This window comes from Streptomyces sp. NPDC050564, assembly GCF_044457265.1.
In the GTDB taxonomy this organism is placed as follows: Bacteria; Actinomycetota; Actinomycetes; order Streptomycetales; family Streptomycetaceae; genus Streptomyces.
In genome coordinates, this window is record NZ_JBITGS010000001.1 from 1 (window position 1) to 57,671 (window position 57,671).

At 68.2% G+C, this 57,671-nt stretch carries 44 protein-coding genes, 1 other RNA gene and 3 pseudogenes (1 of these 48 running past the window's edge); 23 read left to right on the plus strand and 25 right to left on the minus strand.

Features of this window, described 5'->3' with window-relative positions; genetic code table 11:
• The coding region (locus tag ACIBK0_RS00005; RefSeq protein WP_399073874.1) for a helix-turn-helix domain-containing protein at positions 1 to 601 on the minus strand (601 nt) is incomplete at its 3' end.
• An 880-nt stretch (positions 602 to 1,481) separates the two neighbouring features.
• Between ACIBK0_RS00005 and ACIBK0_RS00010 the strand changes: the two genes are divergently transcribed.
• Positions 1,482 to 5,282, plus strand: a complete 3,801-nt coding sequence (locus ACIBK0_RS00010; RefSeq protein WP_399073876.1) for an AAA family ATPase — start codon at positions 1,482 to 1,484, stop codon at positions 5,280 to 5,282.
• A gap of 229 nt (positions 5,283 to 5,511) precedes the next feature.
• Here ACIBK0_RS00010 and ACIBK0_RS00015 read toward each other — a convergent pair whose 3' ends face one another.
• On the minus strand, positions 5,512 to 5,979 hold the full coding sequence (locus tag ACIBK0_RS00015; RefSeq protein WP_399073878.1) for a VOC family protein: 468 nt from the start codon (positions 5,977 to 5,979) through the stop codon (positions 5,512 to 5,514).
• A gap of 227 nt (positions 5,980 to 6,206) precedes the next feature.
• On the opposite strand from ACIBK0_RS00015, the gene ACIBK0_RS00020 reads away from it, so the two are divergent.
• The 4 genes from ACIBK0_RS00020 to ACIBK0_RS00035 all read left to right on the plus strand — a co-directional run bounded on the left by ACIBK0_RS00020 (position 6,207) and on the right by ACIBK0_RS00035 (position 12,397).
• Positions 6,207 to 6,416 (plus strand): hypothetical protein, encoded by a 210-nt coding sequence (locus tag ACIBK0_RS00020; protein WP_399073880.1) that lies wholly within the window; start codon positions 6,207 to 6,209, stop codon positions 6,414 to 6,416.
• Positions 6,417 to 7,234: 818 nt separating this feature from the next.
• On the plus strand, positions 7,235 to 8,575 hold the full coding sequence (lat, locus tag ACIBK0_RS00025) for an L-lysine 6-transaminase (RefSeq protein ID WP_399073882.1): 1,341 nt from the start codon (positions 7,235 to 7,237) through the stop codon (positions 8,573 to 8,575).
• A gap of 79 nt (positions 8,576 to 8,654) precedes the next feature.
• Positions 8,655 to 10,208 (plus strand): aldehyde dehydrogenase family protein, encoded by a 1,554-nt coding sequence (locus tag ACIBK0_RS00030; protein ID WP_399073884.1) that lies wholly within the window; start codon positions 8,655 to 8,657, stop codon positions 10,206 to 10,208.
• The gene (locus ACIBK0_RS00035; protein WP_399073886.1) at positions 10,205 to 12,397 is read left to right on the plus strand and encodes a thiamine pyrophosphate-dependent enzyme; all 2,193 of its coding nucleotides are present in this window, start codon (positions 10,205 to 10,207) and stop codon (positions 12,395 to 12,397) included. Before ACIBK0_RS00030 ends, ACIBK0_RS00035 begins: the two co-directional genes overlap by 4 nt.
• A 370-nt stretch (positions 12,398 to 12,767) precedes the next feature.
• Here ACIBK0_RS00035 and ACIBK0_RS00040 read toward each other — a convergent pair whose 3' ends face one another.
• Positions 12,768 to 13,025: a hypothetical protein gene (locus ACIBK0_RS00040; protein WP_399073888.1), complete on the minus strand. Its 258-nt coding sequence runs from the start codon at positions 13,023 to 13,025 to the stop codon at positions 12,768 to 12,770.
• 379 nt (positions 13,026 to 13,404) lie between these two features.
• Between ACIBK0_RS00040 and ACIBK0_RS00045 the strand changes: the two genes are divergently transcribed.
• The 4 genes and pseudogenes from ACIBK0_RS00045 to ACIBK0_RS00060 all read left to right on the plus strand — a co-directional run bounded on the left by ACIBK0_RS00045 (position 13,405) and on the right by ACIBK0_RS00060 (position 16,515).
• Positions 13,405 to 13,656, plus strand: coding sequence for a GntR family transcriptional regulator (locus tag ACIBK0_RS00045; RefSeq protein ID WP_399073890.1), 252 nt, complete (start codon positions 13,405 to 13,407; stop codon positions 13,654 to 13,656).
• A gap of 305 nt (positions 13,657 to 13,961) precedes the next feature.
• Positions 13,962 to 14,426: pseudogene (locus tag ACIBK0_RS00050) on the plus strand (hypothetical protein); the annotation flags it as partial.
• A gap of 350 nt (positions 14,427 to 14,776) precedes the next feature.
• Positions 14,777 to 14,902, plus strand: coding sequence for a hypothetical protein (locus ACIBK0_RS00055; RefSeq protein WP_399073892.1), 126 nt, complete (start codon positions 14,777 to 14,779; stop codon positions 14,900 to 14,902).
• 308 nt (positions 14,903 to 15,210) lie between these two features.
• Positions 15,211 to 16,515, plus strand: coding sequence for a NucA/NucB deoxyribonuclease domain-containing protein (locus tag ACIBK0_RS00060; RefSeq protein WP_399073894.1), 1,305 nt, complete (start codon positions 15,211 to 15,213; stop codon positions 16,513 to 16,515).
• A gap of 51 nt (positions 16,516 to 16,566) precedes the next feature.
• Here the strand turns inward: ACIBK0_RS00060 and ACIBK0_RS00065 are convergent, their stop codons facing one another.
• Positions 16,567 to 17,190 (minus strand): SMI1/KNR4 family protein, encoded by a 624-nt coding sequence (locus ACIBK0_RS00065; protein ID WP_399073896.1) that lies wholly within the window; start codon positions 17,188 to 17,190, stop codon positions 16,567 to 16,569.
• A gap of 584 nt (positions 17,191 to 17,774) precedes the next feature.
• On the opposite strand from ACIBK0_RS00065, the gene ACIBK0_RS00070 reads away from it, so the two are divergent.
• Positions 17,775 to 19,964, plus strand: coding sequence for a hypothetical protein (locus ACIBK0_RS00070; protein WP_399073898.1), 2,190 nt, complete (start codon positions 17,775 to 17,777; stop codon positions 19,962 to 19,964).
• Positions 19,965 to 20,336: 372 nt separating this feature from the next.
• Here ACIBK0_RS00070 and ACIBK0_RS00075 read toward each other — a convergent pair whose 3' ends face one another.
• Positions 20,337 to 20,804 (minus strand): transposase, encoded by a 468-nt coding sequence (locus tag ACIBK0_RS00075; RefSeq protein WP_399073900.1) that lies wholly within the window; start codon positions 20,802 to 20,804, stop codon positions 20,337 to 20,339.
• Between the two features lie 1,895 nt (positions 20,805 to 22,699).
• Between ACIBK0_RS00075 and ACIBK0_RS00080 the strand changes: the two genes are divergently transcribed.
• Together ACIBK0_RS00080 and ACIBK0_RS00085 are read left to right on the plus strand one after the other, a co-directional pair.
• On the plus strand, positions 22,700 to 23,884 hold the full coding sequence (locus ACIBK0_RS00080) for a GTPase family protein (protein WP_399073902.1): 1,185 nt from the start codon (positions 22,700 to 22,702) through the stop codon (positions 23,882 to 23,884).
• A 394-nt stretch (positions 23,885 to 24,278) separates the two neighbouring features.
• Positions 24,279 to 24,959, plus strand: a complete 681-nt coding sequence (locus ACIBK0_RS00085) for a hypothetical protein (RefSeq protein ID WP_399073904.1) — start codon at positions 24,279 to 24,281, stop codon at positions 24,957 to 24,959.
• Between the two features lie 29 nt (positions 24,960 to 24,988).
• On the opposite strand, the pseudogene ACIBK0_RS00090 reads toward ACIBK0_RS00085, so the two are convergent.
• A pseudogene (locus tag ACIBK0_RS00090) lies at positions 24,989 to 25,135 on the minus strand (GNAT family N-acetyltransferase); the annotation flags it as partial.
• Between the two features lie 434 nt (positions 25,136 to 25,569).
• Positions 25,570 to 25,902 carry a hypothetical protein gene (locus ACIBK0_RS00095; protein WP_399073906.1) on the minus strand — a complete coding sequence of 111 codons (333 nt, stop codon included), beginning with the start codon at positions 25,900 to 25,902 and terminating at the stop codon, positions 25,570 to 25,572.
• Positions 25,903 to 26,419: 517 nt separating this feature from the next.
• Between ACIBK0_RS00095 and ACIBK0_RS00100 the strand changes: the two genes are divergently transcribed.
• Both ACIBK0_RS00100 and ACIBK0_RS00105 read left to right on the plus strand, forming a co-directional pair.
• Positions 26,420 to 26,644, plus strand: coding sequence for a hypothetical protein (locus ACIBK0_RS00100; protein WP_399073908.1), 225 nt, complete (start codon positions 26,420 to 26,422; stop codon positions 26,642 to 26,644).
• 1,823 nt (positions 26,645 to 28,467) lie between these two features.
• Positions 28,468 to 28,977: a hypothetical protein gene (locus ACIBK0_RS00105; protein WP_399073910.1), complete on the plus strand. Its 510-nt coding sequence runs from the start codon at positions 28,468 to 28,470 to the stop codon at positions 28,975 to 28,977.
• Positions 28,978 to 29,468: 491 nt separating this feature from the next.
• Here ACIBK0_RS00105 and ACIBK0_RS00110 read toward each other — a convergent pair whose 3' ends face one another.
• Complete coding sequence (locus tag ACIBK0_RS00110; RefSeq protein WP_399073912.1) at positions 29,469 to 29,789, minus strand: hypothetical protein; 321 nt, start codon at positions 29,787 to 29,789, stop codon at positions 29,469 to 29,471.
• Between the two features lie 452 nt (positions 29,790 to 30,241).
• On the opposite strand from ACIBK0_RS00110, the gene ACIBK0_RS00115 reads away from it, so the two are divergent.
• Both ACIBK0_RS00115 and ACIBK0_RS00120 read left to right on the plus strand, forming a co-directional pair.
• The gene (locus tag ACIBK0_RS00115; protein WP_399073914.1) at positions 30,242 to 30,649 is read left to right on the plus strand and encodes a hypothetical protein; all 408 of its coding nucleotides are present in this window, start codon (positions 30,242 to 30,244) and stop codon (positions 30,647 to 30,649) included.
• Positions 30,646 to 31,530 (plus strand): hypothetical protein, encoded by an 885-nt coding sequence (locus tag ACIBK0_RS00120; RefSeq protein WP_399073916.1) that lies wholly within the window; start codon positions 30,646 to 30,648, stop codon positions 31,528 to 31,530. Before ACIBK0_RS00115 ends, ACIBK0_RS00120 begins: the two co-directional genes overlap by 4 nt.
• Positions 31,531 to 31,869: 339 nt before the next feature.
• Here the strand turns inward: ACIBK0_RS00120 and ACIBK0_RS00125 are convergent, their stop codons facing one another.
• From ACIBK0_RS00125 to ACIBK0_RS00160, 8 genes and pseudogenes are all read right to left on the minus strand, one after another.
• Entirely contained in the window at positions 31,870 to 35,937 is a 4,068-nt protein-coding gene (locus ACIBK0_RS00125) for a trypsin-like peptidase domain-containing protein (protein ID WP_399073918.1), read from the minus strand.
• Between the two features lie 111 nt (positions 35,938 to 36,048).
• A complete protein-coding gene (locus ACIBK0_RS00130) occupies positions 36,049 to 36,378 on the minus strand; it encodes a CU044_2847 family protein (RefSeq protein ID WP_399073920.1) in 330 nt (109 codons plus the stop codon).
• Between the two features lie 561 nt (positions 36,379 to 36,939).
• Positions 36,940 to 37,345, minus strand: an RNA gene (gene rnpB / locus ACIBK0_RS00135) — RNase P RNA component class A.
• A 64-nt stretch (positions 37,346 to 37,409) separates the two neighbouring features.
• Positions 37,410 to 38,237, minus strand: a pseudogene (locus ACIBK0_RS00140) (DMT family transporter); the annotation flags it as partial.
• A gap of 49 nt (positions 38,238 to 38,286) precedes the next feature.
• A complete protein-coding gene (locus ACIBK0_RS00145) occupies positions 38,287 to 39,117 on the minus strand; it encodes an AraC family ligand binding domain-containing protein (protein ID WP_399073922.1) in 831 nt (276 codons plus the stop codon).
• Between the two features lie 75 nt (positions 39,118 to 39,192).
• Positions 39,193 to 39,732, minus strand: a complete 540-nt coding sequence (locus ACIBK0_RS00150) for a TetR/AcrR family transcriptional regulator (RefSeq protein ID WP_399073924.1) — start codon at positions 39,730 to 39,732, stop codon at positions 39,193 to 39,195.
• On the minus strand, positions 39,725 to 40,141 hold the full coding sequence (locus tag ACIBK0_RS00155) for a DUF4260 family protein (protein ID WP_399073926.1): 417 nt from the start codon (positions 40,139 to 40,141) through the stop codon (positions 39,725 to 39,727). The genes ACIBK0_RS00150 and ACIBK0_RS00155 overlap by 8 nt, the downstream gene beginning before the upstream one ends.
• A 184-nt stretch (positions 40,142 to 40,325) precedes the next feature.
• Entirely contained in the window at positions 40,326 to 40,973 is a 648-nt protein-coding gene (locus tag ACIBK0_RS00160) for a TetR/AcrR family transcriptional regulator (protein WP_399075067.1), read from the minus strand.
• Between the two features lie 85 nt (positions 40,974 to 41,058).
• Between ACIBK0_RS00160 and ACIBK0_RS00165 the strand changes: the two genes are divergently transcribed.
• On the plus strand, positions 41,059 to 42,648 hold the full coding sequence (locus ACIBK0_RS00165) for an FAD-dependent monooxygenase (protein ID WP_399075069.1): 1,590 nt from the start codon (positions 41,059 to 41,061) through the stop codon (positions 42,646 to 42,648).
• Between the two features lie 220 nt (positions 42,649 to 42,868).
• On the opposite strand, the gene ACIBK0_RS00170 is transcribed toward ACIBK0_RS00165, so the two are convergent.
• Complete coding sequence (locus tag ACIBK0_RS00170) at positions 42,869 to 44,302, minus strand: RNB domain-containing ribonuclease (RefSeq protein ID WP_399073928.1); 1,434 nt, start codon at positions 44,300 to 44,302, stop codon at positions 42,869 to 42,871.
• A 213-nt stretch (positions 44,303 to 44,515) separates the two neighbouring features.
• Here ACIBK0_RS00170 and yaaA point away from each other — a divergent pair, with 213 nt between their 5' ends.
• Both yaaA and eda read left to right on the plus strand, forming a co-directional pair.
• Positions 44,516 to 45,316 carry a peroxide stress protein YaaA gene (gene yaaA, locus ACIBK0_RS00175; protein ID WP_399073930.1) on the plus strand — a complete coding sequence of 267 codons (801 nt, stop codon included), beginning with the start codon at positions 44,516 to 44,518 and terminating at the stop codon, positions 45,314 to 45,316.
• A gap of 271 nt (positions 45,317 to 45,587) precedes the next feature.
• Positions 45,588 to 46,241: a bifunctional 4-hydroxy-2-oxoglutarate aldolase/2-dehydro-3-deoxy-phosphogluconate aldolase gene (gene eda / locus ACIBK0_RS00180; RefSeq protein ID WP_399073932.1), complete on the plus strand. Its 654-nt coding sequence runs from the start codon at positions 45,588 to 45,590 to the stop codon at positions 46,239 to 46,241.
• A gap of 114 nt (positions 46,242 to 46,355) precedes the next feature.
• Here eda and ACIBK0_RS00185 read toward each other — a convergent pair whose 3' ends face one another.
• Positions 46,356 to 47,375 (minus strand): NAD(P)-dependent alcohol dehydrogenase, encoded by a 1,020-nt coding sequence (locus tag ACIBK0_RS00185; RefSeq protein WP_399073934.1) that lies wholly within the window; start codon positions 47,373 to 47,375, stop codon positions 46,356 to 46,358.
• 250 nt (positions 47,376 to 47,625) lie between these two features.
• Between ACIBK0_RS00185 and ACIBK0_RS00190 the strand changes: the two genes are divergently transcribed.
• Complete coding sequence (locus ACIBK0_RS00190; RefSeq protein ID WP_399073936.1) at positions 47,626 to 48,465, plus strand: helix-turn-helix domain-containing protein; 840 nt, start codon at positions 47,626 to 47,628, stop codon at positions 48,463 to 48,465.
• On the opposite strand, the gene ACIBK0_RS00195 is transcribed toward ACIBK0_RS00190, so the two are convergent.
• Genes ACIBK0_RS00195 through ACIBK0_RS00205 form a run of 3 tightly spaced genes read right to left on the minus strand, consistent with a single transcriptional unit; the run spans position 48,466 to position 51,529 of the window.
• Positions 48,466 to 49,890 carry a bifunctional RNase H/acid phosphatase gene (locus ACIBK0_RS00195; RefSeq protein WP_399073938.1) on the minus strand — a complete coding sequence of 475 codons (1,425 nt, stop codon included), beginning with the start codon at positions 49,888 to 49,890 and terminating at the stop codon, positions 48,466 to 48,468.
• A 47-nt stretch (positions 49,891 to 49,937) separates the two neighbouring features.
• Positions 49,938 to 50,681 (minus strand): zinc ribbon domain-containing protein, encoded by a 744-nt coding sequence (locus ACIBK0_RS00200; protein ID WP_399075071.1) that lies wholly within the window; start codon positions 50,679 to 50,681, stop codon positions 49,938 to 49,940.
• The gene (locus ACIBK0_RS00205; RefSeq protein ID WP_399073940.1) at positions 50,678 to 51,529 is read right to left on the minus strand and encodes a Nif3-like dinuclear metal center hexameric protein; all 852 of its coding nucleotides are present in this window, start codon (positions 51,527 to 51,529) and stop codon (positions 50,678 to 50,680) included. The genes ACIBK0_RS00200 and ACIBK0_RS00205 overlap by 4 nt, the downstream gene beginning before the upstream one ends.
• 244 nt (positions 51,530 to 51,773) lie before the next feature.
• Between ACIBK0_RS00205 and ACIBK0_RS00210 the strand changes: the two genes are divergently transcribed.
• Together ACIBK0_RS00210 and ACIBK0_RS00215 are read left to right on the plus strand one after the other, a co-directional pair.
• Positions 51,774 to 53,216 carry a hypothetical protein gene (locus ACIBK0_RS00210; protein WP_399073942.1) on the plus strand — a complete coding sequence of 481 codons (1,443 nt, stop codon included), beginning with the start codon at positions 51,774 to 51,776 and terminating at the stop codon, positions 53,214 to 53,216.
• 60 nt (positions 53,217 to 53,276) lie between these two features.
• Positions 53,277 to 53,441 (plus strand): hypothetical protein, encoded by a 165-nt coding sequence (locus ACIBK0_RS00215; protein ID WP_399073944.1) that lies wholly within the window; start codon positions 53,277 to 53,279, stop codon positions 53,439 to 53,441.
• Positions 53,442 to 53,512: 71 nt separating this feature from the next.
• On the opposite strand, the gene ACIBK0_RS00220 is transcribed toward ACIBK0_RS00215, so the two are convergent.
• The 4 genes from ACIBK0_RS00220 to ACIBK0_RS00235 form a co-directional block, all read right to left on the minus strand.
• Positions 53,513 to 53,932, minus strand: coding sequence for a transposase (locus tag ACIBK0_RS00220; RefSeq protein ID WP_399073946.1), 420 nt, complete (start codon positions 53,930 to 53,932; stop codon positions 53,513 to 53,515).
• Positions 53,933 to 54,381: 449 nt separating this feature from the next.
• Positions 54,382 to 55,320, minus strand: a complete 939-nt coding sequence (locus ACIBK0_RS00225; RefSeq protein ID WP_399073948.1) for a 3-oxoacyl-ACP reductase — start codon at positions 55,318 to 55,320, stop codon at positions 54,382 to 54,384.
• A 23-nt stretch (positions 55,321 to 55,343) separates the two neighbouring features.
• Positions 55,344 to 56,420, minus strand: a complete 1,077-nt coding sequence (locus ACIBK0_RS00230; RefSeq protein WP_399073950.1) for a Zn-dependent alcohol dehydrogenase — start codon at positions 56,418 to 56,420, stop codon at positions 55,344 to 55,346.
• Between the two features lie 30 nt (positions 56,421 to 56,450).
• Positions 56,451 to 57,308: a MaoC/PaaZ C-terminal domain-containing protein gene (locus tag ACIBK0_RS00235; protein WP_399073952.1), complete on the minus strand. Its 858-nt coding sequence runs from the start codon at positions 57,306 to 57,308 to the stop codon at positions 56,451 to 56,453.
• A 256-nt stretch (positions 57,309 to 57,564) separates the two neighbouring features.
• Between ACIBK0_RS00235 and ACIBK0_RS00240 the strand changes: the two genes are divergently transcribed.
• A protein-coding gene (locus ACIBK0_RS00240) for an ATP-binding cassette domain-containing protein (RefSeq protein ID WP_399073954.1) crosses the window boundary here: on the plus strand, positions 57,565 to 57,671 show its start. The gene runs 817 nt beyond the window's last position; only the first 107 of its 924 coding nucleotides appear in the window; its start codon is at positions 57,565 to 57,567; the stop codon falls past the right edge of the window.

Below are 57,671 nucleotides of genomic sequence, written 5' to 3' on the forward strand. Positions count from 1 at the left end.
ACGCGGTGGCGGTCTCCTTGCGCTCGTCGGTGAGGATCTCGCTGTAGGCGAGGCGGGAGTGGTCGTCGACGGCGGTGTGGATGTAGCTGTAGCCGACGCCGGAGCGGGTCTTGCGGCCTGCTTGGCGGCCGAGGGTCTTGTGGCCGCCGCCGTTGGGGATGTTGCCGAGTTTCTTGATGTCCACGTGGACCAGTTCGCCTGGCCGGTCGCGTTCGTAGCGCCGTATGACACGGCCGGTTGCCCGGTCGAGGTGGGTGAGGCGGGCCAGACGGAAGCGGGTCAGCACACGGTGCACGGTTGAGGGCACCAGGCCCAGCAGGTGTGCGATGCGGGCGGGGCCCCACCGGCGCAGGAGGCGGACCTTGATGATCCGCCGTTCGGTGCGGGTCGGGGTGCGGCGCGGGCTCGTGTGCGGACGGCTTGAGCGGTCGGCCATGCCCGCCTCGCCGAACAGCCGGTAGCGCTCGGCCCACCGCTGGGCCGTCGTCGGTGAGACCTGGAAACGCTCGGCCGCCCGACGCAGCGGCCAGCCGTCCTTGACCACGCAGCGGGCCAGCCGCAGCCGACCAGTCTCCGTCAGGGGTGCATTACGGTGTGGCACGAGGGCCTTTCTGGTCGCCGGTGCAGATGTCGCAATCCACACCAGGCCAGAAGGCCCTCACCCATTTCAAGATCCCTCAGCCGAGACCTGCGTCACCAACCTCCATGGACAGAACATCTAGCGGTCCCGAGAGCAGCGCACAACGCGGCGGGGGGCACCGCCCTGCTTTCCACCGTGGTGCTGCCCTCGTCCGCGACGCGTCACTGTATGGCGTCGAGGGTCACCCACAACCCGACCCTGTCGGCGCCTCGCCATGCGCACCGGCGCCGGTCGAGGATCATGCGTGACGAGCAAACGCGTCGTCGCCGTCGGCGCAAGCGAGGCCGGAATCAACGCCGTGCTTCATGCCCGGGAGCCGGCACCCGAGGCGTGAACAACGCCGGCCCGCGCGGAGGCCCGCCGACGCGCAACCACCCGCCAGGCCGCCCCGATCCCCCGAAGCAGCACGTCCTGTCCCCACCCCTTCTCCTTTCCTTCCTTCCTGTTCTGGGAGGGGTCAGGGGGCTGCTGAGGGGGATGTCAGCTCCCCGGCCACGCCAGATCCGCGTGGTGACCAGCGGTGAAGCACACGGCGAATTTAGGTAAGGGCAAGCGAAGTTGAGAGAGATGAGACAAGAGATGGCGCAACCCTTGTTGCAACAGACGTGCAACGGCGGCGCGTTTCGCAGGGCGAGGCCCACGCGTCGGACACATGGGAGGACATCACCTGGGGATCGTGACTGACGCCTTGCCCTACCGATCCGGAGCACGTGCCCCCAGCACCGCATCCGGCGTAAAGGCCCGTCTTCGCATGGGGTTCGACCAAACACTCGGAGCAGATGCCACGTTCGGACAGATTTTCGCTATAGCGCTGGGCGGCATCAGGTGATACGCCAGCGAGATGAGCGGCGTACAGCACCTGTCGATGAGAATCCCGTGGCGGGACCGACCGTGGGACCAGTTCATATGCGATGACCCGCTGGGCAACTCGTCCTGCACCCTGCTCGCGGCGATCGGTAAGGGGCGCCAGGACGCCTTGGAAGTCAGCAACGCCGGTGCCGCCATCGAGACCCTCGACCACGACCGGCTGCCGTGCCTGAGCGAGCGGGCCACGTTCATGTCGCCGCTCGGGTACACCGTCACCAAGCAGCATCCGTATCGGCACAGCCCCGCGCTCCGCGGCTGCCTGCTCGACACCGCCGTCATCGTGCCCGGGTATGCGTTCGAGGCCATCCCCTTCCGCTGGATGAACCGCGATTCCCTGGCCCACGAGATCGGTCACGGCCGAGTCGGCGCGTTCAACCAGCACTCCGAGGACCACGTCGACAACGTTTTGAATTCCGAGCCACCATGGGTGATGGACGGCGACAACCAGCAGGCCATCATCGAGGCGTTCTTCGATCCGGTTGTGCCGCGCGATTCTCTGGTCTTCGTCTATCTCAAGCACTCCCCGCTGCAGGAACAGCGCACCGACCGCCTCCTTGCCGGCGCCGCCCGTATCACGCGGGTGACGCCGCCACCCATGTGGAACCAGAACGGGAACCCGCCGTTCAACTCCTCCATGTGGGAGACCATCGTCGAACACTCCTTGCGCCCTCAGATGCGCGACGGGATCCTGCTGCCGTACCAGCAGCTCGTATCGCTGATGGACGAAGGCACCGACATCGACAGGGCTCTGGCGTGGGCGCCGGAGGGCCGCGAGGTCGAGTTCTCCTATGTCACCGAGCACCTCTCCGACGACGCTGCCATCGAAGCCCTCGCGTCCCTGCAGTCGGCAGCCGAAGGTATGCGCGAGCTCGGTCTCGACATCCCCGAGTCCGCGATGGAGTGGCTGACCGACCAGACCGAGCGCCTCTGGCAGCTCCGCGGCCCTGTCCCCGGCCTGCCCGGTGTGCTCGCCCACATAGGGGTGCAACAGCCCTACGTCGCCGCGCGAACGGTACTCATGGAGGCGGGTGAGGACACTGACCCTTGGGAGCTGCTCGACACGGTCTTCGCCAACCCGGCAAACACCCCCGTCTCGCTGAAGCCGCATCTCGCCGCGCCCCAGGCACGGATCTGGAACAAGATCCCGGCCGCCAGCCAAGCGGTCCTGAGACTCCTGTCCGGATTCGACATCAGCCCGGACCAGGTACGGATGCTGCTCGAGGGTGAAACCGAGGTCGAGATGTCCGCCGAGGATCTCCTCGACAACCCGTACTTCGCGGCCACTTGCACCTACGGCTCACCCCTCCATGTCCCTTTCACGACTGTCGACCGTGCGCTGTTCCCGCCGACGCACGTCACCTGGAAACCGCCCGTCCCGGACGAGGTGAGCCTCGAAGGCCACCTGGACCGTCGGCGGATCGAGGCCCTCCTGACGGACGTGATGGAGCGTCAGGGCTTTGAGGGCGACACCGTTGTGCCGTTCGACGAGGCCGTCGAGCTGGCCAACCACATGCCGCTCACACAGCCACCGGAGTTGACGGGCACCATCCTCACCGGCATCGACCTGGACCACGACTCGGTCCTCGACTGGCCCGACTGGTCACCGCTGACCGGCGTCCTGCTCGCCGACGGCACCCCCGCCTACAAGCTCAACCGGTTCGAGGACACCGCGAACGTCATCCGCGACTGGGTCAGCGCACAAGAGGCCCTTCCCAGGCTCGGCGGGATCACCGACGCCCGCCAGGTCCTCGACGCCGCGCTCGACCGGAACCAGAGTGTCACCATGGGCAGCAAGGGGCGCGACGAGCTCGAAGAACGGGCACGTACGGAGAAGGCCGCCGGGCTCTCCACCCTGCACGACGCGCACATTTCAGTGCTCATCGGTCCAGCCGGGACCGGCAAGACAACTCTTCTGCGTGCCCTCGTCGAGTACCCCGGCGTAGCTGCCGGGGACGTCCTTCTCCTTGCCCCCACGGGCAAGGCCAAGGTGCAGCTCGAGACGAAGGTCAAGCAGCCCGCGAAGACCCTCGCGTCCTACCTGAGCACCACGAATCGCTACGACGGCGAAACAGGCCGCTACCTGGTCTGGGGTGACCAGCAGCCTCGGCGCAGCTACGGACTTGTCGTGATCGATGAGGCTTCCATGCTGACCGAGGAGATGCTCGCCGCGACGCTCGACTCGTTCACCGGTGTCAAACGGCTGATCCTGGTCGGGGACCCCCGTCAGCTACCGCCGATCGGGCCCGGACGGCCGTTCGTTGATCTGGTGAACAGGTTGCGCCCTGACAGCTCCCCGGACCGGGTGCGGGTCGCACCCGGATACGTTGAGCTGCAGGTACCCAGGCGCCAGTTGCCGGACGGCAGCCACGGGACCAGGCACGACCTCGAGCTCGCAGCCTGGTTCGGCGACAACACCCGTGGTGCCGGCGACGAGGCGATCTGGACCGAACTCGCTACGAATCCGAACCTGCCCACAGTGCAGTACGTCTCCTGGAGCGACCGCACCCCTGTGGAAGCCCTCACGGATTCTCTTGACCACGAGCTCGGCCTCGGCTCGGCCACTGATCCAGTACGGGCGTTCGCTCTCACCTACGGCGGTAGCGTCAACGGCCCGTACCTCAACTGGCAGCGAGGTGCGGGCATCCACGCCGAGGACTGGCAGATCCTCTCACCAACCCGGTCCCGCGCATTCGGCACCGTCGAGCTGAACCGGCACATCAAGCGCGAGTACCGGGCTCAAGACACCCGCTGGGCCCAACGGAACACCCCGAGAGGGAACATCCCCTCACCGATCGGTCCGGAGCAGATCGTGCGCGGCGACAAGGTCATGCAGACGATCAACAAGCGCATGTCCGCGTGGCCGAAGGACGACGCGATGAACTACGTCGCCAACGGCGAGATCGGCGTCGCCATCGGGTGGGTCACGCCCGCCTCCAAGCGGCCGAAACGCTCACTGAAACTCAGCGTGGAATTCTCCTCACAGCCTGGCTACGAGTACGGCTACTGGCCTTCGGACTCGGACGACGCCCTGCTCGAACTGGCGTGGGCCGTCACGGTGCACAAGTCTCAGGGCTCGGAGTTCGGCACGACCTTCCTGGTTCTTCCCGCCCGGGCCAACGTGTCGCGGGAACTCATGTACACGGCGTTGACCCGGCAGAAGGACAAGGTCGTCATCCTCCACGAGGGCACGCTGACGGACCTGCGCGGTCTGGCTCAACCAGGGAATTCGGAAACCGCTCGCCGGCTCACCGATCTCTTCGAGGCCCCGCACCCGGTCGCGCTGAAGGTGCGCGGTGAGGCTCGGCGGTTCGACCGGAAGCTGATGCACGTGTCCGCCAACGGCACCCCGATGGCGTCGAAGAACGAGGTCATCATCGCCAGCCTCCTCGACCAATTGGCGCGGGGGCACTGGCAGTACGAGGAGCCGCTCACCGGATCGGACGGGCGAGTGGTACTGCCTGACTTCACCATCGCCACCACAGATGGTCGCACCGTCTTCTGGGAGCACGCCGGCATGCTCGACCTCCCCGACTATGCCCGGAAGTGGGAGCTCAAGAAGGAGTGGTACGCGGAGAACGGAATCGTGGCCTGGGACAAAGGCGGCGGTCCGAACGGCACCCTGATGTGGACCGACGATCTCAACGGCGCCGACGCACAGGCCTGGCTCACCCTTGCCTCCCAGGTCCTGGGGGCCGAGCCGTCGACGCCTCCCACCACGTCTGCACCGGTGCGACGGGTGGCAAAGAAGACCGCGGCTCGACGGCCCAAGGCATGAGCGCCAACTTCGTATAGGCGCCGCATCCCCCCTCCGCTCGTCAGGTGCGCGGGCGGGCGCGGTGTCCAGGAGCGCCTGGGTGTCGGCAGGTCCACAGACTGCCCGACGCGCCGGAAGCTTACGGGGCCATGATCACTCGCCGCATGGCAGCTCCAGCCCAAAGCCGCTACACCGACTGAGATCGCAGGCACGGCATGCATGATGGCGCACGTGCGGAACGCCTGGTGGGTCAGGCCGGGCCGTCGGCGTCCTGCACGGAGGCCGCGAACGCCTCGGGGCCCTGCTCCGCCGCCGGGTCCATCCACATGACCTGCCAGCCGTGGCCGTCGAGATCGAAGAAGCTGCGTGAGTATATGAAGCCGTAGTCCTCGGCGCCGTCCGCCTCGGAGCCACCCGCCGCGAGCGCAGCGGCGCTGACCGTATCGACCTCATCGCGGGATGACACGCTGAAGCAGTACAGCGCCAGCGTGTGCGTGGTGGGATCGGCCATCGGCAGTTTCGCGAACTCCGCGAACTTCTCACGGCTGAGCAGCATGACGAAGGCGTGCTCGCCGACCAGCATGCAGGCGGCGGTCTCGTCGGTGAGCATCGGGTTGAAGCTGAACCCGAGCTCAGCGAAGAACGCCTTGCTGCGCTCGAGGTCGGCTACGGGGATGTTCACGAACAGCATGCGGCCGGGGTGTGCGGGATTGGTCATGGTGGGTCTCCAGTCGGTGGCTCGATGGCGTACGTCCTGGTAGACCGGCCCAGCCGGCGGAACTCATCGGTGGATCTCGGCCAAGTCGCAGTCGCAGCGTTGATCGATGTCACGGCCGCAGCTCAGAGACCCCGCCCTTCACTTCTTCGGCTACTGGTGGAGGTGGCCCGCCCGTCGACACGCGTGCCGTGCCTGTGCGTGCTCCTGCCCGGCCGGGACTGTGCCCGTTGCGTGCCCGTTCCGGCGGGACGCAGCGACTCACGGGGAACAGCGGCGCCGATCACGCTCCGGTCCAGGTGACCGGCTTCCTGCGCGACGTCCCCGTCGTGGCCGCACCGCCGGCCGATCCGCGCGCCAACGGCCCCTCCGCGCCCGTGTGGCGTGCCATTCGGGACCCCGACAGCCGAGTCTCCTGGAACCAGTTCCCGGACGCGTAGACAGCCCGCGCGGCCGCTGCGCACCGCCCATCGCCTCCGTGCGGCGGATGCGCAGTGTCCGACCACAGGCCCCAACCCCGACCATGGACCCGACCACAGCCCCGACCACAGCGTTGCGCAACGACCTGCACCTCGATCGCCCAGCGGATGCGCAATACGGGTGTGCGGTTGCGCAGTCCCTCTACGCGGCCGGTGCGAGAGCATGCGCAACCGCCCCCTACCTGCCGTGGTCCGTCCCATGGTCGGACCTTCTAAGGGGCCCACCACGGATGTGCACACCCGGCGTGCCACCAAGTACATGGTCAGTGCGCATCCTTGGGAGGGCGTTACGCGCCCGGATACGCCATCGGGCAGGGCATTGAGCTGCCGGAGCTACTGACGGTGTCTGCCGTCCCACCGCGGGCTTGCGCATGGCTTACGCAGGCCCGCCCGCCGCACTGCGCACGCTGCCCATGTCCGATGCGCGCCGGTCAAGCCTCCCGGCGAACGGGTGTCAGCAAATCCGGTCCCGCAGCTCCTGCCATCGCCCCCCTCAATATCTCCGCCCTCCGCCACAACCAGGCCGCCGATGTGCCCCTGCCGGGGGCCGCGCCTTCACCGACCGAGCAGAAGCAGAGGCGCCGACGACGACCTTGCTCGCCCGCGGCGTCGCCGTTGACGCCGTCGCGGCGGCCGGATCAGCCCACCGTTCGACGCATCCGCATCTACCGCTGCACGAAACCTTGCGGCCTCTCCCGCCTCATATCTAGAATATTTTCGCTGATTCTCGCGTTCAACGAAGTTTCTTCGGTAGACGGCTATCGAGAGTAGGTGCCTCCATGACGGTTGCCGCGGTGTCGACAGTCCACCCCGACGAGGTGCACGAAAGACTCGGCCGGCATGTGCTGACCGACGGTTTCAAGCTTGTGCTCGACCCGCTCGCCAGCCAGGGCTCGTGGATCGTCGACGCGCGCACCGGTGGGAAGTTCCTCGACCTCTACTCGTTCTTCGCGTCCGCCCCGCTGGGGCTCAACGCGCCGGGCATCGTGGACGACCCGGAGTTCATGACCCTCCTCGCGCAGGTGGCGGCGAACAAGCCCGCCAACCCCGACGTCTACACCACGCACTACGCCGAGTTCGTCGAGACGTTCGCCCGGGTGCTGGGCGATCCGGACCTGCCGAGACTGTTCTTCGTCGAGGGCGGGGCGCTCGCCGTCGAGAACGCGCTCAAGACGGCGTTCGACTGGAAGAGCCGCCGCAACGAGGCCGCAGGCCGCTCCCCCGAGCTCGGCACCAAGGTGCTCCACCTTCGGCAGGCGTTCCACGGCCGCAGCGGGTACACCCTCTCGCTGACCAACACCGAGCCCAACAAGACGGCCCGCTTCCCTAAGTTCGACTGGCCGCGCATCGACGTACCCGCGGTGCGCTTCCCCCTCGAGCGCCACCTCGCCGAGGTCGAGGAGGCCGAGCGAGAGGCCCTCGCGCAGGCGCGGCGAGCGTTCGAGGACAACCCGCACGACATCGCCTGCTTCATCGCCGAGCCGATCCAGGGCGAGGGCGGCGACAACCACATGCGCCCGGAGTTCCTGCAGGCGATGCAGGCGCTCTGCCACGAGTACGACGCGCTGTTCGTGCTCGACGAGGTGCAGACCGGGGTGGGGATCACCGGCACCACCTGGGCCTACCAGCAACTCGGTCTCGAGCCGGATATCGTCGCCTTTGCCAAGAAGGTCCAGCTCGGCGGCATCATGGCGGGCCGCCGGGTCGACCAGGTACCCGACAGCGTCCTCCGGGTCTCCGGGCGGATCAACTCCACCTGGGGCGGCGGACTCGTCGACATGGTCCGGGCCCGCCGCATCCTGGAGATCATCGAAAGGGACGACCTGGTGGCCAATGCCGCTGCCGTGGGAGCGTGGTTCCTGACCGAACTGCGTGATCTCGAAGTCCGGCACACACCGCTGGCGGCCAACGCGCGAGGCCGCGGACTGATGTGCGCCATCGATCTGTCTGACGGCGCCGTGCGCGACGACGTGGTGCGCAGGCTGCGAACCGAGGAGCAGGTGATCGCATTGCCGTGCGGTGAGCGTACGGTGCGCTTCCGCCCTGCCCTGTCCATCACCCGGGACGAGCTCGGGTTCGCCCTGCGGGCCCTCGACCGGATCCTCGCCGGTCTCCACTGACCCGTACCGGACGATCCCGTACGAGCCGACCCCGTACCAGCCACCCCAGCCCAACCCACTCGAAAGGCAGGGCAAAGACATGGCCCGTTCCGTCGCCTCGATCGTTGCCGGCCATCCGGTCGCCGGCGCTCCCGGCGGGACTCTTCGGCGCCCCAATCCCGGTCGTACCGCCGAAGTGGTCACCGAGGTCTCGCTCGGGGACGCCTCGACCTTCGTCGAGGCCGCCAGGGCCGCGAAGGCGGCTCAGCGGTCCTGGGCGGACGTCCCGGCGCCGGTGCGCGGGTCCGCGATCGGAAAGATCGGCCGGCTCGTCGAGGCGAACAAGGACCAACTCGCCCGCATCGTGACCGAGGAGATCGGCAAGCCGCTGGCCGAGGCGCTCGGCGAAGTCCAGGAGATCATCGACACCTGCGACTTCTTCCTGGGCGAGGGGCGCCGCCTGTACGGGCAGACGGTGCCCTCGGAGATGCCGGACAAGCAGCTGTTCACCTTCCGCAACCCCGTGGGCGCGGTCGCGGTGATCACCGCCGGGAACTTCCCGGTGGCCGTGCCGTCCTGGTATCTCGTACCGGCGCTTGTGACCGGCAACACCGTGGTGTGGAAGCCCGCCGAGTACGCCGCCGCGAGCGCCAAGGCCCTCTTCGAGCTGTTCGTGCACGGGGGCGGCCTGCCCGAGGGCGTACTCAACCTCGTCCTCGCCGACGGGGAGCAGACGTACGCGGGTCTGGAGGCCTCCCTCGACGCCGGCCTGGTCGACAAGGTCGGCTTCACGGGCTCCACGCTCGTCGGCCAGAAGATCGGCGCCCTGTGCGGGAGCCACCTGCAGACCCCGTGCCTGGAGCTGGGCGGCAAGAACCCGCAGGTGGTCACCCCGAGCGCCAATCTCGACCTGGCGGTCGAGGGGGCGTTGTTCTCCGGGTTCGGCACCGCGGGGCAGCGCTGCACCTCCCTCGGGACGCTCATCGTGCACGAGTCGGTGCACGAGGACTTCCTCACCCGCTTCGACGCCGCGAGCCGCGCGGCCCGGATCGGCGACGCGTTCGAGGACGTCCTCTACGGCCCGATGCTCGACGAGCGCTTCGCGCAGCGCTACGAGACCTTCCTCGGCTGGATCAAGGACCACCACCGCACCTACGGCTCCGACGGCATCGGGCGGATCACGGCCGACAACCCGCGCAAGGGCTTCGTCGGGGACCCTGAGGCGGGCATGTTCTACCACCCGGTGATCGTCGACGGAGTGCGCCGCGACGACGACCTGTTCCTCAACGAGACCTTCGGCCCCATCGTCGGCGTGACGACCTACCGGGACCTCGACGAGGCCGTGGAACTGGCCAACGCCCCCGGCTACGGACTGTCCGCCGCGATCTACACCAACGATCCGCACGAGGTATGGACGTACCGGCGCGGCATCTCCGCAGGCATGGTCAGCGTCAACAACACCACCTCCGGAGCCGAGGCCCACCTTCCCTTCGGCGGCAACGGCAAGTCGGGCGACGGCAGTCGACAGTCGGGGCAGTGGGTGCTCGACCAGTTCACCCGCTGGCAGTCCATGAACTGGGACCACTCCGGCCGTCTGCAAAAAGCACAGATGGACGTGGCCGCGCTCGAGCCCGACCTGTCCTTCCGCCTGTGAGCGCTGTCGAGGACCTGGACCGGCACTTCCGCGAGGCGGTAGCCGGTCCACGGTCCGCGGACGCGGCGATCCCGCTGCGCGACTCCGGCGGACTGGACACCGATACCGCACTGGACCTGTTCGACGCACAGTTGGAGAGCCGGCACACCGACGCCGCCGCACGCTGGATGCAACAACAGGGCCGCGGCTACTACACCATCGGATCGAGCGGGCACGAGGGCAACGCCGCCCTCGCCCTCGCCCTGCGCCCCACCGACCCGGCGCTACTGCACTACCGATCCGGCGCCTTCTACTGCGCCCGCGCCCGGCAGGCCGGCGGCGTCGACGCGGTCAGGGACATGCTGCTGGGGGTGGCCGCCGGGGCCGAGGAGCCGATCGCCGGTGGACGGCACAAGGTATACGGGCGCCACGAACTGGCCGTCATCCCGCAGACGTCGACCATCGCCTCCCACCTGCCCCGAGCGGTCGGTGTGGCATGGAGCATCGCCCGCGCCAGGCGGCTCGGAACCGAGTGCGCCTGGCCCGCCGACGCCGTCGTCTGCTGCTCCTTCGGCGACGCGTCGGTCAACCACTCCACGGCGGCAGGCGCCATCAACAGCGCCTGCCACGCGGCCTACCAGGGCCTCCCGATGCCGATCCTGTTCGTCTGCGAGGACAACGGCCTGGGCATCAGCGTTCCGACACCGCACGACTGGGTGCGGCAGGCCTACGGCAGCCGGCCTTCTCTCACCTACTTCGCCGCGGACGGCTGCGATCCGCAGGCCGCCCTCGACACCGCGCGCGAGGCGGTGACACACGTACGCAAGAACCGGCAACCCGCCTTCCTGCATCTGTCGATGGTGCGGTTCCTCGGCCACGCGGGCTCGGACGCCGAAGCCGCCTACCGCACGCCGTCCGAAGTCGCCGCGGACCTGGAACGCGACCCACTGCTGGCCACGGCCCGGCTGCTCACAGCGGCCGGCATCCTGTCGCCGCAACAGGTTCTCGACCGGTACGACGAGGTGAGCGGACGGGTGTTCGCCGTAGCCAAGGAGGCCCTGGAGAGCGAGCCCCTGACCACCGCCGCGCAGATCGCAGCCCCCATCGCACCCCGCCGCCCCGACCTCGTGGCGGCTACGGCACGCCGTACGACCGAACCACCCACAGCCCCCGTGGGCGAGCCCGTCACATTCGCTCAGGCCATCACCCACACACTCGCCGACCTGCTCGGCAGCCACCCGGAGATGGTCGTCTTCGGCGAGGACGTCGGCCGCAAGGGTGGGGTCTACGGTCTGACCCGGGGCTTGCAACGGCGTTTCGGTACCGCGCGGGTCTTCGACACCCTGCTCGACGAGCAGTCCATCCTCGGCCTCGCGCTGGGGGCGGGCCTGTCCGGACTACTACCGGTTCCCGAAATCCAATACCTCGCCTACCTGCACAACGCCGCAGACCAACTGCGCGGCGAGGCCGCCACGCTCCAGTTCTTCTCCCAGGGCCAGTACCGCAACCCCCTCGTGGTCCGCATCGCCGGCTACGGCTACCAGCGCGGCTTCGGCGGCCACTTCCACAACGACAACGCGCTCGGCGCCCTGCGCGACATCCCCGGCCTGGTCATCGCCTCCCCCTCCCGCCCCGACGACGCGGCGGCGATGCTCCGCACGTGCGTGGCGGCCGCGAAGGTGGACGGCACGGTCAGCGCCTTCCTGGAGCCGATCGCGCTCTACCACACGCGAGACCTCCACGAGGAGGGCGACAACGCCTGGCTGGCGGCATACCCGCCCCCCGCAGACCACGTACCGATCGGCCGAGCCCGCACCTACGGCACAGGCACAGACCTCACCCTCGTAACCTTCGGCAACGGCCTCCCCATCTCCCTCCGAGCCGCACGCCGACTGGATCAACAGGGCATCGCCGGCCGGGTCGTCGACCTGCGCTGGCTGGCCCCCCTGCCGGTGGAGGATCTGCTTCGAGAAGCGCGCTCGACGGGGCGCGTCCTTGTGGTCGACGAGACCCGGCGTACGGGGGGCGTGTCAGAGGGGGTCGTCACCGCGCTGGTCGATGCCGGATTCACGGGCGCGGTCGGACGGGTCGCGAGCGTGGACAGCTTCGTCCCGCTGGGGAAAGCGGCTCAGTTGGTACTCGTGTCGGAGGCGGACGTCGAGCGCGCGGCGACCGAGATGCTCTCTGCAGGCCCAAATACTCAGAGGTGATGGCTGGTCAGCGACCCAGGGCGGCTTCGCCGCCCGCCGTGGGACGGGTAAATGGCACACCGAACACCCCGTAGCCCTTGATCAACACCGTGGTGCGGGGTGGCACCTCAGGAGGCGAGGTCAGCTACCTGCGGTTTTGCCCACCCGCGTCAGTATTTACGCGTCAGGCGGCAGTCGACACCGGTGACTTCGAGGCGCCCGCGGATGCTGCGCTAGCGCCTTCGATCGAGCCGGCCGTGATCGACCGACCGCGGGCAGAAGCGGTGCCATCGGGGAGCTGGTCGCGGTGGCCGGCGGGCGTGCTGACCGACCCAATTCCCATGAACCCGCTGGCAGCGCCGCCTGAGCAGCGGATTGCCCTCTTACGCAATCACTCCCTGTCCGCCGCCATGATGCCAATGCATTCCTCTAGCGCGGCGTGCAACGTCGGTACGAGTGCGGCGAGTTCGGAGTCCGACGACTTGCCGCCCTCCAACACGGCACCGACGACAGTCACCAGGACGGCGGCGGCCTCGAGGGCGTGTGCGTCAGCCAGTTCCTCGAGGAAGCCCCCGGGTTGCGCGACCACGAACGCCTCCTTGCCGGTGAGGGGATCGATGCCAACGCTGCGGAGACGACTCGCGGTCATGCGACGCCCCCCGACGGACACACGGCGAGGCATGTCCGAACCGGTGGCAGACCGTCGCCGACGATGACGTCCGCCGAAGACGGCCCCGACCGACGCGCCGGGGTGGCCCTGCGAGCGGAGGTGGGTGGTGTGGCAGTGAGGAACAGTGGCGTTGCGGTGACGCGGCGTATTCCGCAGGGAAGCGGGAAGAGGCTCAGGATCGCGGTCAGTAGGCTGTGCATATGTCGACTCCTACTCAGTCGGCTCAGGCCCCGGTGAGGAAGTAGCCGCTTCCCGTCGGGGCCGTTCCGTGTCCGGAACCCAACATACCGTGGATAACCGCAGATAACCGCAGATAACCACGGATGCACAGAATGCCATGGTCACCCACGCTGAAACCATGGAGCTTGATCGCACGCGCCCGCTATGGCGGCAGATCGCGACGGAGATCATCCGGCGCATCAAGGACGGCACCTATCCGCCGGGCAGCCGCGTGCCCTCCACCCTGGAAATCGCCCAGGAATTCGGCGTAGTGAACGCGACAGCGGCGAAGGCCATGCGGCATGTGCGCGAAGAGGGCTGGACGCGGGGCGAAGTCGGACTGGGAACCTTCGTAGCCGACACCCTGCCGCCCGCCCCTGAAACCGCCTAGCCTCCCGCCCAGCCGAAGCCGCCCCGCACCCCGGTCATCGACGCAGGCCTGGATATAGGGGCAGTCGGTCGCCCAGTGGCGCGCAGGAGGTAACGGACACCGCTGTGAGTGTCGGTGGCCTCAAAGCAGCCCGCAGGTCTGAGTCTGCCGGTGTGCTGCCCCCGCAGCGGTCGGGTGGCATGAGGACGTTCAGCGTAGACACTGCGTCGGCGTGGTCGGGCCTGTCGGGCCCGACCATAGGCCCGACCATGGTCTTTGTGTCTGCTTTGTGATCCTGGTCGAGGCCCTGTGGTCGTGAGAAGGCCCAGGTCAGCGTCGCCGCCATCGCCCGCCGGGCGGAGGTCTCCCGCACCTTTCTCTACGACAACCCGGAGGCCAGAGCGGCGGTCGCCGCCGCCATGACCGAAGCTGGCGAACGCCGGTCCCGGATGCTCGCCGACCGGGACGACCATCGCGAGGCAACCTGGCGCGAACGCGCACTGAACGCCGAGGAGGCCCTCAAGGCCACCCACACCGAGATCCTCGCCCAACGTACCCGTATTGGCGAACTCATTGGCCAGATCAGTGACTTGCAGGTCGAGTGGACCGAGGAGGTCATCCAGCGGATCACCACCGAGAACACGACGCTCAAGCGGCGTATCCGCCAGCTCACCACCGAGAACCGCACCCTCGACGAGCAGCTGAAGGCCGCCCGCTCCAACCTCCGATTCCAAGACCGCCGCGTCGCCTACCTTGAAGCCCTCATCACCGACCCGGGATCAGCTACCTGACTTCCTTCCGCCGAAGCCAGTGTGCCGTTGACAGCAGGGGTGTCACACAGCGTGAGGCGACGGTACGTCGGCAGGGCCGCCGGGTGTCGATCCGGGACCGGAAACGGGTGACCCTGGTGGAGACTGGTCTGTGAAGACCAGCCTTCACCAAGAGGCTTCACGTGCCGTCCAGTGTGCACGCCCCGGCGGCGAGTACGACATCACCCTGCGCCCGCCATCACGACTTTTCACCGCCCTCGATCAGGCCGCCGTTGACGTACTCCTGCCCTTGACGGACAGAGGGGTACGAGGGCGCTCCGGCCGGCATCTGCATGCCCCACAACAAACCCGCAGGGCGGTTGAACTCACCGATGGCCCAAGCGCAGTTCAGCAAGCTCATCGGCGCGATCCGGGTCCTGCCCGAGGAAGCCACCGCCGACGTCAAGACCGCTTCTCGCGACATCGTTGCCGTCGCCCTCAGCCCGTTCCATTACTAGAAGGGCCGTCAGGGAACATCCGTCACGCACAGCAACCAGATGCTGCTGTCAGTAGGTCGCTGCTGTCGATCATGGCTGGTTCACTCTCCCTTTCCCCCTGTCAGAGGCAAGACCTGCGGCGCCAAGGGTCGAACTGACATACGTTTACTTCCTGTTGGCCAGGGCTCGACGGGGACCAGTTCGTGGCCCCTGTCTCACGGAAGGACCACATGCGCAGTCTCAGACACGGGCTCACAATCTTGCTGACCACGATGGCCTTAGCGCTGCTGGGGACCTCAGTCGCCCAGGCGGCGCCCCACTCCGACTCGATGACAGTCGACACCTACTTAACGGACGCTCCGACGCAGTCCCCGGACACGATCTTCAAACGGCTGAAGGCCGGTGAAACTCCCGAGGCCGTGGGATTGACGCAGCGGCGCAGAGCGATCACGAGCAGCGCCGTCCGCAGGATCGGTCCGGCGTTCCTGCGAGGGGATGCCCCCAATGCCAGAGCAGGAGAAGGCCGGGCGTCCGGCGCCCAGTTGGGCCCCACCGTGACGGACGTACCGAAGAGGACGATGACGCTCGCGGAATGCAAGGCGCATACCGCCTCGGACGCAAGCATGTGGATCGCGTCCCGCTTCGCGATGTGCGAATCTCAGTGGTTTGCTGCCACCTGGCGCGTCAACGGGAGAGAGGTTGGCTTCTCGCAGATGACGGTCAGCGCTATCGCGACGGTGCGGGCCAACTCGCGGGACGTCCAGTTCGACTACTACTTCTCGGACTTCTACGCAGCGGGCACCAACGCGATCGACGAAACGCTCGTGGGCACCTCACTGAACCACCCCACGGTCCCCAGCGGTGTGACGCTGGGCCAAGGCGGCCTCAACCCGACTCCGACGACAGTGGCCCAACTCAAGGCGCACCCGCATTTCATGATCTCGACCAACGCCTCGCCCGGGCAGGGTCTCGCACCCGACGACGGCATATGGGCGGTCTGGAACATGAAATTTGTGCCTGAGTGGCCGCCCGGCTGGGTCGAGACCAACCCGCTGGCTGAGTGGAAATTCTCCTCGTTCGGGCTGCGCTGGGACAATTCTCCCTACCTTCCCAACTACAAGCCCACGGACGTGCTGCACACCGGGGGCGCCGCACTGAGTTACGACGTCTCCCCGTTGCGGTACAGCACCGCCAGCACTGCTCCGGAACGTGCGGTGGCCTCCCATATCAAGACGGCTTTCACGCAGCCACAGAACACCCTGCCGGCCAATCCCTCGAAGCACGTGGCAGGCCGGAGCGCCAGCGACCCACTGCACCGGCTGCAGAAAAGCATCAACCAGACGAACCTGAACAGATATAATGCAAACCGGCGTGAGGCCGTGAAGGTATGCACAGCCGTAGACCCCAACTATGCGTCGAAGGGGCTGGAGTGCGACGAGTACCCGTTCGCCTCAACCTATGAAGGATCGGCCCAATCCATCTACGAGCCGAGCAAACCCAAGAAGAACTTTTCGGCACTGGCCATCAACGGTACCGAGAACACTGCGGGTGGCACTCAGCTCGCAACGTACTACGCCAACAACAGGATCATCGACGGCCCGAACGACGAGTTCTATGTGGTGATCATCCCCTGACGCCAGTCGTCTGTTCCCGGCGGGCTTCGGCCGGGAACAGCACCGGCCTCGCTAGAATTCCCACTCAAGAAGTCCGTCAGCGGTGAACACCGCAGCGCACCCGTTGAACGTCAAATGGGGATCAACGTCGCATTCGGTGCCTTGATCAACTCCGGTCTCCAGTGCACGCGCCACATCGGCCCACATGTCGGTCACGCTGGGCCAGGTGGGCGTGCCGAAGTAGCCGTCGACCTTGCTCCAGGTCAGAACGCTCCCGCGCAGCTCACCGGGCCTGTTGTCCACTACCAGCAAATCCCCCGTCGTGTCGTCCCCAATGGGCACTAGGAGCGGATGAAACTCCTGGCAAGGCTCTCCGGCATGGGCTGTGGCAGCTGCCCCGTTGACTGGGGTCTGCGAGGCGGCGAGCTTGCGCTGCCACAGCATCTGCAGGCGCTGGAGGCCGACAGGGATGTACAAGGGTGGCAGCAAAACGCCCGTGATCGGATTCGGCTCCACCCCATCGAAAAGCAACAACTGATCCCTCACCGCATCGGGGAACGTCTGTCCCATCACGGACTGAGCCTCGGATATGTCGTCCATGGTCGCCGATGGCCGGACAGTACGTGCTGTCGAGGGGGCATGCGCGTCCAGAGCTGTTCGGACACGTGCCCAGGCATCGGTGAGTGTCGTCGTCATGGTGTCATCTTGCTACCTGGCGATGATCGAGTACGCCATTGGCGCGAAGTGATCACGTGTCGTCCCCGTCCGCGAGACAGCTGCCCGGGAACCTTGGGAGAGCCCGCTCGACGTGGCGAGGCGCCTGAGCACGACCATCTCGTCCAACACCGACCCCGCCACCTTGACCGTGCTGGCCCAGCGGGTGGGCGCCATAGTGGACCGGTACGAGGCCGACGGTCCGCACCAGCTCGCGCCCAAGACCGCCGAGTTGCGTAATTTCATCCAGACACTGCTGGAAGGGCGCCAGCCGCCTGGGCAGCGGGCAGAGCTCTTCCGTCTGGCCTCCCAAGCCTCCGGTTTGCTCGGCTACATGGCGGTCAACGCGGGTCACGAGGCCATCGCCGAGGCCTACAGCACCGAAGCCCTCCAGCTCGCCCAAGAGATCGACGACCTGGAGCTGGCGATGTGGATCTTTGGCACCCGCTCCCTGGGCGCCTACTACGCGGGCCTCTACGACCAGGCGCTCGAATGGGCCGATGACGGCTTGGCCATCGACCGCGATAACGCGCAGGCGATCCGGTTGCTGGCCAACGGCCGTGCACGTGCTCTCGGCAAGCTCGGGCGTCGGCCGCGGCTTCGACCACGCGTGGGTTTTCACCAGATTTCGAGCTTATGGCGGCAAACCGTGCACGCCTGGAGAGCCGCCTTTGGCCTTTGCCTCCGCCGGGACGCATTGGCCTGAATGTGACATGGCGCAGTTGGGACAGCATCGACCGGTTGTCACCAACCGTTGTCCGATTAACGATCCGTTCATGCACCTCAGAACCATGAAGCGGACCCTGCTCGTGCTGGGTCTGAGCACGGCCCTCGCCGGAGCCGCGACCCTGCCCGCCACGGCCGGTACGGGCACCCCGAACACCGCCACCGCGACTCAGTGGCAGCTGATGGGCCCCAACGCCAGCGGCGGCCATCTCGCGTTCACCCCGGCTATGCCGTCCCGCGTCTACGTGCTGCCCGACCGGGGCATGCGCATCGACCGGAGCGACGACCACGGTCTGACGTGGCAGCCGCAGGCCAAGTTCGGAATTCCCAATGGTGTGGGAATGCGACTGGCGGCCGATCCCCACGACCCCGACGTCCTCTATGTGGCGGGAAGGGTGCTGGGCAGTGGACAGGGCTTCCTGCTGCGCAGCGACGACGGCGCCCGGACGTTCCATACCGCGGTGGACAGCCCCACCGAAATCTCCGATGTCGTGGTGTCGCCTTCAGGACGGTACGTCTTCGCGGCCGGTGACGCAGGGGTCTTCGTCAGTTCGGACCACGGCCTGAACTGGCAGCAGGTCCCCGGCTCACCGAGCGGAGCGACCCGGCTCGCACTCGATGACCACGACCTGTTCGTCGGCACCGGCAAGGGGATCTACCTCATCGAGGACGCACTCGGGAACGCCGGCCCGGCGCAGAAGCTGCCGACGCCCCTTGATTTCTCGGTGCAACACCTGTCGGCCCAAGGGTCGGTCCTGGCGGCCTCGAACATATTCCAGGGCGCGGTGTTCTCCACAGACCATGGCCGCAACTGGACCCAGTTGACCGGGCCTTGGGGGGAGCAGGACGCGATCCTCTACACCGGGCTGACCGCGACCGGCGAGCTCCAGGTGCAGACGGTCGCGGGGGCGGCCGACGGATCGGGCGCGAAGAACCTGTGGGTGAGCCGCGATCTCGGCCGGACGTGGACCCCCAAGCCGGCAGCGACCAAAGCGCTCGACGCATACACCGACACCGGCAGCTTCCCGGACCGACCGCAAGAGCAGGTCATCGCGGCCGCCGCAGGGATCTACACGACTTCGAACTCGGTTCGCTTCCAGCGCATCGGCGCGCCTGACGCCGAGGTCGACTCGCTGACCGTCTCGGGCTCCGCCCTCATCGCCGGCACGGCCACCGCGGGCAGCTACCGTTCCACGGCACCCCTGACCAAGAACCTTCAGCAGGGCTACCAGGATTGGGGGTGGACAGGGCAGCGTACCGACACCATCGGCAACCAAATCGAAGCGCTGGCTACCGTACCGGGCGAGAAGGGAGGCGTGCTGAGGACGCGCGGCGGCCTTTGCATGACCGACTGCTTCGCCTTGGAGCGCTCAACCGACGGCGGGGCCACCTGGCGGACACTGGCCCAGGTCCCCGGCGGGGCGTCATTCTCGGTGGCCGTCGACCCCCGTGACACGTCGAAGATCTACGCCGCGTCCACGTTCCCGGCCATAGGCGTCTATGCCAGCCAGGACGGCGGTGCCACCTTCCAATTGCACCAGTTCCCCGAGCTGCAGGGCGTGGCGTCGGTTGCCGTTGACCGCCGGGTCGACGGTGGTTTGTGGATCGGTGATGTGACCGGCCTTTACCACAGCACCGATTCCGGCTCGACCGGGGTCAAGGTGTTCGACGGGCAGGTCAACCGGGTTGCGGTCGACCCCACCGATCCCAACCACATCGTGGTCGTCGGGGACGGCATGATCAAGGTGAGCCACGACGGCGGCGCTTCGTTCAGCGACGCTACGGGCATTCCCGAACTGACCTACGACGACGTCACCTTCGCCCCGGACGGGACGCTGTTCGCCGCATCGCGCGACCTGTCCGAGCCTGGTCAGGGCGTGTTCCGCAGCGAAGACGGTGGCAGCCACTGGAGCAACCGTGTCTCCGCGCAGCTCCTCGACCCTGACGTGCACTCGGTGCTGGTCTCTCCCGACGGTCACTGGCTGTTCGCGGGCACAGGGAGCGGCGTGTACCGGCTGCCGCTGAGCTGACGCACCTCGCAACCACCGAGCGCGCCGGGCGCCTCCTTTCCCTGAGGGCGGGAGGCGCCCGACCCTTCCCGGGTGCCCCCGCCTCAGTTCTTCTGGAAGTGACCCGCAGACCCTGTGACCTGCGGGCACGTAATCGATCAGTACTGTGACCTGTGGCTGAGCCGTGGCTGGTTGTCAGCGTTGGTCAACGTCGAGCGCCCTTCCACGGCACCGAGACGGCCCCGGTAGGGCGCTCAGCTACGCCCCTCGATGCGGTTGGATGGACCTTCATCGGGCGTACGGCCCTGCGTGAAGGAGCCGCGATGACCACCGCCCCCAACCTGCAAGTGGGTGACACCGTCCTGCATGGGCCCGGACGATGAAATCGGGGCCTCAGGCAGTGATCCGGGCGAGGATGTCGTGGCCGTGGAAGGCCCGGTCCATCAGTACGAGTTGCCCGCCCGACAGCATCGGGGCCGTGGCCAGGTGTTTGGCCAGGGTGACTTCGTTGTCCCGGCGCGGGCCGAAGCGGGCGCCGAGGATGCCGCGGGTTCCGCAGGCGATCAGCAGGACGAGTTTGACCTGGGGATGATGTCCGGGCTTGTGGCTGCCGCCCGGAGGTGGGCCGAACGCCGTGATATTGGCCGACGTGGGCGCGACCGCGAGCACGGTGCCGTCCAGCGAAAGCATCAGCAGGCGTCGGCCGAAGACGAAGGTGCCGGGCGACTGCGGTGTGGTCAAGGGACCACCCACCGGCTCGAACAAGGCCTTCAGCGGCTCGGAGCCCAGTCGGGCGCGGGCTTTGGAGATGGCGGAGGTGCCCGCCTCCAGCAAGACTCCCGCATGGACCGCCGTGCGCATCGTCCAGCGCGATGCACACTTCTACCGGCGGGCCACCCAAGCCACCGGCGCCGTCAGCTGCTTTACACAGCACATGGCTCCCACGGCACGGCGATCCTGGCTGACGTGAACGAAGCCAGCGCCGAGGCGTTGGTGGTGGTGCTACTACGCGCCGGCTTCCCGCGGCGCACGAGCGCGGAGGCCCCGCCGACGCGCAACACGGGTAACGGCGGCCCCGATCCCCCGGCGGCACGCGCCCGCCCGTTCGCCCGCCGTCCCCTGTCACCTGCTTTTTCGGGCACGGCCTCATCGAACTCGGGCGCGTGTCTCCTGCGACAGCGGAGCGCTTGGCCGAGCTGCTCCGACTCGCGCTGTCATTCGCCGAGAAGAGCCCGACGAACACGGACACGACCACGAAAAACGAAGGGGAGAGCTGAACCATGACCGACAGGCGAGGAGTGATAGCCAAGCGCGCTGAGGACCTGCTGCCCGGTGTCCCCTACGTCCGCGGCTGGATACAGGCTCGACGGAGTGCAGAAATCTTGGCCGAGCAACTCACGGCTCTGAGCCTGGACTCCGACTTCCCCGCCCTGGCCGCTGACGTGAACGTGTTCGGTGACGGCCTGGTGCACCTCGGCACCATCCGCCCGGAGGCAGCACTGTTACTTGCCGAACTGATCACGTCGGGGCTCGCGGCATACACGCAGCCCGACGCTCCGGCGAAGGCGTCACCGGAGACTCCTCACCAGCAAGCCTCTGCGGCCCGAACCAGCGAATCACGAGCCCCGGCTTGCCGCGGTCCGAGCAAGCCTCCCGCGACCGGCCGGCCCCGGGCCCCGCACGGCATCCCGTCTCCCCGGCGAGCACCGTGCGGGGCTTCGACCTCTCCAGCACCTCTCCGCCCGTGGTCTGCCGCTCGGCCGGGACCGGCGCCCCAGCGCCGCAGCCCGGACGAACGGCAGACCACTGAGGCAGATTCCAAAGCGGCACAGCACTGAACATCTGCTTGGGAAGCTGCGATCATTTGAGGCGGGTTGGGAGCTGACCTGCTCCAACGGCAGGGTTGCGGCCTCCCCCGGCTGGGCTGCTTTCCCCGTGATTCCCCGCTGTTCCCCGCCTGATCTGGTGCGCTTGTGGTGAGGCCGAGTAGTAGCCCATCACGGTGGCGGGCGAAAGACGTAAGCGCTTGGATCGTGGTGGTCTTCACCTTGGGACCATGAGTCGTTGGAGGTTCTACGACAATTGGTATGCCGAGCTGGCCGACCTCACCGTCGAGCAGTTGCGGGAGCGGCGGGCACCCGCTTTAGGAGGTCCGGCCGCCGGCTCCGGAGCTAGGGCATTGCCCGCCAGCGCCAGCCAGCAAAGTGACTGGCTGTCCCTCCGAGTACGGCCATGTGCACGCACGTTGCCGTCAGGCCCGTACATTACGAGAAGATCGCTTTCTGTCCATGCTAATTCGCTGAACGGTACCTGCTCCTCAAAACGATGCAGGTCGCGGCACTCGATGCGGCACAACGGACGCTCCGCCGCAAGTGATCCTAGGTGTGAGACTCAGAGACCCAAGCCAGGCCTCGGAGGCGTCGACCCGCAGGTTTCAGCGATCTTTCGGATAGAGACCACCTTGGGGACGAAGACCCCTTCAGTTGTAGGGGCCGACTAGCGCACCCCCGGCATGGGGGCGCATGCACCGCCCCCATGCGCCGGTGACAGGGGCCAACTTGCCTGGATACTCTCCGGATCGGAGATGCCGATCCAGCAGTAAGTCTCAGTAGACACAGAGAGAACCTCAATCCCACGGCACCAGCGCTGCCTCAGAGCCCACGCAGGAGCCGCTTTCACTGACAGGGGACCAAGAGTTGGCTGATGGCCGAGGCAGTTCGAATGAGGAACCCCAGGACCTGGATAAAACTCTCAACATGCTTTTCGATGCTCTGGACATGCTGCCTGAGTCGGTTCGAGCCAAGGCGCAGGAAGAGATCAAGTTGTTGCTGGCCATGCTTCGGGAGCGGCGAAGGCCCCGACTGATGCTGTATGGCCGTCGTGGTGCCGGGAAGTCTCTCTTGACTAACGCGATATTCGGCGCACCTGTGCACAAGACCGGAGCGGTGCGTACGCAGACCGGCGCGACACAGTGGGAACTCTGCCAAGTTGGGGGGCGAGAGCTAGACATCCTGGACACCCGCGGGGTGCAGGAGGGGTCCGCACCAGTGGAAGACGACCCTGCGGAGACGGCGGAGAAGTCCCTTCTCGCCGCCGTTCGAAAGAAGTGCCCGGATGCCATTGCTTTCCTGGTGAAGGCGACGGACGTTGATGCGGCAATCGCCGAGGATCTGGCCATTCTTGAGCGAGTTCACCGAGAGGCGGCGCGCATACACCAGGTCGACATAAAGATCGTGCCAGTTCTCACCCAGTGTGATCACCTTCATCCGAGCGACATTAGGTTTCCACCGCATGATGATGAAAACGATGAGAAGAAGCAGAATGTCGAAGACGCAGCTTCCCTCCTCCTAGAACACCTAAGCGTCAACGCGTACCTATCTCGACACATCGCCTGTGACGCGGTGCCGACATCGGCGCTACTGTTCTTCGATTCAGACGGAAAGGTGGATAAGAGACGTGACTACCGCTGGAACATCGATGTTCTGGCGCTCAAGATTCAAGAAATCTTGCCGGACAATGCGCAGGTCGAATTTGCTCGCCTGACGCAATTTCGTCAGGTTCAGAAAAGCCTAGCAAGAAGGATAGTGGCAGCCGTTTCGGTCATTTGTGGAGTCGTTGCAGTGACTCCGATACCGATCGCTGATCTGCCGGTGCTCGCCAGCCTGCAGGCCGCGATGATCACAATGATCGCCTATATTTCCGGGCGGGAACTGAGCTTGGCCAGCTCCAAAGAATTGATCCTTGCTCTGGGGGGGAATGTCGGGGCCGGGTACGCCTTGCGCGAAATAGCCCGAGCAATATTGAAGCTCATTCCGGTGGCGGGGGACGCAGCGTCTGGTGCCGTAGCGGCGGCTGGCACCAAGTCACTTGGTGAAGCGGCGATCTTCTATTTCATTGACAGAGAGTCGCTGGACTTTGTGCGGCGACATTTCAAGTTCTGAGCGCCAGACGGGCGCGCCAGGGTGCATGCGAGGCAGGACCTGACTGCAAAGGCGACCATTGATGGCGTGGTTGAGGACGGTGCCAATCGCGACGGAAATCGACTCGTCAGGCTGGGGCAGGGCCACGCTGCCGCTTCTTCACAGAGTGTGTGTATCCCGAGTAGGCGGGAGACGAAAAGTCATCTCGGGGCCACTTCGAGCTGCTGCCGCCCACCGCCAACCCGGGGAGGAAAGGCTGCGAGTGATGTCCAGAGTCGCCCAGCGACCTTTATCGTTCGCAGCCGCTGCCTATCGTTGTCCTTGACGTGGCGGCAGCGGATGCGCGGACGCGATTACGACGCTGGCTTCTCGACGCTTTTCGTGAAGCAACTCGACTAGAGGAAGGCCATGGTATATGAGTGACATCCTCTCCGGGGTCGCAGGACTTGTTACAGGAGCTGTGGCTGTCGGGGGGCTGGCGCACGCTTGGCGTTCCGGCCCGCGCTTCCGGAAGCCTGAGTTGCATACAATTGACATTACGCACTCAAACTGGGCAACTCCGATGTCACCTGTCGACTTTTCCAGCGCCCCTGCGGTTGATGCAGGTAACGACGCAGTTGATGAGTGGCTGTTTTCTCAAGGAGGAGCACCAGTTAGTTGGTACATTAAATCGGTGCTGTTCGTAGGGAACGCTCACTCACTGGTCATTACTGGCGTGACGCCGGAAGTCCGACGCATCCCTGATCTTGTAATGAGGTCAAGAGTTTATACCCAACTGGGGGGAAATGGATATCTGCGCCGGCGGGCATACATCACTCTTACTCAAGTAGGTCCGGTCGTCAAGCTATTCGATGACGAGAATAATGAACTCGGAAGCTTCGGTTTAAACCTAGATAAGGGTGATGCGCTGGAGTTCATGTTCTGTATCGAGGCTGAAAACCCTGGCGCCGCGTATGAAGTATCCCTATCGCTCGAACTTCTTGTGGACGGTAAAAAGAGGGCCCACTCGGTCGCAGACGGACGCCACCTTCGGGTCGCGGCATGTTTGCCGGATGGGGAGTCATATGAATACCCCGGGGCTAACATGCTTTATTGATTCCTAAGTTTCCGGCGATGCGCAATCTGTCACGTAGAGGAGCCCTCGGTCCGGTCCTCAAATCCGTGATCCGCTGGAGAGGCGAAACGCTGAGCGAGCCAGCCGGACACTCGCGGCCCGCCGCTTACTGCGCCGCTCTCGCGGACCGTACGGACGTGCTCGAATCCCTGCCGTATCCCCGCTGTTCCCCGGCTCGATCTGGTGCGCTTGTGGTGCAGTCCGTCTCCGGTGAGGAGATGGGGGATGTCCGCGGCTTCGCCATGCGGCAGCGTCGATGCCAGCGCTCCGACAGCCCCCCGGTCGCGACGGAAGCGGCGGCCAGCCCGGCGCACGTCGTCCAACTCTTCAAGTCGTCGATGACCAGGCTGAAGAGGCGGAACACTTCCGTCGCCAGGCTCCACCAGACGGCTAGCCAGGCTGCCGCGCCGATCCACCTGTCTCTGTCGTTCACAGGCCAAAGGTAACTGGCCCGTCTGAGCTGACAGCTCTCTGATCCGTAGCTCTACAGAGAACGGTCATTGGAGGTCATACAGGCTGCCGTGAGGGTTACGAGGGTTGCTGTTGGGCGCTGGCGGTTACTGGGGTTGCTGTACTTCGCCGCTGTACCGCATCACAGGTCCACTCGGGACTGCGTCTCGCGGCTTCCCCGCCGTAGCACGACGTATGCTGGCCTGAACGGCAGGCTGCGGAGGGTCGGCTCCATGACCTTGAAGAGCGCTTCGGCGTCCGCGCCGTAGGCGTAAAGCTCAGCCTCGCCTGCACCGAACCCGTTCCCGTCGACCTCGCCGACTCCCGCCGCTTCAACTGCGGCAGCCATGGCCCGCTCGGCCTCGAAGATCGCTTGGCGTTCGGCAGGTGAGCCGTACTGATCGCCGCTCAGGCGGTAGTGGGCGACACCTTGTTCTGGCGTCTCCGTTTCGGGGAGATCGAAGAGCGTGTCCATGGGCGCACAGTCTCATCAGCCTCTGACAACGCGTCCGTGGAGAGCTTTCCGGCGCGGTCAGCCCGGGCGGCTGACGGCGTGCCCCTTCCTGCCGACGAGCGACGCCCTTGATCGATGGGCGGCACAGGTGCAGGCGTCTTCGATGGACGCAAAAATCGAACACATGCTTGCATTTGGTCATGCGACCGTTCCCCGCCGACCTCCCAGGCACAGCAGGAGTGGAGCGCCACCTACCAGCAGCTCGCTCAGCTCACCGGCCTTACCGAGCTGCGCCGACGCCTGCACCGACTGTCGACGCACGTGTACTTCCACCCCTACTGGCAGCACCAGCGGCCAAGCCCCGCGGCGTGGCGAGAGCTGCGCGACCTGGGACGACCGGACCGGGATCGGACTTGAGAGGCTTCATCACCGGACCCATCTGCGGCGTCACCGCGACGTGTGCTGTCCGCCGGACACTGAAGGTCCCCGAGTGACGCGCTGGAGTGCGGAGCCCTGCAACCCGGATGATCCTGAAGGCATGTCCGGACCCATACGCGTGATCGTCCATCCGCCCTCACCTACCGGTGGCCGGCGCGTGCGCGTGGACGGCGAAATCCTCGGCCTGGCCCACAACCTTGTCGACCTGGCCGAGTTCCTCCGCCGAGCCGGCCTGGAGATCGACGCAGCCGACGTCGCGGGTGCGCCGTGGATCGACTGGCGCGGAGTGGGACCGGACCACTGGGGCCCTGAGACAACCAGCTGACGCCCGACCTGCCTGGCCACGCCGAGGCTGCTTCGGGCCAACACGCTTTCCAACTGTGTTGGTGGGCTGTAGGGATGAGTGCGGGGCCGTTCACCTGGGTTCATTGGGGGCTGGCCGACGAGGCGAGGACGACTTTGGGTCTGGCCTGAACGGCGGTGAACGGTGCTGAATGAGACGGAGACTGAGACGGAGTAGGGCCGAACCTCCCACCTCAAAGCGATGCTTGTCCGGCGTGCCATCATCCTCGCGTACTGAAGATCCTTGGATGCGATGACGGTCAGGCTTCTGGCACGACTATCGACTGGTGAGTGGAGGGGCCGGATGCAGATTGCAGGCGTTGAGGTGTACGTGAATCATCCGGGCTGCACCTGGGCGCCACCGACTGGGTTCCTCTCTCCCTCGACCTGGGAGAGGCCGACGCGGCCAGTTGCGACACTCACGTCGCAGTACGGGTCCGGCCTCAGACGGATCTCATCCGAGTCCGCATCTTCAGGGACTCGACCGACGCCTCAGGCCTTGATCCGGCCTTTACGACCGTGTTCGACGGCCAGCTCCTGCTGCCAGATGGCCGCCTGGCAGTTGGCGACGTCGAAGGGCTCACCCGATTTGTGCGTCTGGTTGGTGACCGAGGAGCCTGGAATGTCCGTGTAGCCGTGGACAATCCGGGGTGGGACGCTCGCGCCATCGATGTGATCTTGGGATGGCCCAGTACTTAGCTGGGCTGCCGCTGGCCGGGGTCCTTGGCAGCAGTCTGGGGCACTACGCCCTCAGCCTGGGAAGCTGCGATCATTTGGGACTGATTCTGGCGCTGACCTGGGCGAACGTTCGGGCTGTGCCCCAGTCAGGCTCGACCGCTTTCCCCGTGGTTCCCCACTCGATCTGGTGCGGTTGCTGTGCGGGCTTAGCGGCGCACCGTCGAGGGACACCATGACCATAGGTGGCTTGCCAGGAAAGTGTGTCCGCCCAACTTCCGCTGTCGGTCGGTCTCGTGCACCCTCGCAAGGCCAGGCACGGCCCAGCGATCAACTCGACTGGTCCTGGACTTGCCCATGGAACGGACCACTCAGTCCAGCCGTTCCTTGGCCTCAACGGGTAGGGCCAAGGAACGGGAGGGCACCTCGGCGGCAAGCCGCGTCTGTTGGAAGAGCCGCCACAGCACGCGGTTGCCCGCCTATCCTGACCATATGGGGACTGGGTGGGGGGATGTTCCAACATGGGTTGGCGCGATCACCACGAGCGGCACTCTCTTGCTCGGAATGGTGATCCTGACACGCGATCAGGAACGACAGCGCGGCGAATTTATCAGTCAAGTCTCTTACTGGGCTCGCATAGGTCTCGATGGCAAGATATATGCCTACCTCGACAACAAGGGGCCACTCCCTATAAAGGTGATTATGGAGGGTCGCGAGAATTTCACTCCCCTTTCCATCCGGTGGGGTCGCACAGCAGCCGAGGAACCCCTCACTCTTCAAGTATCACACCTCTATTTCGTTCCGCCCGGAAGTGGATTCAAAGTATCTTTCCAGCAAACACGGGAAGGGGGTGATGTTTCAACAAGACGTCAGAACGGAGGTGCAATTCTCTATGACCCGCTAGGACTCACGGTCGTTGATAATCGGTCTCAGGCATGGACTCCTACTCCAAGCGGTTGGAAGAGAGTGAAAATCACTGCGGCAATTAGGCGAGTCTTGGCGGGCAGATCGCTCCCGCCGGGGAGTGCCGGCTATTGATACTGGACGGCGCGCCATCGTTGAAAATATTCCCCCGCAACGATGCTTAGACCGCCATCTTTCGAGTGAGATCGCCACCGTATGGAGTGAGACATGGGGTTAAATATCGCCGCACTCGCTATATCTGTCGTGGCATTGCTTCTCTCTAGCGTGATCGCATACGGTCAACTGCGCTCAACGCAAAAAGCTAACGCATTGGCAATGGTGTTCGACGGGTTTCGAGAGGGGCGTTCACCAGAGTTCCGGAAGTCGATGGAGTACGTGCTCTATCACCTCAAAGAAGAGTTCCCGGGGCCTATCTCTTACCTAGAACTTCCCGAGGCGCCCAAGGAGTGTGTGCGTCGCGTTGCTTTCTTTTTCGAAGAATTAGGAAAGCTTGTGGTACATGGGGTCGTTGATCAAGATTTGATCATTGGATCCTATGGTCTGAGTATGCATCGAGCCTGGGTCGTCGTGGCTCCCTACGTATATCGGGAGCGTGAGATTCGACAGAGGGTCGTGCTGCCGTACTTTGAGCATATGGCTGCAGTGACAAGCGAGATCACCGCGGCAGATGTGCATCGAAAGATGAAATTAAGGATCTATCCCCCAACTTCACGATAAAGCCGCCCTACTTTCAGGCGCCGGCCTGACCGCCGTGCGCGTTCGCGGTCAAGTATGCAGACGCCCACGGGGCGACACTTGTGATCACTACCAACCAGCTGCGTCCGAGCAACTGGTTCGGACGTGAGGCCAAGCCCGTACTGCCATCCGACGTCGCTCACGCCATCGAGTCTGCCGACGGACCCCAACACAATCCTGGCTCCCCGTTCTGCCTGCCGGCCTCGCGTCCTCACCCTGAGCGGAGCAGATGGTGAACACCGCTTTAGGAGTTCGATCGAGCGGCTCTGTCATGCCCCGTACGTCGGTGCGGGAAGGCAGCGCCAGATCCATGCGGGGCTGCCTCGGTACGTCTCTGCAGATAGTGCCGGTACACAAGGTGCTTGCCTGAGGCGGATTCGCCCAAGTGCGAGACAGCCGCCGTAAGCACGAGCTAACGATCGCGTGCCACGGTCGTGCCAGATACAGGGGTCAGCCGCGGTCAACAAGAGTGGTCAACGGACACGTCCGAGCCTGCTGGCTCGGTAAGAGAAGCAGCAGTTCAGCGGCAGGACACCACCCTCTCTCCTAAAGTGCTTCAGGTGCTCCCAGCTGTACTGGTGCAGCTGGTCGGCCGAGGTCAGCTCGGCCTGCTTGATGACGATCAAGTTGCCGCGGTCGGGTGCGGCCTCGATGTACCAGAAGCCCTCTTCCTCGTCAGCGTGGCAGAAGTGGTGCCGCAAGGTGGCGCCCTCGTCGAGTGCCTGGTAGTAAGCCGCGATCTCTGCGATGCGTTCCTCGTGAACCACGAGCCCGTCGCGCCAGTGAGCGCACATGCTCGCGCCGTTCTGACATCCACGAGTGACATCAACGATGCTGGACGCCAGCACTCCTAGGCGGTCCGGCATGGCCAGCGCGGCCAGGTAGTGCCCCGCCAGTGCCGAGGAGCGATCGAACTCCTAAAGCGGTGATCGGCGGCAGCCCCGCGGCGTATCTGCGGGATGGCCGGGCAGCCCACAGCGGGCGAAGCCCTCTCAGCTGGGCGAACCTGGTGAACCGCGTCGGCCTCCGGAACCATGTGCGCAGGTTCGAATCCTGCCGGGGTCACTCGCCAAGGAACAGCAGAAATCAAGGCTGACCAGGGCAGATACCGACAGAGAGCGGGAGTCAATCTCACTGAGCGTTCTCGGGGCTATATGCCAACTCCCTCCCGGATCAACCGCCCGTCTGGAATGCTGGGTTGAGCTGAACGGTGCCATCGCCGAGGGGGACGGCCATGGAGTGGACGATGTCCATCACATACGGTGCGATGGGCGGCCTCGTCGTGGAGATCGTGGTCTTCTACGGCCGGATCGCAGCGTGGCAGACGGCCCGGCACCGTGCTCTGGCAAGGAACAAGCAGCGAGCCCAGTTGCCGCGGCTCGACAAGTACATCGATCCCCCGTCCGATGTACTGGCTGCCCTCACTCGCCTGTCGCTTGGTGCCGGTGCCGGGTGGATTTTCTCCCCCCAACTGACAGGCGCACTAGCCACGGTCGCCGTGGGAGCCTCTGCCCCGGCGTTGCTGCGCCAGCTCGGCAGCGCGCGCACCTTGCAGGCAGTGATTGGCGGTACTCATTCCGGCCACGAGCCGGTTGAGGCTGACGGCCCCAGTGTTGGCGTATTGCCAGGCGGGACGGAGGTGATTGAGTCGTGAGCAGGCTCGCACGGCGGTACTGGACGTCACTGACGGATGCCGATGTCGAATCCCTGGATCAGCTCATCGAGCGAGGTCGACACCGGGACGGAGCATTGTGGCGGAGGTATCTGGTTTCTCTGCTCGATGTACCGGCGCCCGGCGAAGCCCTCAAAGCGCCTGGCGAAGCGGTCAAGGAAGCGAAGCAGGCCGAACGAGATCCACCGACGTCAACGGTTTCCCACGTCTTTGAGGCGATTGTCGATGTCGGCACGACTCCGGCCGCCCGCAGCCATCGGCGACGCTCCATCGGCTTCGCACTCGCGGCTCTGCTCGTCATAGCCACAGCCTTCGGTGCCTCGCGCTTGCTGTCGACTCCGAGGTGGATAGTCACCCCCGCTGCCACCCCGTCTGCTCCGCCTGTTACGGGAGAGGTAGTCACGCCGATCCCGGCCGGCTATCACGCGGTGAGGGACCCGGTCGGCTACACGGTCGTCATCCCTCTGGGCTGGACTCGCAGTCAAAAGCAGGGCATCACGGCTGTTGTGGTTTACTACAAATCCCCCGACGGCCGCCAACTGCAGATCTTCGGCCTCAGCGAAAGCACCCCGGCCGAGTCTTTGGACCTCGCTGAGAAGGACTCGGGCAACGGCTACGCGCAGCAACCCGGCTACCGGGCTCTCGACCGCGCTTCAGGCGACACCTGGTCAGAACTCAGTTACCGCTACGACGACGCGGACAAGGGGCCCAGCCAAGTCATCGACCACCGCTTCACGGCGCCGGATGGCAGCCTCTACGCGATTCGCGCCAGCGGACCCTATAGCCTTGCCTCAGCCCTAGTCCGTGACCCGCTCAACACAGCCATTGCCACATTCTGTCCAGAGGGGACGTCCTGCTCATAGGTTGCAGCTTTGAGATGGGTCTTTGAACGGCCTAGCTGCACGGCGCTCAATGCCAAACGCGCAAGAGTCGTCATGACGACGTCCGACACACCTCCGACACAGTCCCCGTCGGTCGTGATCGCAAACCGAGTCCGCCGCAGGTCAGAACGTTGTAAGAGATGATCTGCGCATTCACTCCGGAGCCGTATGCGCAGGTTTGAATCCTGCCGGGGGTATGCGCTGATCAAGGCGAATGCCAGCATGAAAGACCCAGGCGCCAGATCGGCCCGCCCTGGCTGACGACCTATACGAATTGTCTCCGAACAGCAGGGCAGGTCCCACGATGCACCGGCCGCTGCATCAGGTGGGGCACACCGGGCTGGGCGTCTGGCCTGCGAGGTATAGTCCGCGTTCTTCCGGTGTGAGGTCTCGGCCAACGGCCTGACAGATCTTTTTGATCGCTGTGGCCTGGTCAGGTAGCTCCACGTCCCACAACCGCGTCGTGGCATCCTCGCCGACGGTGGTCAGGGTGCGCCCGTCCCTGAACGCCACCCAGGACGCAGGATCATCGTGGCCAGTGAGGGTGGTGCGGATGTGGCCGGTTGAGGTGTCCCACAACCGCACCGTGCCATCCGAACTGCCGATGGCTACGGTGCGCACGTCCGGGCTGAACGCCACCGTGGTCGCGGTGTCTTTATGGCCGGTGAGGGTGGTGCGGATGTGGCCGGTTGAGGTGTCCCACAACCGCACCGTGTTGGTCGAGCTGATGGTGGCCAGGATGCGCCCGTCGGGGCTGAACGACACCGCGGACGCGAGATCATCATAGCCAGTGAAGGTGGTGCGGGTGCGGCCGGTTGAGGTGTCCCACAACCGCACCGTGCCGTCCTCACTGCTGGCGGCCAGGATTCGCCCGTCCAGGCTCAACGCCACGCCGTACACCATGCCTTTGAGGCCGGTGAGGGTGGCCCGGATGCGGCCGGTTGAGGTGTCCCACAACCGCACCCTGGAGAAGTCACTGGTGACCAGGGTGCGCCCGTCCGGACTCAACGCCACCGACATCTCGCTGGTGAGGGTGATGCGGGTGGTGCGGGTGCGGCCGGTTGAGGTGTCCCACAACCGCACCGTGCCGTCCTCAGTCCTGGCGGCCAGGGTGCGCCCGTCCGGGCTGAACACCACGTCGTTCACGAGGTCGGTGAGGGTGGTACGGATGCGGCCGGTTGAGGTGTCCCACAACCGCATCCTTCCGTCCTCACTGCCGATGGCTAGGGTCCGCCCGTCCGGGCTCAAGACCAGCGAGGACTCGGATTCGATGCGGCCGGTGAGGGTGGTGCGACTGCGGCCGGTTGAGGTGTTCCACAACCGCACCGTGCCGTCCTCGCTGCTGGCGGCCAGGGTGCGCCCGTCCTGACTGAATACCACCGAGGTCACCACTCCGGTGTGGCCGGTGAGGGTGGTGCGGGTGCGGCCGGTTGAGGTGTCCCACAACCGCACCGTGCCGTCCTCACTGCTGGCAGCCAGGTTGCGCCCGTCCGGGCTGAAAACCACGTCGTGCACGAGGCCGGAGGGGTCGGTGAGGGTGGTGCGAAGGCGACCGGTTGAGGTGTCTGACAACCGCACCGTGCCGTCGTCACCGCTGGAGGCCAAGGTGTGCCCGTCCCGACTGAATGCCACCGAGATCACTCCTCCGGTGAGCGTGGTGCGGGTGGTGCGGGTGCGGCCGGTTGAGGTGTCCCACAACCGCACCGTGCCGTCGTCACCGCTGGAGGCCAAGGTGTGCCCGTCCGGGCTGAACGCCGCCCAGGACCCGAAGCCGGTGAGAATGGTGCGGAGGCGGCCGGTTGAGGTGTCCCACAACCGCACCTGGTCGGTGCCGTCCTCACTGGAGGCCAGGGTGTGCCCGTCCGGGCTGAACGCCCCCCACCCGAGGTCGGTGAGGCCGGTGAGGGTGGTGCGGAGGCGGCCGGTTGAGGTGTCCCACAACCGCACCGTGCCACCCTCGCTGCCGATGGCTACGGTGCGCCCGTCCGGGCTCAAGACCAGCGGGGCCTCGGGGTCCATGTGGCCGGTGAGGGTGGTGCGGAAGCGGCCGGTTGAGGTGTCCCACAACCGCACCGTGCCACCCTTGCTGACGGTGACCAGGGTGGGCCCGTTTCTGAACGCCACCGACTCCACGGGGCCATCATGGGCGGTGAGGCGGCGTTGTAGGGGGAGGCCTGCTGCCGCAAGGAGGCTGTTGGTGGCTTCGGTCGTGGGGCTGGTGCGGTAGGCCTGGATGGCGAGCAGGGAGGCCAGGTCCGGGTCGGTGTCGATGAGTGCGTCGGACTGGGCGGCGAGTTGCCGGGACAGTGCCTGCTGCTGGGCGGTGACGGCGGTTTGGCGTTGCCAGAAGGCCAGTCCCGCGGCGACTACGGCCAGGACGAGTAGCCCGGCCAGGAAGGTGTTGACGCGTCGGGTGCGCCGAAGGGCGGCTTGCTGGTTGCGGTGGCTGGCGGTGACGAACGCGGCGGTGCTGCTGGGCAGCCCGCGCTGCCGGGACCAGTCCAGGCCCTCGGCCAGGTCGGTCCCATGGAGCAGGTCTGCGGGGTCGTGGCGGTCGATCCAGCGGGCCCGCTGGTCCTCGGCGCGGTGCAGCCAGGCGTGGAAGCGGTGGTCCTGGTCGACCCAGTCGCGTAGTTCGGCCCAGTCGCGGGTGAGGGTGTCGTGGATGAGTTCGGCGACCAGGTCACTGGGTGGAGGGCCGGGGTCGCGGGCGGCGGTGGTGATGATGCGGTGGCGGGTGAGGGTGGCCAAGACCGCGTCGGTCATCTCCTGGGCGGGCGCGTCATCTGCTGCGGTGTCGGCTGCGAGGTCACGCAGGACCTCGAGGGGAACTTGCTGACGGGTGGCGGGGATGTGGTGGGTTTCGTCGGCGGGCCGTACCAGGGCTGTGAGGATCCGCCGGGCGGTGGCGTGATGGCTCTCGGGCAGCTGGTCAATGGCAGCGTTGCACCACGCGGCAAGGTTGCCGGTGATCTGGCCGATGCGCTCGTAGGCGGTATGGGTCAGGCGTCCGTCCACGCGGCGCTCCCACAGCCGGTTCAGGGCAAGTTCCAGCGGCGCGAGCAGGGTGACCGGGGCTCTTCGTGCAGGGGCACCGTGAGGGTCAGCGGCCAGGACATCGGCGATGATGCGCTCGCTCAGGCCGTCCTCGAAAGTGGCGCCGGCCTGGTGGGCGGGGCGGGTGACGATGGCGTGCAGGTCCTGCCGGCTCAGCGTGGCGGGCACGTTGACCAGGCCAGGGGCGGCAACCTCCAGCAGCGCTGGGGCCCGGGCGGCCAGCTGCGGGTAGAAGTCGTCCCGCATGACCAGGACCACGCTGACCGCCGCACTTGAACCGATCAATGCCGTGATCTGCTCCAGCACATCCAGGGATGTACCAGGTGGGGCGTCGTTCGCTTCTGGCCGCGCGGCTGCTGCCGAGGGGGCGAGCGGGGTGAAGACCTCCTCGAACTGGTCGATGACCAGCACGATCCGTTCGCAGCCGGGTTCGGCCTCCAGACGGTGCCGCACCGCGGCCACGAGTGGGTCGGCATCGGCGCCGGGAAGACCATGGCGGGCCAGTTCGGCCGCCAGATCTGGCCCGGGGCGCGGGACGAGCACGGGCAGCCACCGGTCGCTGCCGGGCAGCCGGCCGTCCTGGAGGGCGGGCAGCACGCCCGCCAGGACCAGCGAGGACTTGCCCGACCCGGAGGGGCCGAGCAGCAGCAGGACCCGCCGGTTCTCGGCCAGAGCCGACAGCACCGTCTCCACCGCGGTGTCACGGCCGTGGAAGAAGGCCGTGTGCTCGGCTGTGAAGGGCTCCAGGCCCCGGTAGGGGCGCACCTCACGCTCCATCAGAGCGGGCCAGACCTCCCGCAGGACCTGGGCGGGTGTGGCGTAGGCGATGCCCTGGCCTCGCAGGTGCCCATCGGGTGCGGTGATCGCGGTGAGCATGCCGATCACCAGGCCGGTCACCTCATCGACGACGGGGCCGCCGCTGAACCCCTGGGTCAGGTCGTTGGCTCCGGTCAACTGCAGCAGCCCGCCCCCACCCTCCACATCGGTGGGGGGCAGTAGGTCACCCGCCGTCCCGTAGCCGAAGTGCCCACCGGGCGGGGCCTGGGCGGGAAACCCGAAGGAGCGCACCCGATGCCCGCGGCACCCGGCCGCCGACCCCACCGGCAAGGGCTCCACCGTCGCCGGTACGTCGCTCAGCCGGATGATGGCCACGTCGTCGGCATCCGAGGCCCGCCACTGCCCGATCAGCACCTGCCCCTCAGCCTGCGGAGCCCCTTCCGCGCGAGGGAAGACCAGCTGCACCCTCTCGCCGGGACCATGGCCGCTGGCACGCACCACGTGCGCGCAGGTGACCACCACGTCCTCACCGATCAGGAACCCCGCCCCGGCCACGCCGCCTTCGGCAGACAGGATCTGGACAACCGCCGCCTGGATTCTGAGCCCGGGCCCGCCGCCGGGGGCCGAAGCAACAGCGTTCGTCGATGTCACCGAGGCCCCCGGGGGTCAGGGAGCGTCTGCGCCGGAGGCGCCGTGCCATGTCACGGTCACCCTCAGGTGACAGCCGGCCTCGCTCTTGGCGATCACCGCGCCGGCCTGAGCCGCCATGTCGACCCCGAACTCGATTTCGACCTCGTCCGGGCCAACCTTGCGCAGCTGTTCCAGCGCGGCCCGGGCCATGGCGGTGACCGGACTGAGCGCCTCCTGCAGAGTCTGCGGCAGCTCGTGGATCGCCTCGCTGACCCGTCCGGCCTTCACCGGCCCATCGGATATCTCCGGGGCCTCAAACAGGATCGAACCCCCACCCTCCAGCGGAAGACGCGCAAGACTACGCATCGGCCCCTCCCCCTCAGAATCAGGCCGTACCCGAGCGTCCAAGGCCCGTGCCGTCAAAGTAGCGGACCAGGCCATCCACGTCCTGTCATTGGACGACTACGGACTTGGCTGCGGGCGGGCAGGCCGTCGAAGGCCAGCGCACGTCGCGCCTGGTCATCCACGTCGGACTCGGCGGCCGACAGGGTCTCGTAATGTGCTTGGCTCACACCCCGGACCGGTTTAGAGGCCCGGGAGCGGCCACGCACGATATGCGATAGAGAGCCCGCACCGCAGCGCCGTCGTACCGCGTACCCGCAGTTCAGGAGCGCTTTGGCAGATCATCCCGGCATGCCCTCCGGAGCCGCGTGCGCAGGTCGATTCCTGCCAGGGTCTCGAACTCACGGCGACAGCCTTCGACTGCCCAGCGCTCAGCGCTGAATGCCTCCCCGGAGAGGCCACGTCAGTGCACAACGCGTGCACACTCGCGCGGGAACTCACGGGAACTCGCAGGTAGAAGCGGGCAGTGCCCGAAACGGAAAAGGGCCCCCACCAGGCCATAAGCCCAGGCCGGAGCCCGGCTGGCAGACGAGTCGGGCTATACGCCGGGTTCTGTCGCCCGGTCGCCTCGCGGCGGCCGGGGAGACGGCCATCCATCTAGGACCGGCGTTGCCGCCGGCCTCGTGCGGTCTACCCGCGGACTCGGGCGGGCAGCCCTCGAACGTCCGCGCAGAGCCACCTTTTACAGCGGCTCCTCTTGACCTTGCTCCGGGTGGGGTTTACCTAGCCGCCTGAGTCACCTCAGGCGCTGGTGGTCTCTTACACCACCGTTTCACCCTTACCGAGGGCCGAAGCCCCCGGCGGTTTGCTTTCTGTGGCACTGTCCCGCGGGTTACCCCGGGTGGCCGTTAGCCACCACCCTGCCCTGTGGAGCCCGGACGTTCCTCGGGAAGGTCCACAAGGACCTCCACGCGGCCGTCCGCCCGGCTCGTCTGCCGTGTCGACCATGGTACCGGGCGTGCGGCCCGCCTCGGTCCCGCCGTCGCCAGGACCGAGCCCGCCAGGATCAGGGCGAAGGCCACGGCTATCCCCGCCGTGAGGTGTTCGTCCAGGAACAGCGCGCCCGCCGCCACCGCGACCGCCGGGTTGACGTACGTGATCACCGTCGCCCTCGTCGGGCCCGCCTCCTTGATCAGTTCCAGGAAGGCCACGAAGGCGACCGCCGTGCAGATGACACCAAGGCCGGCGAGCGCGGCCAGGACCTGCCCGGACGGGACCGCATCCGGCCGCGTGGCCGCCGCCGCAGGGGCGTACACCAGCGCCGCCAGGGCCAGGCACGGGGCCGTGAGGTGGAGTGACGGTACATCCTTGAGGTGGCGGGCGGCTATCACCGGTGCCGTTGCGTAGCCGACGACCGTCAGGAGGACCTCGGCCAGTGAGCGGGCGTCGCCGCCGGTCAGGTGGGGGACCGTGAGGACCGCGACGCCGGAGAGGCCCAGGGCCAGGCCTGCCATGCGGCGGGCGCCGAGCCGTTCCGTGTCGCCGAAGAGGCGGGCGGCGGCCACGCCGACGATCGGTACGCCCGCGATGAGCAGGCCCGCGGTGGAGCTGGAGAGGTGGCGCTCGGCGTCCGTCAGGGTCCACCAGGGGACCATGATCTCGATGCACGCGAAGGCCAGCATGGGGCGCCAGTGGGTTCGTACGGTCCGGGTCAGGCCGCCTTGGCGTATCGCGAAGGGGAGCAGCAGCGCGGCTCCTACCGCGCAGCGCGTGAACACCACCATCGACGGGGACACACCGTCCACCGCCACCTTGATCATCAGGTAGGGGATGCCCCAGACCACTCCCATCAGGGAGAACAGAAACCAGCCACGTGCAGTCATGCGGGCAGTTTCGGCCGCGTCGGCGGCCGGAGTCTTGAACGCTGTTGCGCTACGCCGGCGGTGACACGCTCGCGCGATACGCCGCCGGGGTCACCCCCAGCACCCGCCGGAACCAGCGGGTGAGGTGCGCCTGGTCCGCGAAGCCCACGAGCGAGGCCACCTCGGCGGGGCGGAGGCCGGACTCCAGCAGCCCCCGGGCCCGGTTCACCCGGTGCTGGGCCAGCCAGGCGTACGGCGGTATCCCCATCGTCGTACGGAAGGCGCGCAGGAGTTGGTAGCGGGACAGGCCCAGGTCGGTGGCGAGGGAGGTGAGGGAGGGGGGTGCCTGGAGTTCGTCGGCCAGGCGGTCGCGTACGGCGTGGGCTATGTGGGCCGCTCCGGGGACCGTGTCGCAGGCCGGGCGGGCCGTGGAGTGGCGCCGGGCCAGGGCCGTGAACAGCCACGGGAGGCGGGACTCGGCCTCCAACGGGTCGGGGCAGACGCTCAGTTCGGTGTGCGCGGTGCGCAGGGCGGCGGCCAGCTCGGGGTCGTCGAGGAGGGGTTCGCGGAAGTGCGGGAGGCCGCCCAGGGTGCCCTCGGTGAGCAGGGAGGGCTCGGCGTAAAGGGCCCGGTAGGCGAAGCCGTCGGAGGCGGCCGGGCCGCCGGTGTGCATCTCGCCGGGGGCCAGGACCACGATCGATCCGGGGCCGGTGTGGATGCGGCCGCCGCGGTAGTCGATGATCTCGGAGCCGCCGACGCAGACGCCGATGGTGAACTCGTCGTGGGCGTGCGGCGCGTAGCGGAACGTGTCGAAGCGTGCGGTCAGCAGGTCGAGGGGCCGGCCGTCACGGCCGAGGGTGGCCCGCGTCCAACGGGCCTCTTCGCGTACGGTCCCGCTCACGGTCGCCTCCCTCCCCCGGTTCCTGCTTGGTGCGCTCGCGCCTCGCCCGGGGCTCAGTGGCCTTGGGCAGTGCGCCTACGGGTGCAACGCCCGCGTTCCCCGTTTCCATGCCGCGTCGAGATCCGCGTCGTCCGGAAATCGGCCGTGGATCTCCAGGATCACCATGCCGTGGGCGAACGCCCAGGTCGCGCGGGCCAGGTCCAGATCGCCTCCGCAGGCCCGCATCAGCGGTGCGGCGGCCCGGTCCTCCAGGCCCGCCGGGAGGGACGCGCGCGGCAGGGGGCGCTCGGTGGCCAGGCAGTAGAGGTGGGGATGGGCGAGGGCGTACGTGCGGTACGCCTCGGCCAGCGCGGGGAGCGAGCCGGGCTCGCGCGCCTCGGCGGCCTCCATGGCCTCGGCGGACTCGGCGAGCATCTGCGCGATCACCTCGACCTCCACCGCCTGCTTGTCGGGGAAGTGCTTGTAGAGGGACGGGGCCTTGATGCCGAGGTGCTCGGCGAGGGCCCGCATGGTGAGCGCGGCGGGGCCCGACTCTTCTAGGAGGGTCCGGGCGGCCGTCACGATCTCCTGGGATCGTGCGGAGCGTGCAGATCGTGCGGTCGGTCGTTCAGCCACGCTGGAAGCCCTCCTTCGTCCGCAGTCCGTATCCGAAGGCGCGATCGTACGAGATGTGGGCGAGCCAGCCGCACAGGGCCGCGAAGGCGGGGGCCCAGGTCACCGGGGCCGCCAGCGTGTAGAGCGCCACGAGGGCGAGCGGGACCAGGGCCCGGTGCAGCGCGTTGTAGTACGGCACCGCGCGGGGCGGGAGCTGCCCCTTCGCCATGCGGGGCGCGTCGTCGAGGGCGACCAGGAAGGTCAGGTCCGGGAGGACGAAGAACACGAGCGCGAGCGTGCCCGCGAGCCAGCCGTGGTTCACGGCTTCGAGGACGGCGAACGCGGACCAGAACAGGGCGCCGGCGAGCCAGGCGATGCGGCGGAGCGTGGGGAAGACGGGGCGAGAGGGGGTGACGGTGTGGGTGCTCATGGCTGTCTCCTTGGACCGCAGGCGTCCGGCTAACGCCGTTAGCCACGACGGTATGGCTAACAGCGTTAGCCGTCAAGGATCGAGACGGACTGAAGAGCTGCTCGCGACTGGACGGGTGAGGACTCAGTCGGCTCGCACTGGGCGGGTGGACTCAGCCGTCGCCCACAACCGGGCGGGTGAGAACTCAGCCACCGAGAGCGGGCGAGACGGCTCGCTCCAGCGCGTTGAACGCGGCGCCCAGTCGTGCCGCGTGGTCCCCGGCGACATCGTCCGCGCGCTCCCCCGCGAGCAGGCGCCGCGCCGAGGTGACGTAGACCGAGCGGTACGCGGCGACGATCAGGGCGGCAACGAGGTGCGGGTCACGGAACTCGGCCGTCTCCCGCAGGGCGTCCGCGAGTGCGTGCTCGACCCCCTCGACGCCTTCACGGGCCCGCGCCCGCAGCGCCGACGAGTCGATCACGACCTGCCAGAAGGCCGGAAAGTCGTCGTCGACCCCGGACAACGGATGCCTCTGGTCGAGGAGTTCGAGTGCCAGGCGGCGCAGCGAGGCGAGCGGGGTCTCGCCAGGCCCACGCCGCCGTACGGCCGCGGTGAACATCTCGACGGTTTCGGGGATGCGGTCGAGGACGAGGTCTTCCTTGCGCGGGAAGTAGTTGAACACGGTCATGGCCGAGACGTCCGCGGCTCGGGCGATCTCCGCGACGGTCACATGGTCGAAGCCGCGCTCGACGAACAGCTGCGTGGCGAGGTCCGAGATCCGCTGCCGCGTCGCCCGCTTCTTGCGCTCCCGCAGGGGAAGTTCAGCACTTTCATCCACCGACGCCTTCTCCATCATGGGAAAACTATAGCGGACATAAAATTTTAGTGACTACACTAAAGTCATGAACGCAAACGTGGACACAGACCTGGACACATCCATGAGCAGCGTCATCGACATCGACTACGACGTGGTGGTGGCCGGCGCCGGGCCCGTCGGGTTATTGCTGGCCTGCGAGCTTCAGCTCGGCGGGGCCCGGGTGCTCGTCGTCGAGCGGCTGCCCGAAGTGGACGAGACGATCAAGGCGGCGGCCATCAACATGCCCAGTGCCGTGGCGCTCGACCGGCGGGGGATGCTGCCCGCCCTGGCCGAGGTGCAGGAGCGGGCGCTGAGCGGTTTCCGGGGGTTCCTCAAGGCGCGCGGCGGCGGTGAAGCGACGCCTCCGCCGCCCAAGTTCGCCGGGCACTTCGCCGGGATCATGCTGAAAGCCGGTCTGTTCGACGAGTCGGACCCGGCCTTCGCGAACATCGGCCCCGCCGGTGAAGTCGGCCTCGTCCCGCAGGCGGCCCTGGAACGGCTGCTCACGGAGCGCGCGGACGGGCTGGGCGTGGAGCTGCGCAGGAACGTGGAGTTGACCGGGTTCGAGGCGGGCCCCGACGGGGTGACCGTGCACACCTTGCGTACGGACGGGTCCGCGCCGCAGGACATTCGCGCGGGCTGGCTCGTGGGCTGCGACGGCGGCCGCAGCGCGGTCCGCAAGCTCGCCGGGTTCGCGTTCCCCGGCACTGCGCCGGAGATCACCGGCTATCAGGCGATCGTCGAGATGACCGGCTCCGAAGGGCTGAAGGACGGCTGGAACACGACGGACGTCGGGACGTACGTCCACGGCCCGATGCCCGGCCGCGTCCTGACCGTCGAGTTCGACGGGCCGCCGGCCGACCGCGAGACGCCCGTGACCGCCGAGGAGCTGCAGGCGAGCCTGCGCCATGTCTCCGGGGTGGACGTCACGGTGACCAAGGTGCACTCCGTGACCCGCTTCACCGACAACTGCCGTCAGGCGACCAGCTATCGCGCGGGCCGGGTGCTCCTCGCGGGCGACGCCGCGCATGTGCACTCGCCGTTCGGCGGGCAGGGACTGAACCTGGGCATCGGGGACGCTATGAACCTCGGCTGGAAACTCGCCGCGGAGGTGCGCGGGTGGGCGCCGCAGGGATTGCTGGACTCGTACACGGCGGAGCGGCATCCGATCGGCGCGTGGGTGCTCGACTGGACGCGGGCCCAGATCGCGCTGATGCGCCCGGAGTCGCACTCCCGCGCCCTGCGCGAGGTGGTCACGGACCTGGCGGAGACGGTCACCGGCACCACGTATCTCGTCAAGAAGATCTCCGGCGTCTGGCAGCGGTACGACCTTCCCGGCGGCCACCCTCTGACCGGCCGCAGCGCACCCGACCTCGAACTCTCCGACGGCCGCCGCCTCGCCGACCTCCTCCACGGTGGCCGAGCACTGCTCCTGGACCTCTGCGACGACCCGAAACTCCGGGCCCGCACCGAGGGGTACGGCGACCGGCTGGACGTCGTCACCGCCGCCTGCCCCGGCCGACCGGGGCTTGCGGGGCTGCTCGTACGGCCGGACGGAATCACGGCGTGGGCGGCGGACGACACGGACGGCACGGTCACCGAGCACACCGGGGACTCGCAGGACGCACTCGTCGACGCGCTGGCCCGGTGGTGCGGAACGCCGGAGGTGTGACCCTGGCCGACATCGCGGCCGTCCGCCGCAAACTGCGCACCACCCACGAACCGGCTGAGGGCGAACTGCGCCTGGCCCTCGGCGCCCAGACCGCCGTCACCCTCGAACTCACCGCCCCAGTACGGCATGTCACCTTCCTGGGACGAGAACGTGGGACGGGAGCGGCCCGTACGTCTCGAGCGCCTGCACGCGGACGATCCCAACGAGCTCGCTTCCGCTCTCACGCGGGCGCGAACAGCACCTTCGCCGCTCCCGGGTCCGCCTGGGTGAGCCGCACTCGCAACCGCTCCCCCAGCGGCAGCCGGGACGTGCCGCCCGCGATACGGGCGAAGACGGCCGGGGACTCCAACTGCACGGTCCCGACGGTGGGTTCGTGCTCCGCTACGTCGACCACGCAGCCCTCGAAGATGTCGCCCACGCGGTCCTTGAGCAGCGCGGCCTCCACGATGTCCACGCACTCGCGCTCGACGGTGCCCGCGCGACGGGCGCCGTCGGCCATCTGTCCGGGGAGGGCGTCGAGGGCCGCGAGGACCCACTCGGGGGGCGGCTGATGCGCGGCGGCCGCGAGGCACAGCTCCGAGGCGTAGCGGTCGGCGAGGCGGCGCAGGGGGGCCGTGCAGTGTGCGTAGGGCGCGGCCACGGCGGAGTGGGAGATGACCTGTGGGAGGGCGCCGTCCCGGAACACCGTGTAGCCCGCGCCGCGCAGCAGCGTCGTGCACTCCTGGAGGAAGGCCGCGTGGTGCGGCCAGTGCGGGTCGAGGGAGCGGATGAGCTCCGCGTACGAGACATGGTGCGGCCAGTCGATGCGGAGGGCCTTGGCCGTACGGCGCAGCCGGCCCACCGCGCCGTCCGGGGCGGCGGGCAGCGTACGCAGGATCCCCGTGCCGTGCGAGAGCATCAGCTCGGCCGCCGCCATCCCGGTGAGCAGGGAGAGCTGTGCGTTCCAGTGCTCGGTGGGGAGCGGGGCACGGTAGACGAGTTCGTACGTCCCGTCCTCGTCGACGATTTCCTGCTCGGGGACGTTCAGCGAGATGCCGCCGCGCTCGACCTCCAGTCGTTCACGGGCCTGGCCGATGTCCTTGAGGAGGGCCAGCGGCTCCTCCGCCGTCCCCTCCCCGATCTGCTTCTGCGCGTGCAGGTAGTCGAGCTTGGCGCGGCTGCGTACGAGGGCACGGCGTACGTCGGTCGCCTCCGTACGGCCGTCCGAGTCGAGGTCGATCGTCCACAGCACGGCCGGGCAGGTCCGGTCCGGGAGCAGGCTGGCGGTGCCTTCGGAGAGCTGGGCCGGGTGCAGCGGGACCTTCTCGTCCGGGAAGTAGAGGGTCGTGACGCGGCGGTGGGCCTCGGCGTCCAGGGCGCCGCCCGGTGCGACGAAGGCGGCGACGTCGGCGATGGCGTACCGGACGCGGTAGCCGCCCTTCTCGCGGCGCGCGAGGTGCATCGCCTGGTCGAGGTCGGTGGACGTCGGGGGGTCGATGGTGAAGAAAGGGATGTCCGTCGCGTCGTAGGAGGGCAGCCGGGGTGGCCGCGCGGCCTCGGCAAGGACGTCGGGCGGGAAGCTCTCGGACACCCCCAGCTCGGTCCGCAGCGCGCGGAGGGCGGCTCGCAGGGGAGCCTCCGGTGCACCGGTGACGCGTATGTGGCGGCGAGGCATAGGGCGAGCGTAGGACGGGCTCCTTGACCCGGCACCCCGAGTTCGCCCGGGAATCCGGGATCGACCCGCACCGCGAGTTCGCCCAGGGCCCCGAGTTCGCCCAGCACCCAGAGTGCGCCTGGCACCCGGAGGTCGCGGGGCACTCCGAATTCACCCGGCACCCCGAACGCTTAGGCTGGCGCCGGGCCACACCACCGTTAGGAGAACCACACCGTGCTCGTGCTGCTGCCGCCCTCCGAAGGCAAGGCGCCCTCCGGCCGGGGAACCGCGCTGAAGCTGGAGTCGCTGTCCCTGCCGGGCCTCACCGAGGCGCGGCAGGCGGTCCTCGACGAGCTGGTCGAGCTGTGCGCGGCCGACGAGGAGAAGGCCCGTGAGGTGCTCGGACTGAGCGAGGGCCTGCGCGGCGAGGTCGCGAAGAACGTGGACCTGCGGACGGCGGGCGCGCGTCCGGCCGGGGAGATCTACACGGGTGTCCTGTACGACTCCCTGGACCTGGCCTCCCTGGACACGGCGGCGAAGCGGCGGGCGGCGCGTTCGCTGCTCGTGTTCTCGGGGCTGTGGGGCGCGGTCCAGGTGACCGACCGGATCCCCTCGTACCGCTGCTCGATGGGGGTCAAGCTGCCCGGGCTCGGGGCGCTGGGCGCGCACTGGCGTACGCCGATGGCCACCGCACTGCCCGAGGCGGCCGACGGCGGGCTCGTGCTGGACCTGCGCTCCTCGGCGTACGCGTCGGCATGGAAGCCCAAGGGCGAGCTCGCGGGGCGGACGGCGACCGTGCGGGTGCTGCACTCCCAGATGGTGAACGGGGTCGAGAAGCGTTCCGTCGTCAGCCACTTCAACAAGGCGACCAAGGGCAAGATCGTACGCAGCCTGCTCAGCGCGGGCGCGGCACCGAAGGGCCCGGCGGAGCTGGTGGAGGCGCTGCGGGACCTCGGGTACGTGGTGGAGGTCGAGGCTCCCGGTAAGGCGGGCAGGCCGTGGGCGCTGGACGTGGTGGTCACGGAGATCCACTGACGTACTCCCCTTTGCGGGTCGCGCACGCGACGTCGCGGGGTGCGAGCGCGGCCCGGCCAGGGTTGCGGCCGGCTCCGCGAGGGCGACTCGACCGAAGTCGCGGCGCGCGCCGTGAGCGCGACTCGACCAAGGGCGACCAAGGTCGCGGTCCGCTCCGCGAGCGCCGCTCGATCAAGGTGTGGCGCTCCGCCGGCGCGGAGCCACCCGAGACCCATTGCAGCATGTGCAACATCCTTTGCGCATGCTGCACACCCCGGGCAGGATGAGGCGTATGACTTCGCCGCTGCCCTCGTCCTCGTCTGCCTCCGTAATGGACCTCGCCCCCGTGGTCCCCGTCGTCGTGGTCACGGACGCCGCCGACGCCGTACCCCTGGCGCGGGCGCTGGTCGCGGGCGGGCTGCCCGCGATCGAGGTGACGCTGCGGACGCCGGCCGCGCTGGACGCGATCCGGGCGATCGCGGATCAGGTGCCGGACGCGGTGGTCGGCGCGGGCACGGTCCTGTCACCGGAGCAGGTGGCCGACTCGGTGGCGGCGGGCGCCCGCTTCCTGGTCAGCCCGGGCTGGACGGACGTACTGCTCGATGCCATGCAGGCGTCCGGGGTGTCGTTCCTGCCGGGGGTGTCCACCACGTCGGAGGTCGTGGCGCTGCTGGAGCGGGGCGTGCGCGAGATGAAGTTCTTCCCGGCGCAGGCGGCGGGCGGGACGGCGTATCTCAAGTCGCTGGCGGGCCCGCTGCCGCAGGCGCGGTTCTGCCCGACGGGCGGCATCGGTCCGGCCTCCGCGCCGGAGTACCTCGCACTTCCCAACGTCGGCTGCGTGGGAGGGAGTTGGATGCTCCCGCAGGACGCGGTCGCGGGACGGGACTGGGGGCGGATCGAGGCCCTGGCGCGGGAGGCCGCGGCGCTCAGGCACCCACTCGGATGACGACCGCTCAGGCCGCCACCCGGTGACGACGGCTTACGTCGCCGCGCGGATGACGACACGTTAGGCCACCACTCGGTTGATGGCCGCTCAGGCCGCCGCACGAATGCCGACGGCTCAGGCCGCCACCCTGATGACGACCTTGCCGAAGGCCGTCCCGCTCTCGTAGTAGCGGAAGGCCTCGTGGACCTCGTCGAAGCCGTAGACGCGGTCGATGACCGGGCGCGTTCCGTGCAGCGTCAGCGCCCGGTTCATGGCCTCGAAGTGCGCCCGGCTGCCGACGAACACCCGGCGGATCGTCGCCAGACTCGCCGCGTACGCCGCGTTGGAGATCTCGATGCCCGGCTTGCGCGCATTGCCGGTGATCAGGAGCACGATCTGGCTGTAGAGCGCGGCGGCGCGCATCGACTGCTCGATCGTGTCGGGGCCGTTGGTCTCGACGACGAGGTCGGCACCGCGACCGCCGGTCAACTTTCTTACCGTCAACCCCCATTCGGGGTTCTCGGCATAGTTGACGACGTGGTCCGCACCAAGCGCCTTGAGACGGTCGGCCTTCGCAGCGCTCGACGTCGTCGCGATGACCTCGGCGCCCAGCATCTTGGCGAACTGCACCACGAAGAGGGACAGCGCGCCGGTGCCCAACGTGAGCACGGTCTGGCCGGGGGCGAGGGGCTCGCCGCCCGTCAAGGAGTGCCAGGCGGTGACTCCGGCGCAGGGCAGACAGGCCGCCTCTTCCCAGGTCAGGTGGTCCGGGACGAGTACGGCGGCCTCCTGGTCCAGGACGGCGTACTCGGTGAGCATGCCGTTCAGGGTGGCGCCCGGCTGGTCGAACCGGTCCGGCGTGATCCGTCCGTCGAGCCAGTTGGGGAAGTACGTGCCCGCCACCCGGTCACCGACCGCGAAGCCGGTCACCTGCCCTCCCACTGCCACGACTTCGCCCGCTCCGTCGCTCACCGGGATCACATCCGGCACGGCCTTCAGCGGGTAGGTCCCCTTCATGAGCAGGAGATCGCGCTTGTTGAGGGAGACGGCGCGGACGCGGACGAGGATGTCGCGGGGGCCGGGCTCCGGGCGGTCGGTATCGCGCGGGACGATCCCGTCGACGGTACCGAGCGTTTCGAGGTGATAGGCGCGCATGTCCGCTCCCTGAGGTCTGCTCCGTGGATGCGTCCATGCTGCTCGGACGGGGTACGCCGCTCAATTCCCGGCAAGGTATGGCAGCCCGCCGGGACGGCGATGTCGTAGCGACGACTGTCGTCGTAGAGACGGCTGCGTCCGCAGAGACCGCTGCATTCGTTGAGATGGCGACGTCGTGAGACAGCTGTCGTCGTGGAGAGAGCCATGTCGTGGAGGCGGCGATGTCGTACCCGTGACGTACAACTGATCCATGACCACCAGCATCTCCACCGAGCCTCCTCCCTTCGCCCGGGAGCTGTTGCGCTGGCGCACCGCGCGCCGGGTCAGCCAGTTGGAGCTCGCCTCGCGGGCGGGGACGACGCAGCGGTACGTCAGTTTCATCGAGCGTGGGCGTTCGGTGCCCGGCAGAGAGATCGTGATCAGGCTCGCCGAGTCGCTGGAGCTCACGCTGCGGGAGCGCAACTCACTGCTTCTGGCGGCCGGTTACGCGCCCGCGTTCGCCGAGTCACCGCTCGACGCGGTCGCGCTGAAGCCCGTACGGGAGGCGCTGGACAGCATTCTCGAAGGGCATCTGCCCTATCCGGCCGTGGTGGCGGGGCCGCGGGGTGAACTCGTCGCTGCCAACGAGGCGTTCGACGTGCTCACCGAGGGGGCAGCCCCGGAACTGCTCGCACCACCCGTCAACGTGCTGCGGCTCGCCCTGCATCCGCGCGGGATGGCGTCACGGGTGTTGAACCTGGACGCGTGGGGGCAGCACATCGTGGAGAACCTGCGGGCCCGGGCCGTACGCAGCCCGGATCCCCACCTCGGCGCGCTCGCCGAGGAGTTGGCGGGGTACGTACCGGCGAGCGAGCCCGGCGCGGACTACCTCGGCTTCGCCGTACCGCTGCGACTGCGATGCCCGGAGGGCGAGTTGAGACTGCTCACCACGCTGACGTCGTTCGCGACGGCGGTGGACGTCACGCTCGCCGAACTCCACCTGGAGGCCTTCCTCCCGGCGGACCGGGAGACGGCGGAGATCCTGCGCGAGCGCGCGGCCGGGCGTGCGGGTCATGCCGGGCGTGCCGGCCGTGCCGGGCAGCGCGCGTGATCAGCGCAGGTGAGACGTGTCGTTGAACAGCCGGACGCTCGCGTTGCCGTCCGCGTAGTACGCCACCGCGGAGAGCGAGGCCGCGGACAGTTCCATACGGAACAGGGACTCCGGCGGGGCGCCGAGGGCCAGGCGTACGAGGGTCTTGATCGGGGTGACGTGCGAGACGAGCAGGACGGTGCGGCCCGCGTAGGAGGCGATCAGCTTGTCGCGGGTGGTGGCCATGCGGCGGGCGGTCGCCGCGAAGCTCTCGCCGCCGCCGGTCGGTTCGGCCTTCGGCGAGGCGAGCCAGGCGTTCAGGTCGTCGGGGTAGCGCTCCCGCACCTCGCCGAACGTCAGGCCCTCCCAGGCGCCGAAGTCCGTCTCGCGCAGCCCGTCCTCGATGACCACGTCGAGCCCGAGGCGGGCGGCGACGGCCCCCGCGGTTTCCCGGGTCCGGGTGAGCGGCGACGCCACGATCGCCTGGATCGTGCCGCGCGCGGCCAGCGCCGCGGCGACGCGCTCGGCCTGCTCGCGGCCCACATCGGACAGCGACGGGTCGGTGCCGCCGCTGCCCGAGAACCGCTTCTGCGGGGTCAGGAGGGTCTCGCCGTGGCGCAGGAGTACGAAGGTGGCGGGGGCGCCCAGGTCGGGGGGCGCGCCCCAGCCGACGGTCGGCGTCGCGGTCGTCTCACTCGTCGCGGTCGTCTCGCTCGCCGCCGTCGCCACGTTCCGCGCGGCGCGGACATCGGCGTCGGCCTGTGCGGTTCCGCCGCCGGGTGACGGGTGGCTGCCGGAAGTCGTCATGCTGCGGGCCGTCTGTGGCTGGTCGCGCAGTTCCCCGCTCCCTTGACGGGGCGCTCCGGAGCCCGGCGCCTCGGCAGGCGCCACGCCGCCGCGTGTCCCTGCCAGTGCCGCCCGTGCCTTCGCTGCGCCCGCTGCCGCGTCCCCGGGCGGGCCCGTCGGCTCGGGCGCCGCGGACCGGGCCGCGCGCGCGTCCAGTTCCGCTGTCGAGGCCGACGGCGACCACTGCTCGCCCCGCCTGCCCGCGTCCATCGCCTCGTTGGCGAGCCGGTCGGCGTGCTTGTTCTGCTCGCGCGGGATCCACTCGTACGTGACCTGCTCGGGCGGGCAGATCCGGGCGGCCTCGGCGGCCAGCGGCTTCATGTCCGGGTGCTTGATCTTCCAGCGGCCGGACATCTGCTCGACGACGAGCTTGGAGTCCATCCGGACCCGGACGCGTGCGGCCGGGTCCAGTTCACGGGCCGCCGTCAGGCCCGCGATCAGCCCCCGGTACTCCGCGACGTTGTTGGTGGCGATGCCGATGTACTCGGCGCGCTCCACCAGCGTCTCCCCGGTGGCCGCGTCGATGACCACGGAGCCGTAGCCCGCGGGCCCCGGGTTGCCCCGGGAACCGCCGTCGGCCTCGACGATGAACTCCCGCACGCGTCAAGCCCCTTACAGATTTCTTGCAGACCTACGGGTCTACGGACCTACAGACCGGACTCGGACGTGCGCACCAGGATGCGGCGGCAGTTCTCGCAGCGCAGCACGGTGTCCGGAGAGGCCGCCTTCACCTCGTTGACCTCGGTGATGTTGAGCTCCAGGCGGCAGCCCTCGCAGCGGCGCTGGTAGAGCCGGGCCGCGCCGACGCCGCCCTGCTGCTCGCGCAGCTTGTCGTAGAGCTTGAGGAGGTCGGCGGGGATCGTGCCGGCGATGACTTCGCGCTCCTTGTTCGCCGTCGCGGTCTCGCCGTCGAGGGACTCGAAGGCGGCGTCCCGGCGCGCGGTCGCGTCGTCGATCTTCGACTGGACGGAGGAGACCCGCTCGGTCAGCTCGGCGAGGCGCTCCTGGGCGGACTCGCGGCGCTCCATGACCTCCAGGACGACGTCCTCGAGGTCGCCCTGGCGCTTGGCGAGGGAGGTGATCTCGCGCTGGAGGTTCTCCAGGTCCTTGGGGGACGACACGGCGCCCGAGTCGAGGCGCTTCTGGTCGCGGGCGGCGCGCTGGCGCACCTGGTCGACGTCCTGCTCGGCCTTGGTCTGCTCGCGGGCGCAGTCGCTCTCCTCGGTCTGCGCGGCGACGAGCAGGTCGCGCAGCTGCGTGAGGTCCTTGTTCAGCGACTCGATCTCGGCGTGCTCGGGCAGCGACCTCCGCTTGTGCGCCAGCTGCTGGAGGCGCACGTCGAGGGCCTGGACGTCGAGAAGTCGAATCTGGTCGGCGGGCGCGGCGTTCAGTTGGGGGCTCCTGATGTGTCGGTGGTAGAGGCCGCGTGGGCGGTCCAGGGGTCGGTGACCGTCTTCGAGACGTGGACCCTCAGGCCCCATCCATGACGGTCGGAGATCTCGTCGAGCTGGGCGGCGGCCAGCTCGCACCAGGGCCACTCGGTGGCCCAGTGCGCCGCGTCGAGCAGCGCGAGAGGACTGTGGGCGCGGGCCTCGGACGCCGGGTGGTGGCGCAGGTCCGCGGTGAGGAAGGCGTCCACGCCGGCGGCGCGTACGTCGTCGAAGAGGCTGTCGCCGGAGCCGCCGCTGACCGCGACGGTGCGTACCAGCGCCTCGGGGTCGCCCGCGACGCGGATGCCCTGCGCGGTGGCGGGCAGCCGCTCGGCGGCGCGCGCGGCGAGTTCGCGGACGGTCAGCGGATGGTCCAGCTCGCAGACTCGGCCAAGACCCCGGCGGCCGTCCGGGTCGGTGGGGTCCGGCACGAGGGGGCGTACGACGCGAAGGTCCAGCGCGCCGGCGAGTGCGTCGGAGACTCCCGGATCTGCGCGGTCGGCGTTCGTGTGCGCGACGTGCAGCGCGATGTCGTTCTTGATCAGGGTGTGCACGACGCGGCCCTTGAAGCCGGTGGCCGCCACCGTCGTCGTACCGCGCAGGTAGAGCGGATGGTGGGTGACCAGCAGATCGGCACCCAGTTTCAGCGCCTCGTCGACGATGTCCTGGACGGGGTCGACCGCGAACAGTACGCGCGTGACCTCCTGGTCGGGGTCACCGCAGACGGTGCCGACCGCGTCCCAGTCCTCGGCCCTCTCGGAGGGCCAGAGGGTGTCGAGCGCGGCGATGACTTCAGACAGACGGGGCACGGGGAAAGGCTACCTGCCTTACGTCCCTGTCCGTCCGGTCGCGGACCACTCGACCGGCACCCCGGCGGCGGGCGGGTCCGGACACTCGCTCCCCCACCCCTGCCTCCCGGCCACCGGCCAGCACATTCGCCCCCGTTCCCTCAGGCGAATCCCGACATGGCCACCCTTATGTGTGAAGCCGCAGCCCGTCGGTCCCACGTCTGTGCGTACGAAAACTAGCTTCGTCGCCGGAGGTGACCGAACGATGACAGTCTGTGCGACGGAGCCCGTGGCGGAGAACGAGGACGAGACCCAAAACGCGCGCCAAGAGGCGAACCACGACGTGAACGACTGGACCGCCCGTCCCACCTGTGTGATCACCGCTGACGGCACGTACGCGGCGCGTCTCACCCTGGCCGGCGACTGCTGGTACCCCGAGCGCTGGACGCTGGACGGCCCCGAGCCGTACGCCGTACCGCTGCCGACCCACCAGCCGGAGGAGCCCGGCACCGAGGTGCTGCCACTGACCGACGGAAGGGTGCTGATCCACCGCGTGACGGACGGACGGCACGTCTTCTCGCTGCTGTACCCGACCGGGCCCGGCACCGGCGAACTGCCGCTGGGCGCCGTGGAGTGCCCCGACAAGGACACCCGGCTGCGGCTGCTGCCACCCGCGCCGGGCGGGCAGCGCGCGTACGCCCTCGCCGTGGGCTGTGGCTCCACCGCGGTGTGGCTGGTGGCGGGCGGCGCGTTCGGTCCGGAGCATCGGGCCCAGGTGCCGGGCCACTGTTCGGGCGGGGTGTGGCTGGACGGCACCGGCCGTCTGCTCGCGCTCGACCGCTTCCAGAACGGCCGCACCAAGACGGTGGTCGTCGACCTCGAACGCGGCGGTGAAATGTCACCGTTCCTCCAGATCGCCGAGCACAGCAACGACCGCCTGCTCCTCGCCGACGCCGACAGCGGCCTCCTCCTCGTCCGCTCCGACGCCCCGTCCCCGGGCCACGACCGCCTCGGCTGGGGCGTCGTCGGCAGCACGCTGCCCATCCGCTTCCCGGAGTGCCTGCGCCTGACGGACTGCGCGGTGACACCCTTCGCGATCCAGCCGGGCCAGATGCTCACCCCCGAGACCTGCGCGGTCGCCCTGCGCATCGACGGCCCGGCGGGCACCTGGCTGGGCATCTGGCGCCCGGCCGAACGCCAGATCCACCATCTCCCGGCCCCCGAGGGCTGGTTGGCGGGCACCGGCCTGTGGACCAGAGAGGGGGTGCTCCACCTGCCCTACGCGACGGCAGCGGTGCCGTGCGGGGTGGCACGGGTGGCAGCACCCACGGGGGCGGGGGAAGAGGGCCCTGACCGGGACGCCGGCCGGGGCCCCGAGACACGAACGTCGGGCCGCCCGGTCCCGCTCCAACAGGCACCGCTGAAGGGCCGGGTGGTGCAGTTGAACCGCCGGGGCGTGCGACTGAACACCCCAGGGCTCCAACTGCACAAGCCCGCCCGGACACCCTCCGCCCGTCCGGCGTTCGAGGGCGAGGCCGTTCAGGTACCCGCAACCCGTGCGGCGTTCGAGGACGAGGCCCTTCAGACCGGAGGGGGGTCCAGGGGCGATGGGGGTCCCGTCCCCCCTGCACGACCGAAGCCGGGCGTTTGGGAGAGGGTCGGCGTGCTGGGGGTGCAGAGCTCTCCCCCACCGACACCCCCGCAATGACCGCCGGTTAGAATCCCCCGGCTGTAAAAGAAGGATCTTGCATACGGGGTGAACACTTCAATGAGCGACATCAGCACGATGGAAGCGCCGGGAACCGACTCCCACGAGGCCACGGCTCAGGCCGAAGGCCATGGCAGGCACCGCGGCCCGAACTCCGGCCACGACGACGCGGCGACCCCGCAGGGCCGCCACCGCAAGCCGTCCGACCAGAACAACGCGGCCTGACGGCACGCCGAACCCGGCACACGGCCCCGCTCGCCATGACGGACGCTGTTGGTTAATTTCGGGGCTGCCTGTTACTTCGCCCCGCTGACTGCTTCTTGGTCGGCGGGGCGAAGTGCTGCGAAGTGGCTGGTGCGGGTGCGGGTCCGGGGCGTGTTGGTGAGGTGGGCGTCGATGCGGGCGAGGTTGATCGCGGCGCCGGTGAGCTGGTGCTGGAGGCTTGTCTTGGTCAGGCCTCGGTAGCGGGATCCGCGCAGGCCGGAACGTTGGACGGCTTGGGCGATGGTGCCCTCGACTCCGGCCCGGACTTTGTAGCGTTCCTTCCAGGCGTCGGTCTGCTGCTCGGCCCTGGCCGCCTGGAGCGCGTGGTGTTCGTCGTGGCGGCGCAGTCGCAGTTCGCGGGGTCGTTTGGTGCTGGGTGTGTTGATGCAGCCCGCGCGGCGACCAGGCCGACCTGCCCCGCGCCGGGAACAGGTCCGCGAACTCCTCGTCACTGAACAACGGTCCCAGTTCGTCCCTCACCCGGATCGCCAGGCTCCCCTTCGGGAACGCGGCCCGAGCCACCCGCACCGTCTCCGCCGGGATCTCCCCAGATCCGTTCGGCTGCATCGACATCCGCACCCACCCCATACGACAACGTCGGCCTTCAAGGCCACATCCAGGTCTTGAAGGCCGACGTCACGCGCAGCCTCGAATTAACCAACAGCGTCCGCCATGGTGAGTGGGGCCGTCGACGTCCAAAAGACCAGTAGCCGACGCCGGGGGCCAAGGGCCGATGCCGGGGGCCAAGGGCCGATGCCTGACGACGCCCGGGCCCGGTAGCCGACGCCGAAAGACCGACACCCGGCACCCGGCACCCGGCACCCGGCACCCGAAGCCGACCCCCGAGAGACCGGCAGCCGACCCCCGGCACCCGTAATCGACGCCCGAGGCCTCCGAAGAGCTATCCGTGCTTGAGCCCCAGCACCTCCACCGCCGCGAAGGTCTCGCCCTTCGGGCGGTCCGCGTAGTGCGCGGTGAGCAGGGCGTCCAGCTCGTCGTACGTGAAGGCGTCCTGCTTGGTGTCGAACTTGGCGGCCACCCGCGGGCGTTCGATGATCGCGACCATGCCGCCGTGCACGACGAGCAGCTGGCCGTTGACGTGCGCGGCGGCGGGCGAGGCCAAGTAGCCGACGAGCGGGGCGACATGTTCGGGTGCGAGCTGATCCAGCCCTTCGTCGGGCTCGGCGAAGCCGGCGAACACGTCCTCGGTCATACGCGTCCGGGCACGCGGGCAGATGACGTTCGCCGTCACGCCGTACTTCGCGAGCGCCAGCGCCGTCGAGGTCGTCAGCCCGACGATTCCGCCTTTCGCGGCGGCATAGTTGGGCTGTCCCGCCGAACCGGCGAGGAACGCCTCCGACGAGGTGTTCACGATCCGCCCGTATACGGGCCCGTCGACCGCCTTGGAGCGCGCCCGCCAGTGCACGGACGCGAAGTGGGTCGTGTTGAAGTGGCCTTTGAGGTGCACCCGGACGACCGAGTCCCATTCGTCCTCGGACATCGAGAAGATCATCCGGTCACGCAGGATGCCCGCGTTGTTGACCAGGATGTCGAGCTTCCCGAATTCGGTGACCGCCAACTGGATCAGTGCGCGGGCCTGTTCGTGGTCGGCGACGTCCCCGGTGTGGGCGGCGGCCCGGCCGCCCGCCGCGCGGATCTCAGCGGCGACCTCCTCGGCGGGTGTGGCCGAGGCGTCGCCGGAGCCGTCCCGCCCGGGCTGCCCGTAGTCGTTGACGACCACGGCCGCGCCGAGTCGGCCCAGTTCCAGCGCCTCGGCCCGTCCGAGCCCGCGCCCCGCGCCGGTGACGATCGCGGTGAGACCTTCAAGTGGCAGTGACATCGAGGTCCTTTGCGGTTGTGGGATCAGATCTCGATGCACGTACGCAGGGCGGTGCCGCTGCGCATCTGGTCGAGGGCCTCGTTGATCTCGGCGAGCGGCACCCGGTGGGTGATCAGGCCCTCCAGGTCGATACGGCCCGCGCGCCACAGGGCGACGGTGCGCTCGTAGGACCGCAGGACGTCCCCGCCGCCGTACATCGACGGCAGGATCCGCTTCTCGTCGAAGAACAGCTCGAACATGTTGAGCTGGAGGAAGTCGTCCATGGCGCCCGCGCCGACGACGACGAGGGTGCCGCCGCGGCGGGTGTGGTCGTAGGCGGTGCGGGCGGTGGCGGACTTGCCGACGACCTCGAAGACGTAGTCGAAGCCCTCGCCGCCGGTCACCGACTGCTTGGCGTCGGCGAGTTCGTCCGGAGAGACCGCCTTCGTCGCACCGAACCTGAGCGCGGCCTCGCGGCGCGAGGCGACCGGGTCGACGGCGACGATCTCGGCGGCGCCCTTGAGCCGCGCGCCCTGGATCGCGGAGATGCCGACGCCGCCGCAGCCGATGATGGCGACCGACGAACCGGCTTCCACGTCGGCGGTGTTGAGGGCGGCGCCGAGTCCGGTGGTGACGCCGCAGCCGATGAGGGCCGCGATGTCGAAGGGCACGTCGTCGGGGATCGGGACCGCGCAGCCCGCGTCGACGACGACCTCCTCGGTGAAGGTGCCGGTGCCGGCGAAGCCGAAGACGTCGCCGCCGGGGCGCTTGAAGTTGGGTGTGCCCGCGTTCAGGAAGCCGGCCAGGCACAGTTCGGTCTGCCCGCGCTTGCAGGCGGGACAGACGCCGCAGGCGGGCAGCCAGCAGACGACGACCCGGTCGCCGGGCTTCAAGTGGCTCACGCCGTCGCCGACTTCGGTGATCTCGCCGGCGCCCTCGTGCCCGGGCACGAACGGCGCCGGCTGCGGCAATACGCCGTTCATCGCGGACAGGTCCGAGTGGCACAGCCCGGTGGCCCGCACCCGGATCCTCACCTTGCCGGGCCCGAAGCCCACCGCCTCGACGTCGTCGAGTACTTCGAGTTTGTCCTGGCCTATCTCGTGCTGTACGGCTGCGCGCATGGTGCGGCTCCCCTCAGAAGTGGGCTGGGCTCACGAGTGTTCGACGATGGTGTCGGCCAGCACCGGCGCGTCGTCCCGCTCCACCGCGCTCACCGCCACCTGGACCCCGCCCTGCCGCCGCCACATGCGGATGCGCAGGGTCTCGCCGGGGAAGACGACACCGGCGAAGCGGGTGGTGTACGAGCGGACGCGGGCCACGTCGCCGCCGAGCAGTGTGTCGACGACCGCCTTGAGCGTCATGCCGTACGTGCACAGCCCGTGCAGGATCGGCCGGTCGAACCCGGCGAGCTTGGCGAACTCGGGGTCGGCGTGCAGCGGGTTCCAGTCGCCGGAGAGCCGGTAGAGCAGGGCCTGGTCCTCGCGGATCGGACGCTCGAGGGTCCTGTCGGGCTCGCCCGTCGGCGCCTCGAGGCGCGTGGAAGGCCCGCGGTCTCCTCCCCAGCCCCCCTCTCCTCGTACGAAGATCTGGGCGTCGTTGGTCCACAGCGGGCCGTCGGCGTCGGCGACTTCGGTGCGCATGACGAGGATCGCGGCCTTGCCCTTGTCGTAGACGGCCGCGATGCGCCCGGTGGCGAGCGCCTTGCCCTCGACCGGGATGGGGCGGTGCAGCCGGACGGTCTGGCCGCCGTGCAGCACGCGCGCGAGGTCGACCTCGACGCCGGGCATGGACAGGCCGCTGATCACGCCCGGTGAGCCGGCTCCCGCGACGGTGGCGAAGCTGGGCAGGACGTGCAACCTGGATTCGAGGGTGTAGCGCAGCTCGTCGGGGTCGGTCGCGGGGACACCCGCGCCCAGGCCCAGGTGGTAGAGCTGGACGTCCTTGTGACTCCAGGTGATCTCTGCGGTCCGGGGCTCGGCGGCGACGGCCTTGGCGGCGTCAATGGGCATGGGGCTCCTGATCACTAGGGCCTGAGACCTCGGTGCGGCCGTCCGCACCGTCGGCCGCACCGAGGTCGACACTGGGCCGCGGAACCCGCCCGTTCTAGAACGCGTTCCAGTCCGGCGACCCCTTGTATAGCCCAGCGCCCGGCAGTTGTGAAGACTACTGACGCCATGTCAGATATGTGGGTCGTGACATTTGTCCCGCCCGATTGCTGACATGTGCATCTGCCGGGCCCGGCGCCCTGCTCATAGCGTCGTACCCATGACACAGACGACTGGGACACCGTCCGCCGTGTCCTTCACGGGGGCGGTCAAGAGCTTCGGGGACGTACGCGCCGTGGCGGGGGTGGATCTGGAGATGGCACGCGG

Bases quoted from the DNA above. Each gene is read 5' to 3' on its own strand.
- ACIBK0_RS00010 (WP_399073876.1), top strand. From the start codon at position 1,482: ATGAGCGGCGTACAGCACCTGTCGATGAGAATCCCGTGGCGGGACCGA.
- ACIBK0_RS00015 (WP_399073878.1), bottom strand. From the start codon at position 5,979: ATGACCAATCCCGCACACCCCGGCCGCATGCTGTTCGTGAACATCCCC.
- lat (WP_399073882.1), top strand. From the start codon at position 7,235: ATGACGGTTGCCGCGGTGTCGACAGTCCACCCCGACGAGGTGCACGAA.
- ACIBK0_RS00030 (WP_399073884.1), top strand. From the start codon at position 8,655: ATGGCCCGTTCCGTCGCCTCGATCGTTGCCGGCCATCCGGTCGCCGGC.
- ACIBK0_RS00040 (WP_399073888.1), bottom strand. From the start codon at position 13,025: ATGACCGCGAGTCGTCTCCGCAGCGTTGGCATCGATCCCCTCACCGGC.
- ACIBK0_RS00045 (WP_399073890.1), top strand. From the start codon at position 13,405: ATGGAGCTTGATCGCACGCGCCCGCTATGGCGGCAGATCGCGACGGAG.
- ACIBK0_RS00055 (WP_399073892.1), top strand. From the start codon at position 14,777: ATGGCCCAAGCGCAGTTCAGCAAGCTCATCGGCGCGATCCGGGTCCTG.
- ACIBK0_RS00060 (WP_399073894.1), top strand. From the start codon at position 15,211: ATGACAGTCGACACCTACTTAACGGACGCTCCGACGCAGTCCCCGGAC.
- ACIBK0_RS00065 (WP_399073896.1), bottom strand. From the start codon at position 17,190: ATGACGACGACACTCACCGATGCCTGGGCACGTGTCCGAACAGCTCTG.
- ACIBK0_RS00075 (WP_399073900.1), bottom strand. From the start codon at position 20,804: ATGCGCACGGCGGTCCATGCGGGAGTCTTGCTGGAGGCGGGCACCTCC.
- ACIBK0_RS00080 (WP_399073902.1), top strand. From the start codon at position 22,700: ATGCTTTTCGATGCTCTGGACATGCTGCCTGAGTCGGTTCGAGCCAAG.
- ACIBK0_RS00085 (WP_399073904.1), top strand. From the start codon at position 24,279: ATGAGTGACATCCTCTCCGGGGTCGCAGGACTTGTTACAGGAGCTGTG.
- ACIBK0_RS00095 (WP_399073906.1), bottom strand. From the start codon at position 25,902: ATGGACACGCTCTTCGATCTCCCCGAAACGGAGACGCCAGAACAAGGT.
- ACIBK0_RS00100 (WP_399073908.1), top strand. From the start codon at position 26,420: ATGTCCGGACCCATACGCGTGATCGTCCATCCGCCCTCACCTACCGGT.
- ACIBK0_RS00105 (WP_399073910.1), top strand. From the start codon at position 28,468: ATGGGGTTAAATATCGCCGCACTCGCTATATCTGTCGTGGCATTGCTT.
- ACIBK0_RS00110 (WP_399073912.1), bottom strand. From the start codon at position 29,789: ATGTGCGCTCACTGGCGCGACGGGCTCGTGGTTCACGAGGAACGCATC.
- ACIBK0_RS00115 (WP_399073914.1), top strand. From the start codon at position 30,242: ATGTCCATCACATACGGTGCGATGGGCGGCCTCGTCGTGGAGATCGTG.
- ACIBK0_RS00130 (WP_399073920.1), bottom strand. From the start codon at position 36,378: ATGCGTAGTCTTGCGCGTCTTCCGCTGGAGGGTGGGGGTTCGATCCTG.
- ACIBK0_RS00155 (WP_399073926.1), bottom strand. From the start codon at position 40,141: ATGAGCACCCACACCGTCACCCCCTCTCGCCCCGTCTTCCCCACGCTC.
- ACIBK0_RS00160 (WP_399075067.1), bottom strand. From the start codon at position 40,973: ATGGAGAAGGCGTCGGTGGATGAAAGTGCTGAACTTCCCCTGCGGGAG.
- ACIBK0_RS00165 (WP_399075069.1), top strand. From the start codon at position 41,059: ATGAGCAGCGTCATCGACATCGACTACGACGTGGTGGTGGCCGGCGCC.
- ACIBK0_RS00170 (WP_399073928.1), bottom strand. From the start codon at position 44,302: ATGCCTCGCCGCCACATACGCGTCACCGGTGCACCGGAGGCTCCCCTG.
- eda (WP_399073932.1), top strand. From the start codon at position 45,588: ATGACTTCGCCGCTGCCCTCGTCCTCGTCTGCCTCCGTAATGGACCTC.
- ACIBK0_RS00185 (WP_399073934.1), bottom strand. From the start codon at position 47,375: ATGCGCGCCTATCACCTCGAAACGCTCGGTACCGTCGACGGGATCGTC.
- ACIBK0_RS00190 (WP_399073936.1), top strand. From the start codon at position 47,626: ATGACCACCAGCATCTCCACCGAGCCTCCTCCCTTCGCCCGGGAGCTG.
- ACIBK0_RS00210 (WP_399073942.1), top strand. From the start codon at position 51,774: ATGACAGTCTGTGCGACGGAGCCCGTGGCGGAGAACGAGGACGAGACC.
- ACIBK0_RS00215 (WP_399073944.1), top strand. From the start codon at position 53,277: ATGAGCGACATCAGCACGATGGAAGCGCCGGGAACCGACTCCCACGAG.
- ACIBK0_RS00225 (WP_399073948.1), bottom strand. From the start codon at position 55,320: ATGTCACTGCCACTTGAAGGTCTCACCGCGATCGTCACCGGCGCGGGG.
- ACIBK0_RS00230 (WP_399073950.1), bottom strand. From the start codon at position 56,420: ATGCGCGCAGCCGTACAGCACGAGATAGGCCAGGACAAACTCGAAGTA.
- ACIBK0_RS00235 (WP_399073952.1), bottom strand. From the start codon at position 57,308: ATGCCCATTGACGCCGCCAAGGCCGTCGCCGCCGAGCCCCGGACCGCA.